The 56,498-nt window shown below is 73.7% G+C and carries 54 protein-coding genes and 3 pseudogenes (1 of these 57 running past the window's edge); 29 read left to right on the top strand and 28 right to left on the bottom strand.

What is annotated here, in order from left to right; translation table 11 throughout:
* The 8 genes and pseudogenes from mutM to rsmD all read right to left on the bottom strand — a co-directional run.
* A partial coding sequence (mutM, locus tag B5D80_RS23115; protein WP_088646030.1) for a bifunctional DNA-formamidopyrimidine glycosylase/DNA-(apurinic or apyrimidinic site) lyase occupies positions 1 to 781 on the bottom strand: 781 nt, incomplete at its 3' end.
* Positions 774 to 1,640: a ribonuclease III gene (gene rnc, locus B5D80_RS23120; RefSeq protein WP_088646031.1), complete on the bottom strand. Its 867-nt coding sequence runs from the start codon at positions 1,638 to 1,640 to the stop codon at positions 774 to 776. The genes rnc and mutM, both read right to left, overlap by 8 nt.
* Positions 1,641 to 1,807: 167 nt before the next feature.
* Positions 1,808 to 2,734 (bottom strand): annotated as a pseudogene (locus tag B5D80_RS23125) (phosphate acyltransferase PlsX); the annotation flags it as partial.
* Between the two features lie 135 nt (positions 2,735 to 2,869).
* Positions 2,870 to 3,043, bottom strand: a complete 174-nt coding sequence (gene rpmF / locus B5D80_RS23130; RefSeq protein ID WP_088646032.1) for a 50S ribosomal protein L32 — start codon at positions 3,041 to 3,043, stop codon at positions 2,870 to 2,872.
* 5 nt (positions 3,044 to 3,048) lie between these two features.
* A complete protein-coding gene (locus B5D80_RS23135) occupies positions 3,049 to 3,612 on the bottom strand; it encodes a YceD family protein (protein WP_088646033.1) in 564 nt (187 codons plus the stop codon).
* A gap of 110 nt (positions 3,613 to 3,722) precedes the next feature.
* Positions 3,723 to 4,220: an SPFH domain-containing protein gene (locus tag B5D80_RS23140; RefSeq protein ID WP_088646034.1), complete on the bottom strand. Its 498-nt coding sequence runs from the start codon at positions 4,218 to 4,220 to the stop codon at positions 3,723 to 3,725.
* A 153-nt stretch (positions 4,221 to 4,373) separates the two neighbouring features.
* A complete protein-coding gene (coaD, locus tag B5D80_RS23145) occupies positions 4,374 to 4,859 on the bottom strand; it encodes a pantetheine-phosphate adenylyltransferase (RefSeq protein ID WP_088646035.1) in 486 nt (161 codons plus the stop codon).
* Entirely contained in the window at positions 4,856 to 5,419 is a 564-nt protein-coding gene (gene rsmD, locus B5D80_RS23150) for a 16S rRNA (guanine(966)-N(2))-methyltransferase RsmD (RefSeq protein ID WP_088646036.1), read from the bottom strand. The genes coaD and rsmD overlap by 4 nt, the downstream gene beginning before the upstream one ends.
* 306 nt (positions 5,420 to 5,725) lie before the next feature.
* Between rsmD and B5D80_RS23155 the strand changes: the two genes are divergently transcribed.
* From B5D80_RS23155 to B5D80_RS23170, 4 genes and pseudogenes are all read left to right on the top strand, one after another.
* Complete coding sequence (locus tag B5D80_RS23155) at positions 5,726 to 7,009, top strand: hypothetical protein (RefSeq protein ID WP_088646037.1); 1,284 nt, start codon at positions 5,726 to 5,728, stop codon at positions 7,007 to 7,009.
* Between the two features lie 126 nt (positions 7,010 to 7,135).
* A pseudogene (locus tag B5D80_RS23160) lies at positions 7,136 to 7,978 on the top strand (ABC transporter ATP-binding protein); the annotation flags it as partial.
* Position 7,979: 1 nt separating this feature from the next.
* Entirely contained in the window at positions 7,980 to 8,741 is a 762-nt protein-coding gene (locus B5D80_RS23165) for an ABC transporter permease (protein ID WP_088646038.1), read from the top strand.
* 30 nt (positions 8,742 to 8,771) lie between these two features.
* Complete coding sequence (locus B5D80_RS23170; RefSeq protein WP_088646039.1) at positions 8,772 to 9,542, top strand: MerR family transcriptional regulator; 771 nt, start codon at positions 8,772 to 8,774, stop codon at positions 9,540 to 9,542.
* 60 nt (positions 9,543 to 9,602) lie between these two features.
* Here B5D80_RS23170 and recG read toward each other — a convergent pair whose 3' ends face one another.
* Positions 9,603 to 11,807, bottom strand: coding sequence for an ATP-dependent DNA helicase RecG (gene recG, locus B5D80_RS23175; RefSeq protein ID WP_088646040.1), 2,205 nt, complete (start codon positions 11,805 to 11,807; stop codon positions 9,603 to 9,605).
* Positions 11,804 to 13,423, bottom strand: coding sequence for a DAK2 domain-containing protein (locus B5D80_RS23180; protein ID WP_088646081.1), 1,620 nt, complete (start codon positions 13,421 to 13,423; stop codon positions 11,804 to 11,806). The genes recG and B5D80_RS23180 overlap by 4 nt, the downstream gene beginning before the upstream one ends.
* Positions 13,424 to 13,650: 227 nt before the next feature.
* Between B5D80_RS23180 and rpmB the strand changes: the two genes are divergently transcribed.
* Both rpmB and B5D80_RS23190 read left to right on the top strand, forming a co-directional pair.
* On the top strand, positions 13,651 to 13,842 hold the full coding sequence (rpmB, locus tag B5D80_RS23185; RefSeq protein WP_013284551.1) for a 50S ribosomal protein L28: 192 nt from the start codon (positions 13,651 to 13,653) through the stop codon (positions 13,840 to 13,842).
* A 111-nt stretch (positions 13,843 to 13,953) separates the two neighbouring features.
* Entirely contained in the window at positions 13,954 to 15,207 is a 1,254-nt protein-coding gene (locus B5D80_RS23190) for an ATP-grasp domain-containing protein (protein ID WP_088646041.1), read from the top strand.
* Positions 15,208 to 15,266: 59 nt separating this feature from the next.
* Here the strand turns inward: B5D80_RS23190 and B5D80_RS23195 are convergent, their stop codons facing one another.
* Together B5D80_RS23195 and B5D80_RS23200 are read right to left on the bottom strand one after the other, a co-directional pair.
* Positions 15,267 to 15,728 carry a GNAT family N-acetyltransferase gene (locus tag B5D80_RS23195; protein ID WP_088646042.1) on the bottom strand — a complete coding sequence of 154 codons (462 nt, stop codon included), beginning with the start codon at positions 15,726 to 15,728 and terminating at the stop codon, positions 15,267 to 15,269.
* 22 nt (positions 15,729 to 15,750) lie between these two features.
* Positions 15,751 to 16,689, bottom strand: coding sequence for a thiamine-phosphate kinase (locus B5D80_RS23200; protein ID WP_088646043.1), 939 nt, complete (start codon positions 16,687 to 16,689; stop codon positions 15,751 to 15,753).
* Between the two features lie 121 nt (positions 16,690 to 16,810).
* Here B5D80_RS23200 and B5D80_RS23205 point away from each other — a divergent pair, with 121 nt between their 5' ends.
* The 11 genes from B5D80_RS23205 to B5D80_RS23255 all read left to right on the top strand — a co-directional run bounded on the left by B5D80_RS23205 (position 16,811) and on the right by B5D80_RS23255 (position 29,580).
* On the top strand, positions 16,811 to 17,044 hold the full coding sequence (locus B5D80_RS23205; protein ID WP_088646044.1) for an Lrp/AsnC ligand binding domain-containing protein: 234 nt from the start codon (positions 16,811 to 16,813) through the stop codon (positions 17,042 to 17,044).
* Complete coding sequence (locus tag B5D80_RS23210) at positions 17,045 to 17,674, top strand: DUF3515 family protein (protein ID WP_088646045.1); 630 nt, start codon at positions 17,045 to 17,047, stop codon at positions 17,672 to 17,674.
* Between the two features lie 57 nt (positions 17,675 to 17,731).
* Positions 17,732 to 18,301: an MFS transporter gene (locus tag B5D80_RS23215; protein ID WP_088646046.1), complete on the top strand. Its 570-nt coding sequence runs from the start codon at positions 17,732 to 17,734 to the stop codon at positions 18,299 to 18,301.
* A 954-nt stretch (positions 18,302 to 19,255) separates the two neighbouring features.
* Entirely contained in the window at positions 19,256 to 21,391 is a 2,136-nt protein-coding gene (locus B5D80_RS33460) for an Agd3-related carbohydrate-binding protein (RefSeq protein WP_158224230.1), read from the top strand.
* Between the two features lie 42 nt (positions 21,392 to 21,433).
* Positions 21,434 to 23,275, top strand: coding sequence for a GT4 family glycosyltransferase PelF (gene pelF, locus B5D80_RS23225; protein ID WP_088646047.1), 1,842 nt, complete (start codon positions 21,434 to 21,436; stop codon positions 23,273 to 23,275).
* A complete protein-coding gene (locus B5D80_RS23230; RefSeq protein WP_088646048.1) occupies positions 23,275 to 24,792 on the top strand; it encodes a hypothetical protein in 1,518 nt (505 codons plus the stop codon). The genes pelF and B5D80_RS23230 overlap by 1 nt, the downstream gene beginning before the upstream one ends.
* 37 nt (positions 24,793 to 24,829) lie before the next feature.
* Complete coding sequence (locus B5D80_RS23235; RefSeq protein WP_281253494.1) at positions 24,830 to 25,633, top strand: nucleotidyltransferase family protein; 804 nt, start codon at positions 24,830 to 24,832, stop codon at positions 25,631 to 25,633.
* Positions 25,630 to 26,523, top strand: coding sequence for an NAD-dependent epimerase/dehydratase family protein (locus B5D80_RS23240; protein WP_088646050.1), 894 nt, complete (start codon positions 25,630 to 25,632; stop codon positions 26,521 to 26,523). The genes B5D80_RS23235 and B5D80_RS23240 overlap by 4 nt, the downstream gene beginning before the upstream one ends.
* A gap of 53 nt (positions 26,524 to 26,576) precedes the next feature.
* Positions 26,577 to 27,926, top strand: coding sequence for a nucleotide sugar dehydrogenase (locus B5D80_RS23245; protein ID WP_245854915.1), 1,350 nt, complete (start codon positions 26,577 to 26,579; stop codon positions 27,924 to 27,926).
* A complete protein-coding gene (locus tag B5D80_RS23250; RefSeq protein ID WP_088646051.1) occupies positions 27,923 to 28,888 on the top strand; it encodes an NAD-dependent epimerase/dehydratase family protein in 966 nt (321 codons plus the stop codon). Before B5D80_RS23245 ends, B5D80_RS23250 begins: the two co-directional genes overlap by 4 nt.
* The gene (locus B5D80_RS23255) at positions 28,888 to 29,580 is read left to right on the top strand and encodes a hypothetical protein (protein ID WP_228543478.1); all 693 of its coding nucleotides are present in this window, start codon (positions 28,888 to 28,890) and stop codon (positions 29,578 to 29,580) included. The genes B5D80_RS23250 and B5D80_RS23255 overlap by 1 nt, the downstream gene beginning before the upstream one ends.
* A 157-nt stretch (positions 29,581 to 29,737) precedes the next feature.
* Here B5D80_RS23255 and B5D80_RS23260 read toward each other — a convergent pair whose 3' ends face one another.
* Positions 29,738 to 30,364, bottom strand: a complete 627-nt coding sequence (locus B5D80_RS23260; protein ID WP_245854916.1) for a TetR/AcrR family transcriptional regulator — start codon at positions 30,362 to 30,364, stop codon at positions 29,738 to 29,740.
* 106 nt (positions 30,365 to 30,470) lie between these two features.
* Between B5D80_RS23260 and B5D80_RS23265 the strand changes: the two genes are divergently transcribed.
* Entirely contained in the window at positions 30,471 to 31,493 is a 1,023-nt protein-coding gene (locus B5D80_RS23265) for a hypothetical protein (RefSeq protein ID WP_088646053.1), read from the top strand.
* Positions 31,494 to 31,565: 72 nt separating this feature from the next.
* On the opposite strand, the gene B5D80_RS23270 is transcribed toward B5D80_RS23265, so the two are convergent.
* Positions 31,566 to 32,162: a TetR/AcrR family transcriptional regulator gene (locus B5D80_RS23270; protein WP_088646054.1), complete on the bottom strand. Its 597-nt coding sequence runs from the start codon at positions 32,160 to 32,162 to the stop codon at positions 31,566 to 31,568.
* 144 nt (positions 32,163 to 32,306) lie between these two features.
* Between B5D80_RS23270 and B5D80_RS23275 the strand changes: the two genes are divergently transcribed.
* Positions 32,307 to 33,326 (top strand): aldo/keto reductase, encoded by a 1,020-nt coding sequence (locus B5D80_RS23275; protein WP_088646055.1) that lies wholly within the window; start codon positions 32,307 to 32,309, stop codon positions 33,324 to 33,326.
* A 57-nt stretch (positions 33,327 to 33,383) separates the two neighbouring features.
* On the top strand, positions 33,384 to 34,229 hold the full coding sequence (locus tag B5D80_RS23280) for an LLM class flavin-dependent oxidoreductase (RefSeq protein WP_211291620.1): 846 nt from the start codon (positions 33,384 to 33,386) through the stop codon (positions 34,227 to 34,229).
* A gap of 106 nt (positions 34,230 to 34,335) precedes the next feature.
* Here the strand turns inward: B5D80_RS23280 and B5D80_RS23285 are convergent, their stop codons facing one another.
* Together B5D80_RS23285 and B5D80_RS23290 are read right to left on the bottom strand one after the other, a co-directional pair.
* Positions 34,336 to 34,776: a VOC family protein gene (locus tag B5D80_RS23285; protein WP_088646056.1), complete on the bottom strand. Its 441-nt coding sequence runs from the start codon at positions 34,774 to 34,776 to the stop codon at positions 34,336 to 34,338.
* Between the two features lie 85 nt (positions 34,777 to 34,861).
* The gene (locus B5D80_RS23290; RefSeq protein ID WP_088646057.1) at positions 34,862 to 35,077 is read right to left on the bottom strand and encodes a hypothetical protein; all 216 of its coding nucleotides are present in this window, start codon (positions 35,075 to 35,077) and stop codon (positions 34,862 to 34,864) included.
* Positions 35,078 to 35,248: 171 nt separating this feature from the next.
* Between B5D80_RS23290 and B5D80_RS23295 the strand changes: the two genes are divergently transcribed.
* Positions 35,249 to 36,658 (top strand): alpha/beta fold hydrolase, encoded by a 1,410-nt coding sequence (locus B5D80_RS23295; protein ID WP_088646058.1) that lies wholly within the window; start codon positions 35,249 to 35,251, stop codon positions 36,656 to 36,658.
* A 50-nt stretch (positions 36,659 to 36,708) separates the two neighbouring features.
* Here B5D80_RS23295 and B5D80_RS23300 read toward each other — a convergent pair whose 3' ends face one another.
* Positions 36,709 to 37,608: an oxidoreductase gene (locus B5D80_RS23300; RefSeq protein WP_088646059.1), complete on the bottom strand. Its 900-nt coding sequence runs from the start codon at positions 37,606 to 37,608 to the stop codon at positions 36,709 to 36,711.
* A 58-nt stretch (positions 37,609 to 37,666) separates the two neighbouring features.
* Here B5D80_RS23300 and B5D80_RS23305 point away from each other — a divergent pair, with 58 nt between their 5' ends.
* Together B5D80_RS23305 and B5D80_RS23310 are read left to right on the top strand one after the other, a co-directional pair.
* Positions 37,667 to 38,260 (top strand): TetR/AcrR family transcriptional regulator, encoded by a 594-nt coding sequence (locus tag B5D80_RS23305; protein WP_088646060.1) that lies wholly within the window; start codon positions 37,667 to 37,669, stop codon positions 38,258 to 38,260.
* A 40-nt stretch (positions 38,261 to 38,300) separates the two neighbouring features.
* On the top strand, positions 38,301 to 39,170 hold the full coding sequence (locus tag B5D80_RS23310) for an alpha/beta fold hydrolase (protein WP_088646061.1): 870 nt from the start codon (positions 38,301 to 38,303) through the stop codon (positions 39,168 to 39,170).
* Between the two features lie 155 nt (positions 39,171 to 39,325).
* Here B5D80_RS23310 and B5D80_RS23315 read toward each other — a convergent pair whose 3' ends face one another.
* The 3 genes from B5D80_RS23315 to B5D80_RS23325 all read right to left on the bottom strand — a co-directional run bounded on the left by B5D80_RS23315 (position 39,326) and on the right by B5D80_RS23325 (position 42,074).
* Positions 39,326 to 40,303, bottom strand: coding sequence for a trypsin-like serine peptidase (locus B5D80_RS23315; RefSeq protein WP_245854919.1), 978 nt, complete (start codon positions 40,301 to 40,303; stop codon positions 39,326 to 39,328).
* Positions 40,304 to 40,598: 295 nt separating this feature from the next.
* Entirely contained in the window at positions 40,599 to 41,693 is a 1,095-nt protein-coding gene (locus tag B5D80_RS23320) for a D-alanine--D-alanine ligase family protein (RefSeq protein WP_088646063.1), read from the bottom strand.
* A gap of 150 nt (positions 41,694 to 41,843) precedes the next feature.
* Positions 41,844 to 42,074 (bottom strand): hypothetical protein, encoded by a 231-nt coding sequence (locus B5D80_RS23325; protein ID WP_088646064.1) that lies wholly within the window; start codon positions 42,072 to 42,074, stop codon positions 41,844 to 41,846.
* 253 nt (positions 42,075 to 42,327) lie between these two features.
* On the opposite strand from B5D80_RS23325, the gene B5D80_RS23330 reads away from it, so the two are divergent.
* Positions 42,328 to 43,173 carry a helix-turn-helix domain-containing protein gene (locus tag B5D80_RS23330; RefSeq protein WP_088646065.1) on the top strand — a complete coding sequence of 282 codons (846 nt, stop codon included), beginning with the start codon at positions 42,328 to 42,330 and terminating at the stop codon, positions 43,171 to 43,173.
* 7 nt (positions 43,174 to 43,180) lie between these two features.
* Positions 43,181 to 43,381, top strand: coding sequence for a DUF397 domain-containing protein (locus tag B5D80_RS23335; RefSeq protein ID WP_088646066.1), 201 nt, complete (start codon positions 43,181 to 43,183; stop codon positions 43,379 to 43,381).
* Positions 43,382 to 43,409: 28 nt separating this feature from the next.
* Here the strand turns inward: B5D80_RS23335 and B5D80_RS23340 are convergent, their stop codons facing one another.
* From B5D80_RS23340 to B5D80_RS23360, 5 genes are all read right to left on the bottom strand, one after another.
* Positions 43,410 to 44,480 carry an ROK family protein gene (locus B5D80_RS23340; protein WP_088646067.1) on the bottom strand — a complete coding sequence of 357 codons (1,071 nt, stop codon included), beginning with the start codon at positions 44,478 to 44,480 and terminating at the stop codon, positions 43,410 to 43,412.
* Between the two features lie 177 nt (positions 44,481 to 44,657).
* Entirely contained in the window at positions 44,658 to 45,449 is a 792-nt protein-coding gene (locus B5D80_RS23345; RefSeq protein ID WP_088646068.1) for a putative protein N(5)-glutamine methyltransferase, read from the bottom strand.
* A 157-nt stretch (positions 45,450 to 45,606) separates the two neighbouring features.
* The gene (locus B5D80_RS23350; protein WP_088646069.1) at positions 45,607 to 46,770 is read right to left on the bottom strand and encodes a cystathionine gamma-lyase; all 1,164 of its coding nucleotides are present in this window, start codon (positions 46,768 to 46,770) and stop codon (positions 45,607 to 45,609) included.
* Positions 46,767 to 47,774: an NAD(P)H-dependent glycerol-3-phosphate dehydrogenase gene (locus tag B5D80_RS23355; RefSeq protein ID WP_088646070.1), complete on the bottom strand. Its 1,008-nt coding sequence runs from the start codon at positions 47,772 to 47,774 to the stop codon at positions 46,767 to 46,769. Before B5D80_RS23355 ends, B5D80_RS23350 begins: the two co-directional genes overlap by 4 nt.
* A gap of 40 nt (positions 47,775 to 47,814) precedes the next feature.
* On the bottom strand, positions 47,815 to 48,540 hold the full coding sequence (locus tag B5D80_RS23360) for a lysophospholipid acyltransferase family protein (protein WP_088646071.1): 726 nt from the start codon (positions 48,538 to 48,540) through the stop codon (positions 47,815 to 47,817).
* Between the two features lie 128 nt (positions 48,541 to 48,668).
* Here B5D80_RS23360 and cofC point away from each other — a divergent pair.
* The 3 genes and pseudogenes from cofC to B5D80_RS23375 all read left to right on the top strand — a co-directional run.
* Positions 48,669 to 49,322: pseudogene (gene cofC / locus B5D80_RS34500) on the top strand (2-phospho-L-lactate guanylyltransferase); the annotation flags it as partial.
* Between the two features lie 294 nt (positions 49,323 to 49,616).
* Positions 49,617 to 51,935 carry an RNA degradosome polyphosphate kinase gene (locus B5D80_RS23370; protein WP_088646073.1) on the top strand — a complete coding sequence of 773 codons (2,319 nt, stop codon included), beginning with the start codon at positions 49,617 to 49,619 and terminating at the stop codon, positions 51,933 to 51,935.
* A gap of 60 nt (positions 51,936 to 51,995) precedes the next feature.
* Entirely contained in the window at positions 51,996 to 52,880 is an 885-nt protein-coding gene (locus B5D80_RS23375) for an NUDIX hydrolase (RefSeq protein WP_088646074.1), read from the top strand.
* Between the two features lie 55 nt (positions 52,881 to 52,935).
* Here the strand turns inward: B5D80_RS23375 and B5D80_RS23380 are convergent, their stop codons facing one another.
* The 3 genes from B5D80_RS23380 to leuC form a co-directional block, all read right to left on the bottom strand.
* A complete protein-coding gene (locus tag B5D80_RS23380; RefSeq protein ID WP_169733095.1) occupies positions 52,936 to 53,664 on the bottom strand; it encodes an HU family DNA-binding protein in 729 nt (242 codons plus the stop codon).
* A gap of 194 nt (positions 53,665 to 53,858) precedes the next feature.
* Positions 53,859 to 54,446 (bottom strand): 3-isopropylmalate dehydratase small subunit, encoded by a 588-nt coding sequence (leuD, locus tag B5D80_RS23385; protein WP_088646076.1) that lies wholly within the window; start codon positions 54,444 to 54,446, stop codon positions 53,859 to 53,861.
* Between the two features lie 15 nt (positions 54,447 to 54,461).
* Positions 54,462 to 55,904, bottom strand: a complete 1,443-nt coding sequence (gene leuC, locus B5D80_RS23390; RefSeq protein WP_088646077.1) for a 3-isopropylmalate dehydratase large subunit — start codon at positions 55,902 to 55,904, stop codon at positions 54,462 to 54,464.
* 49 nt (positions 55,905 to 55,953) lie between these two features.
* Between leuC and B5D80_RS23395 the strand changes: the two genes are divergently transcribed.
* Positions 55,954 to 56,498 carry the 5' portion of an IclR family transcriptional regulator gene (locus B5D80_RS23395; protein WP_088646078.1) on the top strand. It continues 142 nt past the right edge of the window, so only the first 545 of its 687 coding nucleotides appear in the window; its start codon is at positions 55,954 to 55,956; its stop codon lies off the right edge, out of view.

Consider the following 56,498-nt stretch of genomic DNA (forward strand, 5'->3'; position numbering starts at 1 on the left):
GGCGGATCGGCGCGCCGCACCGCCGGCAGGGCTCACCCTCCCGGCCGTAGACGTTCAGCGACCTGTCGAAGTAGCCGCTCTCCCCGTTGACGTTGACGTACAGGTCGTCGAAGCTGGTGCCGCCCTGCGTGATCGCCTCGCCGAGGACGTCCCGCACGTGCCCGAGCAGCCGGCCCGCGGCGGGGCCGGTCACCGCGTCGGTCGGGCGGGCGCCGTGCAGCCGGGCCCGCCACAGCGCCTCGTCGGCGTAGATGTTGCCCACCCCGGACAGCAGCGTCTGGTCCAGCAGGGCCCGTTTGACCTCGGTACGCCTGCGGCGCAGCGCGGCGACGAACCCCGCGTCGGAGAACTCCGGGTCCATCGGGTCACGGGCGATGTGGGCGATCTCGGCGGGCAGCTCGGCGCCGCCCTCGCTGACCGCGAGCCCGCCGAACGTCCGCTGGTCGACGAAGCGCAGTTGCGGGCCGTCGTCGGCGAACCGGAACCGGACCCGCAGGTGCAGCTCGTCGGCCGCCTCGGCCGGCTGGAGCAGCAGCTGCCCCGACATGCCCAGGTGGCCGACGAGGGCGTCCCCGCTGTCCAGCGGCAGCCAGAGGTACTTGCCGCGCCGCCGCACGTCGGTCACCGTCCGGCCGGCGAGCACGTCGGCGAAGTGCGCCGGGCCGGGCGGGTGCCGTCGCACGGCCCGGGGGTGACGCACCTCCACCGTCGAGATCCGCCGGCCGATGACCCACTGGGCCAGTCCCTGCCGTACGGTCTCGACCTCGGGCAGCTCAGGCACGACCCAGTCCCGCCTCGGCGGTCTCGTCGGCCGCCGGGGCCGCCGCGTCGACCGCCGGGCCGCCGCCGTTCGACCCGGGCGTACCGTCCGGGGCGGCCCCGGGCGTCGCGTCCGCGTCGGCCGGCGGGGTGTCGGCCCGGTCCTGCTCGGCCTGCGCGGTGAGTTCCCGCCAGGCCGCCTCGGCGGCCCGCTGCTCGGCCTCCTTCTTGCTGCGCCCCTCCGACCCGCCGTAGCGGTTGCCGGCCACCACCACCCAGGCGGTGAAGGTCTTGAGGTGGTCCGGGCCGGTGCCCTCGATCCGGTACTCGGGCACCCCCAGGCCGAGCGCGGCGGTCAGCTCCTGGAGGCTGGTCTTCCAGTCCAGCGCCGCGCCCCGGCCCGCCGACTCGGCCATCAGCGGGTCGAACAGCCGGTGGATGACGACCGCGGCGGTGTCCAGCCCGTGCTGGAGGTAGATCGCGCCGAGCAGCGCCTCGAGGGTGTCGGCGAGGATGCTCGCCTTGTCCCGCCCGCCGGTGGTCTCCTCGCCCTTGCCGAGCAGCAGGTAGGCGCCGAGCCCGTCCGGGCCGAGCCCCCGGGCCACGTCGGCCAGGGCGCGCATGTTGACCACGCTGGCCCGCAGCTTGGCCAGCTGCCCCTCGGGCAGGTCGGGGTGGTTCCGGAACAGCGCCGTGGTGATCACCACGCCGAGCACCGAGTCGCCGAGGAACTCCAACCGTTCGTTGGTGGGCAGCCCGCCGTTCTCGTACGCGTACGACCGGTGGGTCAGGGCCCGCTCCAGCAGCTCGGCGTCGAGTGTCACCCCGAACGCCGCCTCCAGGTGGCTGACGGGCGCACGCCGCCGCTTGTCGTTGCTCATGTTCCTACCTCTGCTTCGGTCCCGCCGGGGTACGCGGGCGGATGATCCGCGTGCCGGGCGGCGGGTGCGTTCTTAACCGTCGGGTCGACCGGCGCGGGTCCGGTGGTCACCGCCACCGCGTCGGCCCGGTCGGCGGCCGGGCGGGTGGGGGTGTCGTCCCGCTCCGGGTCGGTGGAGTCGCCGGCGGGAAGGAGCGCGACCTGCTCCCGGACCTGGTCGGTGGCCCGGCGACGCCAGAGGTGGGCGGCCAGGGCGATACCGGAGGCGACGTCGTCCGGGGTCGCCGCGCCGTGGCAGACCACCACCGTCCCGGCGACGCCGAGCAGGGCCGCCGCCCGGGGCGCGCCGCCGCTGGCCGGCGGGCCCCCGGCCATCGCGTACGCCCCCTCGATGGCCTTGAGCAGGATGTTGCCGGTGAAGCCGTCGGTGACCACCACGTCGGCGCGGACGCCGGCCGTCACGTCGTACCCCTCGACCAGGCCGACGTAGCGGGCGTCGCCGGGCAGCGCGGTGGCGGCGAGCAGGGGGTCGGCGGTGCGGCGCGGGCGGTCCCCCTTGCCGGCCTCGGTGCCGACCGAGAGCAGGCCGACCCGGGGGGCGGCGACGGCGTGGGCGACGGCGGCGTAGGCCGCGCCGAGCACGGCGTGCCGGGCCAGGGTGGCCGGGCGGGGTTCCAGCGAGCCGCCGACGTCGAGCAGGACCACCGGGCCGGAGACGGCCGGGAGCGTCGCCACCAGCGCGGGCCGGCGCACGTCGGGCCAGCGGCCGAAGCCGAGGGCGGCGGCGGAGACGGTGGCGCCGGTGGACCCGGCGGAGACGAGCGCGTCGGCGGCGCCGTCACGGACGGCGCAGACGGCGGCCCGGACGGTGCTGTCGGCGCGGGGCGCGTGCTCGGTCGGCCCGGCGGCGGTGCGGGTGGCGCGGATGGTGATCCGGGTCCGTTGCGCCGGGGTCAGGGCGTCGACGACCCCGGCCGCGACCTCGGTCGGGCCGACGAGCAGCAGGTGCAGGTCCGGGTCGGCCCGCACCGCCCGCAGAGCGCCGTCAACCACGACGGCGGGAGCATCGTCCCCGCCGAGGAGGTCAACGGCGATCCGCGCGGTGCCCGACTCCCTCGCCGGGCCGGCCGGATCAGGCCGGCCGGCGTCGGAGGGAGCCGGGGCACCGGGCGATCGCCGGGGTGCGCGCGCCACCCGACCCGTGGTCGGGGGTGTCACTCGGCGTCCAGGTCAGACCTCGAGGACCTGGCGGCCGTTGTACGTGCCGCAGACGGAGCACGCCGCGTGCGGCAGCTTGGGGGACTTGCACTGCGGGCAGGCCACGGTCGCGACCACAGCCGCCTTCCAGTTCGCCCGGCGGGACCGGGTGTTGCTGCGCGACATCTTGCGCTTGGGGACGGCCACGGTTCCTACTCCTCTGTACGGTTCAGTTGCGACAGGCTCGCCCAACGCGGGTCGGTCTGCTGGTGGCTGTGTTCGGCCGGCAGATCGTCCCGGTGCACCCCGCATTCGGGGCACAGTCCCGGGCAGTCCTCCCGGCAGAGCGGGTTGGTCGGCAGCGTGAGCACCACCGCGTCCCGCAGCGCCGGCTCCAGGTCGATCAGATCGTCCTGCATCCGGCCCACCTCGTCCTCGTCGGTCGTGATGTCCGTGGTGCTGTTCTCGTACGCGTACAGCTCCTGGACGTTCACGGTCAACGAGTAGTCGATCGCGCGCAGGCAACGACCGCACTCGCCCTGGACGGGACCGGTCACGGTCCCGGAGACGAGCACGCCCTCGGACACCGACTCCAACCTCAGGTCGAGGTCGAGGTCCGCGCCCTCCGGCACGCCGATCAACTCCACGCCGAGGTCCGCCGGTGCCGGCACGACCCGCCGATGCGTACGCAACGCGCCAGGGCGACGCGGCAGGTCCCTCGTGTCGAGGACCAGCGGCGCCCTGGGGTTGAGTGATGAAGGCGAGTGTTTGGGCATAGTCAGACTCCGGCCGGTGAGAGGCCGACAAAAAAGGTTACCTGGGCGACCACCGGGTCGTCGAACCGGGGGCGACGCCCGACCCGTCCGTCGGTGGGATGAGGTGCCGCTCAGAAGGGTAACGGGCGTTCCGCCTCGTCCCCACCGAAGGTGCCGATCTCCCGCAGCGCGTGCATCTTGTCCCGCCCGCGCTCGATCGAGGCCAGCGCCCGGGTGAGGAACTGCTCGAAGTTCGCCAGCGCGGTGTCGACGTAGTCGTCGACCTCCTCGCGCAGCCGCTGCGCCTCGGCGCGGGCCTCGGCGATGATCCGGGCCCCCTCGTGCTCGGCGGAGACGGTGATCTCGTTCACCGAGACCAGCCGGGCGTGTTCCGCCTCACCCTCGCTGATGATCCGGTCGGCCTCCCGCTTGCCGGCCTCCATGATCTTGTCGCGTTCCTCCAGCAGGGCGGCGGCGCGGCGCAGGTCGGCGGGGAGTTCGGCGCGCATCTCGTCGAGGGCGGCGATCATCTCGCCCCGGTCGACCATGCAGTTGTTGCGCGACATCGGGACGGAGCGCGCCTGCTCCACCATGGCGATCAGTTCGTCGATGCGGTCGAGCGGGTCCACCGGTACCTCACTCCTGTCGTTCGTCGGCCGACCTACATGATGCGGCCTGCGCCCGGCTTCGGCGCTGCACCACATGATGTCGTGCCCCGGCCACCACCGCCGCCACCACCCCGGCCCGACGCGCCGCCCGGGTCCGGCGCGACGGCACGACGGTCAGGGACGCGGGACGGTCAGCCGGGCCTGCAGCGCCCGGCGGACGGTGTCGGGCACGTGGGAGGAGATGTCGCCACCCCACTTCGCCACGTCCTTGACCAGGCTGGAGGAGAGGAACGAGTAGAGCGGGTTGGTCGGCATGAACAGCGTCTCCACGCCGGCCAGGCCGATGTTCATCTGGGCCATCTGCAACTCGTAGTCGAAGTCGCTGACCGCCCGCAGGCCCTTGATCAGCACACTCGCCTCCTGCGCCCGGCAGAAGTCGACGAGCAGCCCCCGGAAGGACGCGACCCGCACGTTGCCGTACGAGGAGGTGACCTCGCGCAGCATGTCGATCCGCTCCTCGACGGTGAACAGGCCGCTCTTCGACTGGTTCACCAGCACGCCGACGATCACCTCGTCGAAGAGCCGGCTGGCCCGTCCGATGATGTCGAGGTGTCCGTTGGTGACCGGGTCGAACGAGCCGGGACACACCGCACGTCTCATGATCGGCGACCGTACCAAAGAGTGGTCTCGCCGTAACGCCGGCTGCGCCCGGCGGTGATGCCCCGCACCCAGCCGACCGGGCCGCTGCGGGTGGACCGTTCGACCACCACCAGCGCGTCGGGGGCGAGCCAGTCGTGCTCGACCAGCCCGGTCAACAGGGCGGTGATCTCGTCGTCCGGCACCGCGTACGGGGGGTCGGCGAAGACCACGTCGTACGGCGCGTCGCCGGGCCCGGCCGCGACCACCCCGGCCACCCGGCCGGTGACCAACCGGGCGGCGGGGGCGGCCCGCAGGGCGGCGACGTTCTCCCGGATCACCCGGGCGGCCCGGGGGTCGGACTCGACCAGCAGCACGTGCGCCGCGCCCCGGGACAGCGCCTCCAGCCCGACCGCGCCGGAGCCGGCGTACAGGTCGGCGAAGCGCGCCCCGTCCAGGTCCACCTCGGCGGCGACGGCGCTGAACAGCGCCTCCCGGACCCGGCCGGAGGTGGGCCGGGTGCCGCCGCCGGCGGGTGCGGCGATCCGTCGTCCGCCGAGCGTGCCGGCCACGATCCGGGTCACGGTCTGCCCCTGTGCATGCCTGTGACGCTACGCGACGGGCGGCGCGGGCCGGCGACGCGGTGCACCCCGGTCGGGTGACCACGTGATCACGTGGGGTTGATCAATGATCTCATATGTATAACAACACTCCGGGTGCCGGCTGTGCACTGTGTCCGTATCGACGGGCCCACTAGGGTCGGCCCGGTGCCGGTGCCGCTCCGCCGGCCAGGGCGCCGCACGGCGTCGTCACGGCGCTCCGGACGCAGGCCGTGACCCGGCAACGCCATCCCCGCCGCGCCCTGACGCATCCTCACCCCGGGAGTACGCGTGATCCGTCCCAAGCTGTCGCCACGGCGACCGCTCGCCGCGACCGCCGCCGCCCTGGCCGGCCTGGCCACGGCCCTCGCCCTGACCGCCCCGGCGGGCGCCACCTCAGCCTCACCGTCCCCGACCGCCACGGCCACGCCGACGGCGACCGCCACGCCGAGCGCGACGGCGACCACCCCGTCCGGCGGCGAGCCCGGGCCGTCCTGCGTCGCCGCCGCCGACGCCCGCTACACGCACACCTTCGACGGGCCGGCGGGCAAGGCGTCGATCACCCTGACCAACGGCCCGCTGTGCCGGGGCGAGGAGCAGGACCTGGCCCTGGTGTCGTACGTGACGCCGTCGGCGAAGTTCGCCGTCCCGCAGTACGTGCTCGACAAGTCGGTCAAGAAGTTCACCGGGGTGGCCCCGGGCGAGCTGGGCGTGGCCACCCTCGACTTCGCCGTCGAGGTGCCCAACTGCTACACCCAGGTCGACTTCGTCTTCGGCAGCAAGCTGATCGACCCGCTGACCGACACCAGTGACCGGTACGGCGACCGCAAGGTCGGCAGCCCGACCGGTATCGGCGCCCGCTCCACCGGCCCGCGCGCCTGGTACAACGGCGGCTCGGGCACCTGCTCGGCGGCACCTGAGGTGATCGCCGAGTCCGACTGCGACGGCAACGTCGAGCTGACCCTGGTCAACCGCAGCGGCAACGCCGAGGCGACGTTCGCCATCGTCGGCAGCGGCGGCTTCACCGAGAAGGTGACCGTCCCGCTGCGCAAGATCGAGACCCGCAAGCTCAGCGCCGGCGAGGCGCAGGAGATCACCGTCACCGCCCCCGGCATGAAGGACTTCACCGGCGGCTGGCAGAAGCCCGCCGACTGCCAGCAGCCCGAGGTCGGCACCCCCGACGCCAGCTACGAGTCGAGCTGCGACAAGATGATCTTCCGGATCAGCAACCCGGAGGACGGCACCCCGCTGACCTCCGTGTTCACCCCCAGCAAGGGCGAGCCGAAGAAGCTCACCGTCGAGCCCGGCCGGACCGGGACGGTCAGCTTCCCGGCCAGCAAGGGGCTCACCGTCACCGTCACCGGTGACCTCGACTCCGGCGGCCCGCTGAAGTGGGAGCAGCCGAAGGACTGCCCGTCCACCGGTGGCGGCGGTGGCGCCGGCGACCAGGACGGCGGCCTCCCGGTGACCGGCGCGGCGGCCGGCGCCATCGCGGCCGGCGCGGCCACCCTGCTGGTGGCCGGCGGGGTGCTCTTCCTCGTCGCCCGACGTCGGCGCATCCGCTTCACCGTCTGACCCGCGGCGCGCCCGTAGGGCGCTGACCCGCAGGCACGTCCGCAGGGCGCGTCGACCGACCGGTCGACGCGCCCTGCGCGGTTCGGGCTTGACCCTGACGCAGCGTCAACCTCGCATGCTGACGCCATGTCCACGACAGAGTCGACGCGAACCTCCGGGCCCGCGATCCAGATCCGGGGCCTGACCAGGTCCTTCCGCGAACTTCCGGTGCTGCGCGGGGTGGACCTCGACGTGGCCCCGGGCAGCATCCTCGCCCTGCTCGGCGCCAACGGAGCGGGGAAGACCACCCTGGTACGCATCCTCGCCACCCTGCTCCGGCCGGACGGCGGAACGGCCCACGTGCACGGCTTCGACGTCACCACCCAGGGCGCGCGGGTACGCGAGTCAGTCAGCCTCACCGGCCAGTTCGCCGCCGTCGACGAGATCCTCACCGGCCGGGAGAACCTGGTGCTGGTCGCCCGGCTGCGCCACCTGCCCGACCCCGGCCGGGTCGCGGACGACCTGCTCGGCCGGTTCGCGCTCACCGACGCGGGCGGCCGGCGGGTGGGCACCTACTCCGGCGGGATGCGCCGCCGCCTCGACATCGCGATGAGCCTCATCGGCGACCCACCGGTGATCTTCCTCGACGAACCCACCACCGGGCTCGACCCGCAGGCGCGCATCGAGGTGTGGCAGGCCGTCCGGGAACTCGCCCGCCGGGGCACCACGGTGCTGCTCACCACCCAGTACCTCGACGAGGCCGAACAGCTCGCCGACCGGATCGCCGTGCTGCACCACGGGCGGATCATCGCCGACGGCACCCTGGCCCAGCTCAAGCAGCTCCTTCCGCCCGCCACTGTCGAATACGTCGAGAAGCAGCCCACCCTGGAGGACGTGTTCCTCGCCATCGTCGGCGACGACGGCCCCACCGCCGACCCCGACCGCACCCGGACCCCGTCCGCCCCGCCGGTACGAACCACTGAGGACCCCGATGACCAGACACTTCCTGGCGGACACCGCCGCCCTGCTCGGGCGCTCGCTGCGGCACATCAGCCGCAGCCCGGACACCGTCATCACCACCACGATCATGCCGATCGCGTTCCTGCTGCTGTTCGTCTACGTGTTCGGCGGCGCGATCCGGACCGGGTCCGACCGGTACGTGAACTACCTGCTGCCCGGCATCCTGCTGATCACCGTCGTCTCCGGCATCTCCTACACCGCGTACCGGCTCTTCCTGGACCTCAAGGGCGGCATCTTCGAGCGGTTCCGGTCCATGCCGATCGCCCGCTCGGCCGTGCTCTGGGCGCACGTGCTGACCTCGCTGGTAGCCAACCTGATCTCGCTCGTGGTGGTGGTGCTGGTCGCCCTCGCCATGGGCTTCCGCTCCGGGGCCGGCCCGCTGGCCTGGCTGGCGGTCACCGGCATCCTGCTGCTGTTCATCCTGGCGCTGACCTGGCTCGCGGTCATCCCGGGCCTGACCGCCACCTCCGTGGACGGCGCGAGCGCGTTCTCCTACCCGCTCATCCTGCTGCCGTTCGTCAGCTCGGCCTTCGTGCCCACCGACACCATGCCCGGCCCGGTGCGGGCCTTCGCCGAGCACCAGCCGGTGACCTCCATCGTGAACGCCCTGCGTGGCCTGCTCGGCGGGCAGCCGGTCGGCGACGAGGTGTGGACCGCGCTCGCCTGGTGCGCCGGCCTCCTCGTCGTCGCGTACGGCGGCGCGATGGTCGTGCACCGCCGTCGGGTCGGTTGACGGTGCTCCCGGGTCGGGCAGGCTGAGGCCATGTTGACGATCGGACGGCTGGCGTCGTACGCCGGGGTGACCATCCGGGCCGTGCGGCACTACCACCAGATCGGGCTGCTGCCGGAACCGGAACGCGACGCCTCCGGCTACCGCACGTACGACGCCGCGGCGGTGGTGCGGCTGGTCCGCATCCGCACCCTCGCCGAGGCCGGTGTGCCGCTGGCCCGGGTCCGCGAACTGCTCGACGCCGACGCGGAGACGTTCGCCGCCGCGACCACCGGGATCGACCGCCAGTTGCGGAGCCAGATCCGCACGCTCCAGGAACACCGGCGGCGGATCGCCCGGCTCGGCGACGGTGACACCCTCGCCGTCCCGGCCGAGGTGGTCGACTACCTGGACCGGCTCCGCGCCGCCGGGGTGCCGCCGATAGCCGTGCAGGCCGAACGCGACGGGTGGATCCTGATGGCGGCCCGGTGGCCGGACGCCATCCCCGGGATGATGGCCGACAAGGTGGCCCAGCTCGACAATCCCCGGGTCGTCCAGCTCTACCGGTTGATCGGTCGGGTCGCGCAGGACTGGCAGGACGAGGAGCTGCTGCGGGAGACGGCCGACCTGATGGCCGAGTTGTTCGCCCAGGCGGAGGCCGACGGGGAGCTGGCGATGCAGGAGGAGGTCACCCCCGACCCGGCGTTCGTCAGGTTGATGGACGCGTTCGCCGACGCCGCCCATCCCGTCGTCAGGCGGCTGCGCGGGCTCGTCGCCGACCGGGGCTGGACCGGCTGGACCGTCGTCGAGAAACGCCGTCCCTGAGCCGTCCCGCCGGGCCGTGGCGCACCCGCCGGCCCGCCGTCCCCCCGCCGGGGGCGGCGGTCAGCCCTTCTCCAGGTACTCCGCGCGTTCCTCGTCGACCAGGGCAGCCACCGAGGCGGCCAGGGCGGGGTGCCGGGCCAGCTCCGGGTCCTGGTCGACCAGGACGACGGCCTCGGCCCGCGCGTCGCGGATCAGGTCGGCGTCGCGCAGCAGGGAGAGCAGCCGCAGGTGCGAGCGGCGGCCGGACTGGGTCGCCCCCAGCACGTCACCCTCCCGGCGCTGCTCCAGATCCAGCTCGGCCAGCTTGAACCCGTCGGTGGTGGAGGCGACCGCGTCCAGCCGCTCCCGCGCCGACGAGCCCTCGGCCGCCTCGCTGACCAGCAGGCAGAGCCCCGGAGCCGAACCCCGGCCGACCCGGCCCCGGAGCTGGTGCAGCTGCGAGACCCCGAACCGGTCGGCGTCCAGCACGATCATCACGGTGGCGTTGGGCACGTTCACGCCGACCTCGACCACCGTGGTGGCGACCAGCACGTCGAGGTCGCCGTCGGCGAAGGACCGCATCACCGCGTCCTTCTCGTCGGCGGGCAGCCGGCCGTGCAGGACGCCGATCCGCAGCCCGTGCAGCGGCCCCTCGGCCAGCAGCGGGGCCACCTCGGTCACCGCCAGCGGCGGACGTCGCCCGTTGTCGTCTTCGCGGGGCGGCTCCTCCTCGCCCACCGGCCCCTCACCGATGCGCGGGCACACCACGTACGCCTGGTGGCCGGCGGTGACCTCCTCGCGCACCCGCCGCCACGCCCGGTCCAGGAAGGCCGGCTTCTCGGCCGCCGGCACCACGTGCGAGGCGATCGGGGACCGGCCCTGCGGCAACTGGGACAGGGTGGAGGTCTCCAGGTCGCCGTAGACGGTCATCGCCACCGTGCGCGGGATCGGGGTGGCCGTCATCACCAGCACGTGCGGCGGCTGGTCGGCCTTGGAGCGCAGCGCGTCGCGCTGCTCCACACCGAACCGGTGCTGCTCGTCGACCACCACCAGACCCAGGTCGGCGAAGTCGACGCCCTCGTAGAGCAGGGCGTGGGTGCCGAGCACGATGCCCGCCCGCCCCTGCGCGACCTCGGCCAGGGCCCGCCGCCGGGCCGCCGCGCCCAACGAGCCGGTGACCAGCTCCACCCGGGTCGCGTCGTCGGCCGCGCCCAGCTCGCCGGCCTGGGCCAGCGGGCCGAGCAGGTCGAGCATGCCCCGGTGGTGCTGGGCGGCGAGCACCTCGGTCGGGGCCAGCAGCGCCGCCTGGCCGCCCGCGTCGACCACCTGGAGCATCGCCCGCAACGCCACCACCGTCTTGCCGGAACCGACCTCGCCCTGCAACAGCCGGTGCATCGGATGCGGGGTGGCCAGGTCGGCGGCGATCTCGACACCGACGTCCCGCTGCCCGGGGGTCAGCTCGTAGGGCAGCCGGGCGTCGAACGCGTCGAGCAGGCCACCCGCCTTCGCCGGGCGCGGCTTCGCCGGCCAGGACGCCGCCCGCAGCTTGCGCTGCACCAGGGTCAGCTGCACGGCGAACGCCTCGTCCCACTTGAGCCGGCGACGGGCCCGGTAGAGCTCCTCCTTGCTGGACGGCCGGTGGATCTCACGCAGCGCGGTACCGATGCCGACCAGCTTCCGATCGGCCCGCAGCGACGCCGGCAGCGGATCGTCAGGCGGGGTGACCGTGTCCAGCACCACCCGGACGCACCGGGCGATCACCCAGGTCGGCACGGCGGCGGCGGCCGGATAGACCGGGATCAGCGCCCCGGCGAACTCCTCGACCTCCTCCGAGGCCGCCGCCTCGCCCTCGCCGCCCTCGCCGAGCAGCACGTACTCGGGGCCGTTGAGCTGCCGCCTGCCCCGGAACTCGGTGACCTTGCCGGCGAACAACCCCCACCGGCCGGGGCGCAGCTCGCGTTCCCGCCACGCCTGGTTGCCGAAGAACGTCAACGTCAGCGTCCCGCCCGAGTTGTCGCCGACGGTCACCTCCAGCAGGTTGCCCCGGCGCTGCCGCATCGGGCGCACCGCCGTGCGCTGCACCTGGGCCAGCACGGTGACCTGCTCACCGACGTCCAGCGAACGGATGTCGGTGTGCTCGCCGCGCTCGTCGTAGCGGCGCGGGAAGTGGTACATCAGGTCACCGGCGGTGTGCAGGTCGAGATGGCCGGCGAGCGCCTTGGCGGTGCGCTCCCCGACCAGCTTCGTCAGCGCGGTGTCCACCGTGGCCGGTTCGGACGTCGTCATTCGACCCCCACCAGGAGCGGATAGTGCGGTTGCCCGCCCGGGTACGCCTGCACCTCGACGAAGGGCCAGCGCCGGGCCACGTGCTCGCGGACCGCCTCGGCGAGCCCGGCCGGGGCGTCCGCGCCGGTGAGCAGGGTGACCAGCTCGCCGCCGCCGCCGAGCATCCGGTCGACCACGGCGGCGCAGGTGTCGACCAGGTCGCTGCCGATCAGGTGCACCTCCCCCTCGACCAGGGCCAGCACGTCGCCGGGCCGGCACGGGCCGGCGACGGTCAGCGCCTCCCGGCTGGCGTGGCACACCTCGGCGTACCGGCAGGCCCCGGCCGCCTCGGCCATCGCGATGACGTCGTCGGCGAACCGGCGCTGCGGGTCGCGGACGGCGAGCGCGGCCAGCGCCTGCACCGGCGAGCGGGTCGGCACCACGCTGACCTTCACCCCGAGCCGGTGCGCCTCCCGAGCGGCGGCGCTCGCCACGGCCTGGGTGTTCGGGTCGTTGGGGAGGACCACCACCCGGGCGGCGGCGGTGGCCCGGATCGCGTCCAGCAGCTCGCCGGTGGACGGGTTGCCCGGCACCACCGTCGCCCCCTCCCCGCCGAGGAGTTCGGCGATGCCGACCCCGGTCGCGACCACCACGGCCGCCCGGCCCTCGGCGGTCGGTCCGGGGGCCGGCGGGGCCTGGTCGGCGAACCGGGTCACCGAGATCCGGTACGGCCGGCCGGCGGCCACCCCCGCCTCGACGGCCGCCCCGACGTCGTTGACGTGGACGTGGACGTTCCAGGTGGTGGATTCGGCGGGTGAGCCGGCATCGCCGACCACCACCAGCGAGTCGCCCAGCGTGGCCAGTTCGGCGCGCAGCCGGGTCACCGCCTCGTGCGGGGCGTCGAGCAGGAACTGCACCTCGTAGGCGTACTCGGGGGAGCCGGTCTCCCGGACGGCGGTCAGCGGCGGGCGCACCGGACGGACCACCGGTGCCGGCCAGGCCGGGGCCTCCCCCGTGACCACCTCGACCAGCGCGTCGAGCAGCAGGCAGAGCCCCCGGCCGCCGGCGTCGACCACGCCGGCCCGGCCCAGCGCGGGCAACTGCCCGGGGGTACGCGCCAACGCCCGGGCCGCCTCGCCGGCCGCGGCCCGGGCCACGGCGCACAGGTCGTCGCTGTCGGCCCGCTCGGCGGCGGTCGCGGCGGCGGCGACCACGCTCAGCACGGTGCCCTCGACCGGCCGGGCCACCGCGGCGTAGGCGGCGGTGGTGGCGTCGCGCAGCGCGGCGGCCAGCGCCCGGCCGGCGACGGCGGGCACGTCGCCGAGCGTGTCGGCGAGGCCGTGCAGGATCTGCGAGAGGATCACCCCGGAGTTGCCCCGCGCGCCGAGCAGCGCGCCCCGGGCCATCAGCCGCAGCGCCCGCCCGTGCGGGGTCGTGCCGTCCTCGGGCAGGGTGCCGAGCTCCATCGCCAGCGCCTGCTGGGCCGAGGTGAGGGTGAGCACGAGGTTGGTGCCGGTGTCCCCGTCGGGCACGGGATAGACGTTCAGCTCGTCGATCTCGCCCTGGTGCCGGCGCAGCGCGGCGAGACCGCTCGCGCACCAGCGGCCCACCGCGGCGGCGTCGAGGGTGTCCAGCACGGCCAGAAGCCTACTGGCGGCGGCCGACACCCGCCGGGGCCGGCCGGCGCGTGTCCCCGTGCCTTCCGGCCCGGTCCCGGCCGGCGCACCCGGGCCGGGCCGGGACGGCCGCCGGGGGCCGGGACGGGCCGGTTGGTCCTGCCCGGGGGGCATCGGGTAACCTGGCCAGGTTGTCCGGGCAGCGCCTGCCGGCGACCTCATGAACGTATCAATCTCAGGAGTATCCCGTGGCTAGCGTGTGCGACGTCTGTGGCAAGGGGCCGGGCTTCGGCCACAACGTGTCCCACTCGCACCGGCGGACCAACCGCCGCTGGAACCCGAACATCCAGTCGGTGCGTACCCCGGCCGGTGGGGGCACCACCAAGAAGCTCCAGGTCTGCACCTCGTGCATCAAGGCCGGCAAGGTCACCCGCGCCTGACCTGGCGACACCTCCACCGCCCCAGCTCCGATCAGTACCGGCGGGCCTCCCGGCCCGCCGGTACTGTCGTGTCCCCGGAACCCGGTGGCCGACCCGTACGGAGGACGACCGTTGGACCTCGACCTGGGCCGTGACGAGATGATCGTCGTGGGCGCCTCGCTCGGCATGCTGCACTGGTTCGCCGAGGAGCTACCGGCGGGCAGCGTGGTGCTCGTCGAGGAGCCGGAGATCATCGCCCGGCGGGACGTCACCGCCACGGCGGCCCGGCTGCCGGTGGTGTCCCGGGTGGTGCCCGCCCGCTACCAGACCGGCCTGGACGTCGAGGAGCTGCTCGCCCGGGAGCCGGGGCTCAGCACCGCCCGGCTGGTGATGCCCGGCCTGGAGTACGCGGTAGGCGCCACCGCCCGGCTCGCCGAACGGCTGGGCCTGCCCGGCGCCGGCCCGCAGGCCGCCGACGTGTTCTCCGACAAGCACCGGATGCGCCTGCTGGCCGACCGGGCCGGGCTGGCCAATCCGGCGTACGAGCTGGTCGACTCCCCGCAGCGGGCGGCGGCGTTCGCGGCCCGGTTCGGTGGCCGGTGCGTGCTGAAGCCGACCCGCCGCTCCGGCAGCCTCGGCGTGCAACTCGTCGACGCCGGTGACGACGTGGCGGCGGCCTGGTCGGCGACCGCCACCCCGGAGGCGCCGGTGGAGGCGGCCACCGACCTGCCCACCGAAGTGCTGGTCGAGCAGACCCTGGTCGGCCCGGAGTACAGCGTCGAACTGCTGGTCGCCGACGGCGAGGTGGGCTTCGCCAACGTCACCGACAAGCGGGTGCTGCCCGGTCGTCGTCCGGTGGAGACCGGGCACACGGTCCCCTCGGCGCTGCCGGCGGCCGGCCACGCGGAACTCGTCGCGGCGGCCACCCGGCTGGCGGCGGCGGCCGGCTTCCGCACCGGTGTGCTGCACAGCGAGTGGATCGTCGCCGACGGGGTGCCGACGCTGGTGGAGTGCGCCGCCCGGCTGCCCGGCGACATGATCGCCGCGCTGGTCTCGGTGGCGTACGAGTGCGGGTTCATCGACGCCTACCTGCGGACGCTGCGCGGCGAGCGGCCCCGGCTGCCGGCCCGGCCGTCCGGGGCGGCGGCGGTGGAGTTCCTGCTGCCGCCGCCGGGGACGCTGACCGCAGTCGACGGGCTGCGCGACGCCCGCCGGGTGCCCGGCGTGCTCGCCGTGCAGCTCGACGTGGCCGTCGGGGACCGGGTCGGCGAGGTCACCTCGTCGGTGCGCCGGGGTGGGCACGTGCTGGCCTGGGGCGCCGACCCGGCCGAGGCGGCGGCCACCGCCCGGGCCGGTGCCGACCGGCTCCGGTTCACCGTCGCCTGACCCCCGCCGACGGCCCGGTCCCGCCGCTGCGGGGGGGGACCGGCGGGCCGGACGACCGGTCAGAGCGTGCGGCCGAACGACAGGCAGCCGGGGGCGTCGGCGTAGTAGCCGAAGTTGGGGATCCGCTCGTACCCCGCCGAGGTGTAGAGGGCGACCGCCTCGGGCTGCCGGTCACCGCACTCCAGGATGATCCGCTTGCGTCCGTGCCGGCGGGCCGACTCCTCGATGGCGGCGAGCAGGGCGCGGGCCACCCCGCGCCCCCGCACGACCGGGGTGGTGTACATCCGTTTCAGCTCGGCGGCGTCCGCGCCGTGGCTGCGCCACCCCGCGCAGCCGACCGGCTCGCCGTCGAGATGGGCGACGAGGAAGTCGCCGTGCGGCGGGACGAACTCGGTGTGGTCGACGGGGGTCTCGTCGCCGCTGCCGCCGTACCGGACGCCCAGGTCGGCCATGGTCGCCCGGATGAGCGTCTGGGCCACCGGCGAGTCGAAGCCCAGCGGCCGGATCTCGATCTCACTCACGGGTGAAGGGTACGACCGCCCCTTACCGGAAGTGGTCCCAGCCGGCCGGTCCGTCGTACGCGTCACCATCGACGGTCACCCCGCCGCCCTCGACCACCCGGCCCACCGTCCGCCACCGGTCCGGCAGCGCCACCGTCGCGGGGAAGGTGGCGACCAGGGCGTGATCGTCACCGCCGGCCAGGATCCAGGTGTACGGGTCGACGCCGAGCGCCTGGGCGGCGTCCCGCATCTGCGGCGGCACCGCGAAGGCGTCCCGCCGCAGGTCGACGCCGACACCGCTGGCCTTCGCCAGGTGGCCCAGGTCGGCCAGCAGCCCGTCCGACACGTCGATCATGGCGGTGCCGCCGAGTCGGGCGGCCTCCGGCCCGGCCTGGTAGGGCACCTCCGGCCGCCGGTACGCCTCGACCAGCACCCGGGGGGTGCGGAACCCCCGGGAGAGCACGGTCAGCCCGGCGGCGGCCCAGCCGGTGCGGCCGGCGAGCGCCACCACGTCACCCGGCCGGGCGCCGGAGCGGACCACCGGTGCCCGGCCCGCCAGGTCGCCGAGGGCGGTCACCGCGATGGTCAGGGTGGGGCTGGCGGACATGTCGCCGCCGACCACCCCCGCGTCGACCAGCGCCGCCTCGGCGGCCAACCCGTCGGCCAGCTCCTCCACCCAGGCGGTGTCCAGGTCGGCGGGGATGCAGAGGGCCACCAGCAGGGCGGTGGGGGTGGCGCCCATGGCGGCGATGTCGGCGAGGTTGGCCGCCGCCGCCCGGTGCCCGACGTCCCGCGCGCCCGACCAGTCCCGCCGGAAGTGCCGCCCGTCGACCAGCACGTCGGTGGAGGCGACCACCCGCCGGTCGGCGGCGGCCACCACGGCGGCGTCGTCGCCCGGCCCGAGCAGGCAGGACGATCCGTACGTCAGCCGGGTGGTCACCCGGTCGATGAGGCCGAACTCGCCCACGTCCGCGACACCCATGTCTTCCTTCCGACACGCTCGCTAGCTGCTTACCCGCGACCACCGCTAGGGATCACGCCTGCTCCGTAGGGTATTTTCACCCTTCGGGCCGCCCCGGGCGGCGACGGACGGAGGTCGAGTCGTGGTACAGGCGTACATCCTCATCCAGACCGAGGTGGGCCGGGCGCGGGACGTGGCCGGTCTGATCGCGGATCTTGCCGGCGTGGTACGCGTCGACGCCGTCACCGGGCCGTACGACGTGGTCGTCCTCACCGAGGCGAACACCGTCGACGAACTCGGCAAACTGATCGTCAGCAACGTGCAGATGGTGCCCGGCATCACCCGCACCCTCACGTGTTCGGTGGTGCGCCTGTAAGTGGACGAGAAGACCTCCTCCCCCGAGACCCCGACCGACGTCGCGCCCGCCGCCGCCCGGCCGGCGGTGGACCGGTCGACCCGGCGGGCCGCGCTGTGGGCCACCCTGGTCGCCGTGCCGGTGACGGTGGCCGTGGCGGGGTTCACCCTCGCCAAGCTCTCCCCGGATGCGCCGGTCGCCGCGCCGGACCCGTCGCCGACCAGCGCCGGACCGGTGTCCAGCGCCCCGGTCGAGATGCCCGCCCCGGCGCTTGCCGAACGGCCCGGTGTGGTGTGCCGGGCGCTGGTGTCGCAACTGCCGGCCACCGTGCGGGACCTCGGCCAGCGGCCGGTGACCGCCGGTGCCGAGCAGAACGCCGCCTACGGTGACCCGGCGTTGACCGTGGCCTGCGGTGGCGCCGAGCCGACCGTGGACGCCACCGCCGACGTGTGGACCGTCAACCGGGTCTGCTGGTACGCCGACGAGCGGTCGGACGCCACCGTGCTCACCACGCTCGACCGGGAGACCGCCGTCACGGTGACGGTGCCCCGGGCGTACGAGGGGGCGTTGCAGTGGCTCACACCGATCTCCGACGCGGTGGTCGCCTCCGTGCCGTCGGGCGGCGACAGCCCGGCCGGCTGCCGGGGCTGAGCCGGGGCCGGCCACCCGCCCGCTCTCTCGTTCCTCCTCGTCACCGTCGTCCTGGACATGCTCGGGCTCGGGCTGATCGTGCCGGCCCTGCTGACCGCCGTCACCGGGGATGCCGCCGCCGTCCACCAGTCGACCTGGACGTTCTTTCTCACCCACCAGTTCGCTTGGGGCACCGCGCGGATCGGCACCGTGCTCGCGGCGGGGGCGCTCGCCGGGGCGCTCTTCCAGGCCGGAGCAGTCGGGCCGGTGGTGCGTCGGCTCGGGGACAAGCGGGCCGCGGTGGTCGGCGGTCTGCTCGGCGTCGTCGCGCTGGCGGGTACGGCGTTCGTGACGGTGCCCTGGTCGCTCCACCTGCTCCAGGCGGTCGGCGTCCTCGCCGCGACGGGGGGAGCCGCCACTCAGTCGTGGCTCTCCCGGCTGGTCCGCCCCGACGAGCAGGGCACGGTACAGGGGGCGCTCACCTCGATCGGGGCCGCTGCCGAAACGATGGTGCCGCTCGCGGCCGGCGTGGTGTTCGCCTGGTCGCTGGCGAACGCGGCACCGGGCCTGGTCTTCGTCGGCGCGGCCGTCTTCGCGGCCGGTTCGACGCTCCTGCTGGCCACCACCCCCGACCTGCGGCAGCCCTGACGCCACCCGACCGGCGGTGCGGGAAAACTGCGCGACCGGTGCCGCCGGACCGGCCGCCCGATGCGTCGGGTGCGGACTCGGCCTGCCGTTCCATCAGATCGTGCCGACCGACTCCGGCGGCGCACGTCCACTCCTGCATTTGCATACCGTGGAAGTTCCACGAAACCGATCGGGGTAGCAAAACGATTTGGCCCTACACGCGTTGATAGATGGGACAGTGGGCGGCTTCCATTAGCTGGGAATGGGCAACTCCTGACGCTGGGAACCGCTTCTGCCGGAACTGGCTGATTCGACGGTCAGCGCTGCGGTATTCGCCATTTCCGGACGGGTTCACCCGCCGGCCCGGTCGCGGAAAGTCAACATTCTCCACGATGTGCCGTCGATCAAGCGATTGCCCGACAAAAGGCGCAGGCAACCTCCGGCGGCACACGCCCCGAACGCCCTCTACCTGGGGAAACGTCGACCGTGGCCCGCTCCTTCGCGGCCCGGCCGCAGCGCCGCGGCCGGCACCGGCCGAAGGTATGGCCAGGCAATCGGCTGATCGGCGGGGCAGCATGGACTGATCGGCCACTCTTGCCGCACCCCAATAGGCGCAGCCGGAGCGAATGGCCGATGCGCGCGACGTTCCGCACCCGGCCGCCGACCACATTCTGGTCACCATCGGCTACGGCGGTGTGAAGTGAACGTGAATGAGGTGTTTCGATCACCTCGGAAAAGAGCACGTCAGCGCACCTGACACCGACCGGCAACATCACCAAGATCAGCGCAAAGCGCGTTACCGGAAGGCGGCTCCGTACGCGCGGCACTAACACCCGACCCCGCTTGCGTCAATGCTCCACATACGACAGGATCATGCGCGGAATCCGCACGAACAATTGCTAGCCTTCGATGGCAACCCCGCCGTCCATACAGGATCGGCGGCATTGTTCACATCTCCTCATCGGAGGTCACCACATGGTCCACACCGGACCTACGCGTCGTCGCGCGAACCGATTCGCCCTCGCCGGGCTGACCGCACTCACGGTCCTGCTCGGTACCCAGACCCCGGGCCTCGCCCAGCCGCCGGCCGCGCCGGGCACGCTGGCCCAGCCGCCGAGCGCGCCCGGCCTCGGCCAGGTCGCCGCCACGAAGGAGGCCCGTCCCGGCCCCCTGCCGACCCGGGCCGGCACCGTCAAGGTCGCCCCGTCCTCGTCGAGCGCCCGCAGCGGCGGCGTGGGCACCCAGGCGATCAACGACAAGGTCGCGCTGAAGGCGCTGATCCTGGCCACCGACCCGGCGGACTTCGGCGTGGCCACCCTCACCACCACCCTCAACCGGGTCGGCGCGAGCTACGACATCCTGTACACCACCACCCAGACGATCTCGGCGAGCACGCTCGTCGACGGCAACGGGGTGGGCAAGTACAACGCGGTCCTGCTCACCAACAGCATGCAGCTCTACGAGTCGGGCGGTAACTACCTCAGCGGCCTGACCAGCACGGAGTGGAACACCCTGTGGGCCTACGAGCGCAACTTCGAGGTGCGCCAGGTCGCCCTCTACACCAGCTACGGCACCTGGCCGGAGGACTACTGCCTCAACTCCGCAGGTGAGGGCGCGGTCGGTGAGACCCCGCTGCCCGTCTCGCTGACCAGCAGCGGCGCGGCCGTCTTCGACTACCTCAACAGCTCCGCCCAGATCCCGATCACCCAGTCGTACGTCTACCGCACCTCGATCCGGTCCGGCTGTAACGCCCAGGCCCTGATGACCAACGGCTCCGACGTGCTGGCGGTGAGCACCACCTCGACCGACGGCCGGGAGCGGATCGCGCTGACCTTCACCGCGAACCAGTACCTCCTCCACGCCGACCTGCTGGTCTACGGCCTGTTCCGGTGGGCGACCAAGGGCCTGTTCCTCGGTGAGCAGAAGCACCACCTCAACGTCGACATCGACGACTGGTTCGCCGCCTCGGCCCACTACATGGAGGACGGCACCGTCGACTACAGCCCCAACCTCCACCTCACCGGGCACGACGCGGTCAACCTCGACGCCAAGCAGACGGCGCTGCGCACCGCGCACCCGCTGGCGTCGGGCTTCACCTTCAACATCCCCTACAACGGTGCCCAGATCGACCCGTTCGCGGGCAGCACGTGCAGCCCGAACGGGGACGCCAACACCCTCACCGCCACCTCGAAGTGCCTGAAGAACAACTTCCGGTGGATCAACCACACGCTCACCCACCCCGCGCTGAACAGCACGGACTACGCCACCACCCACGACGAGATCACCGAGAACCAGGCCGCCGGCAACGCCATCGGGCTCAACCCGCCGGCCACCGTGCTCAAGACCCCCGAGTACTCCGGCCTCGGCGTCTACAACAACGCCAGCGGCGTGCTCACCGACTACGGCCTCACCGCGTCCAACCCGGACCTGATCGAGGCGGCCGGTGACCTCGGCATCACCACGCTGGCCGGCAACATGTCGTTCGCCAGCCACGTGCCGGCGAACTTCAACGGTTCGACCGCGCACCCGCTGGACCCGAGCATCGTGGTCGTGCCGTGCTGGCCGACGAACATCGCCTACCACACCACCAACCAGGCGGAGGAGGCGCACTTCTACAACTCCTTCTACGGCCCGAACGGCCTCTTCCCGTACTGGCCCACCGACCGCACCTACGCCCAGGTCCTCGACTACGAGTCGACTGTCGGGTTGCAGCACGTGTCGTCCGGCTCGATCTACTCGCACACCTTCCACATCGCCAACGTGCGTGACTACGGCTCGGGCAACAGCCTGCTCACCGACTGGGTCGGCGCGGTGCTGACCAAGTACGACTCGCTCTACTCGGTGCCGCTGCTGAACTCGGCGTGGACCGACATCGCCGCCTACACCCGGACCCGCACGGCCCACTTCGCGGCGCTGACCGCCGGGGCGTCGGCGGTCTACGACCGGACCACCGGGGAGATCACGGTGACCTCACCGGCCGCCGGGACGCTGCAACTCGGTGGCGTGACCGCGGCCACCACCGGCGCCGGCACCTACGGCACCGACGTCACCGTGCCGGTGACGCTGGCGGCGAACACCGCCGTGACGTTCAACGCCGCTCCCCGCGCGTAGCGCGGGACGGCTCAGACAAGCACAGAGAAACGGGGGAAACCGGTGCGGATCGCGCTGGTCTCGGAGGGCACCTACCCGTACGCGATGGGTGGGGTGAGCATCTGGTGCGAACAGCTCATCCGGGGAATGCCGGACTACCGGTGGGAGGTCGTGGCGCTCACCGTGGACGGCACCGAGGAGCCGGTGTTCGACCGGCCGGCCAACCTCGACCGTGTGCACTCGATCCCGTTGTGGGGCGGCGGGCCGACCGGCCGCCGCCCCCGGCGGGGCGTGCTGGTCCCCTCCGGGCGGCCCGGCACCGAGTTCATGCAGTCCTACGAGGTGTTCCTGCGGGCGCTGGTCACCCCGTTGGAGTCGACCCGTTCCCAGGCCGGGGCGGTCAACCGGAGCACCTTCCTGCTGGCCCTGCGCGGCATGTTCGAGTACGCCGCCGCCGGCGGCGACCTGGGCGCGGCCCTGCTGTCCAACGAGGCGCTGCGGATGATGCTGGAGGCCTGGCACACGCTGCGGGTCGAGGAGACCGGGCCCGCCCCCACCGTCGCCGACGCGCTGGAGGCGGCCTGGCTCATCTCGCACATGCTGCGGCCGTTGAGCGCGCCGCCGGTACGCGCCGACATCGTGCACTCGTCGATGAACGGTCTCGCCACGCTCGTCGGGATGGCGGCCACCTGGACGTACGGCACCCCGCTGGTGCTCTCGGAACACGGTATCTACCTGCGCGAACGCTACATCTCCTACCTGCACGACGACGCGCCGCACCCGGTCCGGGTGCTAGTGCTGAGCTTCTTCCGCTCGCTCGCCGGTGCGGCCTACCTGATCACCGGCGCGCTCGCCCCGCACTCGCAGTACAACCGGCGTTGGCAGCTGCACAACGGCGCCGACCCCGAGCGGATGTGGACGATGTACAACGGCGTCGACCCGGACGAGTTCCCGCCCGCGGCCGGCGAGCCGGACGTGCCGACCATCTCGTTCATGGGCCGGATCGACCCGCTGAAGGACCTGCACACCCTGATCCGGGCGTTCGCGCTGGTACGGGCCGAGATCCCCGAGGCCCGGCTGCGCATCTTCGGCGGTACGCCGGCCGCCAACAAGGTCTACCACGAGAGCTGCGAGGCGCTGATCGACGAACTCGGGCTGACCGGGCACGCGGTCCTGGAGGGCCGGGTCGGCAGCGCCGTCGAGGCGTACCACGCGGGCAGTCTGGTGGCGCTGACCAGCATCTCCGAGGGCTTCCCCTACACGGTGGTGGAGGCGATGGCGTGCGGCCGGCCGACCGTGTGCACCAACGTCGGCGGGGTCGCCGAGGCGGTCGGTGACACCGGTTTCGTCGTCGCGCCGCGCGACGTCGCCGCGATCGCCGCCGCCTGCGTCAGGATGCTCAACGACCGGGAGCTGCGGCTGCGGCTGGGGGCGACCGCCCGGGAACGGGTGCTGGAGCGGTTCACCCTGCAACGGTCGTTGCAGGCGTACCGCGACATCTACGAGCGGCTGGCCGCGCCGCGCGGGGCGTCGCCCGCGCCGAAGCACCTGCGCGGTCAGGCCCAGGGCTTCGTCCGGGTGCCGAACCGGCCGACCCGACCCGGGGTGGCGTCCGTCACCGCCCGCCCCGCCGCCACGCCCACGGTCCGGCCCGAGGTGGCCCCCGTCGCCCCGACGCCGGCCGCCGTCCGGCCCGAGCCGACGCCCGCCGCCGTCCGGCCCGAGGTGTCGCCGCTGGCCGGGCGGGTGCCCCGCCAGCGCGGGCCCGAGCAGTACTCGGCGGCGGCGTACCGGACCCGCCACGACCCGAACTCGGCCGCGCCGGAGCTGCCGCAGCCGGCCGGGCCGGAACCGGACGACGACGAGACGACGATCGCCATCATGCGTACCACCGGTGGTCGCTGATGACCGAGGCCACCGACCCGGACGTCACCGATCCGTTGTTCCGCCCCGTCGCCACGATGACCACCGAGCCGGGGCCGTCCGAGAGCCCCGAGCGCACCATCCTGCTGCCCCGGATCTCCACCGACCCGGTGGACGACCTGGTCGAGCGGGTCCGGCCCCGGTTGACCCGCGCGGTGGACGCGTTGCAGGTCGCCGCCGCCCTGGAGGCGGACGGGCACACCGACCGGGCCGCCCAGGTCGAGTACGGCTACCGCGACGTCTTCGTCCTCGCCTCCGAGGTGTTCCGGCGGTTGGGGCCGGTCCCGGCCGTCGAGGAACAGCCGGCCACCACGCCGGGGACCGGCCGCGACCGGCGGGGCGACCTGCGGACGATCTCCCACGGCCTGCTGTACGTGCTGCCGAGCGCCGCGTTCCCCGCCGTGCTGTCGGTGGTGGGACGGTCGGGGCTGGTGGCCGGGATGATCCTCGCCGGCACGGTCGGCTGGGTCTGGTCGGGCGTGGTCGCCTACGCGGCGTTCCGCCTGCTCGGCCTGGGCCGGGCCCGCTCGGCCAGCCGGGTGCTGCGGATCGCCGCGCTGACCGCCGTGCTGCTCGGCCTGGTCACCGGTGCCCTGATGCTGCCGTACGGCGGGCTGCCGCTGGCCGCGATGATGGTCTGCCAACTGGCCTACCAACTGGCCAGCACGCTGCTGATCTTCTACCGGCGGGAGGGGTGGCTGGCCGCCGCGCTGGTCCCGGCCGTCCTCGCCAGCGGGGTGTTCCTGGTCGCGGGCGGGGTGACGGCCCGGCGCTGGGCGGTGGGCGCGGCGGCCCTCGGCGTGCTGGCCGCGTTCACCGCCGGGCTCTGGGCCACCCGGTCCGCCGCCCGGTCGGCCGAGCCGGCCCCCCGCGACCCGCTCTGGCCGGCGCGGCCCGCCCTGCTCGGCGTCGCCGGGTACGGGCTCTGCTCGGCGACGCTGCTCTTCCACGCGCAGGCGCCCTACCTGCTGGGCCAGTGGGACGTCGCGGCGTCGGCGGTGCCGCTGATCCTGTCCATGGGGTTCGTCGAGTGGCGGACCAGCCGGTTCTGGGCCAGCGGGGTCGCCCTGTCCCGGCGGGCCCGGTTCCCGCACGCCTTCGTCGTCGGGATCTGGCGCACCATCGGCCGGGAGGTCGCGTGCTGCCTCGCGGTGCCTGCGGTGTTCGGGGTGCTGCTGCTCGTCGCGCTCGGCCGGGCCGGCGTGCTGTCCACCGCCGGGGTGGTGATGACGGCCGCCCACGTCGCGCTCGCCGGGGCGTACTACCTGGCGTTCCTGCTGGCCGGTCAGGGCCGGTACGGCTGGCTGTGCCTGTCGATGACGGTCGTGGTCGTGCTGCACGTCGGCGGGGGCGCGCTGCTCGGCGTCGCCCCGCTGCTCGGGCAGGGTGGCGACGCGCTCACCGACACCTCGCTGTACCTGGTCAGCGTGCTGCTGCTCCAGGCGCTGTTCGCGCTCGGTCTGGTTCCGGTGATCGGGCAGGTTCGGCACTACCGATAGTCCACTTGAGACCTATGGGGAGGTCCGGTTGCACGCGGTGATCCTTGCCGGTGGCAAAGGGGTGCGGCTCCGGCCGTACACGACGACGCTGCCGAAGCCCCTGATGCCGATCGGGGACAGCCACTCGATCCTGCAGATCGTGCTCGACCAGCTCGCCTCGCGGGGGTTCACCTCGGTGACCCTGGCGATCAACCATCTCGGCCCGCTGATCCGGGCGTTCGTGGGCGACGGCAACCGGTGGGGGCTGGCCATCGACTACGTCGAGGAGGACCGGCCGCTGTCCACGGTCGGCCCGCTGTTCGGCCTCAAGGACCGGCTGCCCGACGAGTTCCTGGTGATGAACGGGGACGTCCTCACCGACCTGGACTACGGCGACCTGCTGCGCAGCCACCAGCGCTCCGGGGCCGGCCTGACCCTGGCGACCTCGGAACGGGTGCACCGGATCGACTTCGGCGTGCTCGACGTGGACGCCGGCCGGGTCGTCGGGTTCCGGGAGAAGCCGGCGCTGCGCTACCCGGTCAGCATGGGCGTCTACGGGATGTCCCGGCGGACCCTGGAGCCCTACCCGGCCGGGTTGGCCCTCGGCTTCGACCAGCTCGTGCTGGACCTGCTCGCGGGCGGCGACCCGCCGATGACGTACCCGTTCGACGGGTTCTGGCTGGACATCGGGCGACCGGAGGACTACGACGAGGCGAACCGGTCGTTCCACCAGCTCAAACCGATCCTGTTGCCGGCCGGGCCGACCCCGGTGGAGGTGGCCGTCGGCGACCCGGTGGGGGCCGTCGGCGAGCCGCTGGCCGCCGACCTGACGGGCGTGGTGGGCGCCGGGGAGCTGACGTGACCCGGGTGCTGCTGTTCGGGGCGTCCGGGTTCATCGGGGGGCACGCCCGCGACGCGCTGACGGCGGACCCCCGGGTGACCGAGGTGGTCTGCCCGGGGCGGACCACCCACGACCTGCTCGACGGCACGCCGGACGCGCTGGCCGGGTTGCTGCGGGAGGTCGCCCCGGACGCGGTGGTCAACTGCGTGGGCGCGCTCACCGGTTCCGCCGGGCAACTGGTCACGGCGAACACCCTGGTCGCGGCGAAACTGCTGGAGGCGACCGCCGCCGCGGCGCCACGGGCCCGGCTGGTCCGGCTCGGCTCGGCCGGCGAGTACGGGCCGGTGCCGGACCGGGTCCCGGTCACCGAGGACTCCCCCGCCCGGCCGGTCAGCGCGTACGGCGTCAGCCACCTGGCCGGCACCCGGCTGTTCCAGCTCGCCGGGGAGGCCGGCGAGGTCGACGCGGTCTCGCTGCGGGTGTTCAACCCGATCGGCCCCGGCATGTCGCAGGAGAACCTGCTCGGTCGGGCGGCGGCCCGGCTGCGGGCCGCCCTGGACGACGGGGCCGCCGAGATCACCCTGGGGCCGCTGTCGGCGTACCGGGACTTCGTCGACGTGCGGGACCTCGCCGCGCTGGTCGTCGCGGCGGTCCTCGCGCCGACGCTGCGGTACCGGGTCGTCAACGCCGGCAGCGGCCGGGCCGTCACCGCCCGGGAGGCGGTCGGCCTGCTGGCCGACGCGGCGGGTTACCGGGGCCGGGTCCGCGAGGCCGGGGCCGGGCCGCAGCGCTCGCAGGCGGTCGACTGGATCCAGGCCGACATCGGCCGGGCCGCCGAGCTGGGCTGGTCGCCGGTGCGTGACCTGGCCACCTCCGTCAAGGACATCTGGGCCGCCGGCGAGGCGCGGTGAGCCGGGCGGACCGCTCCCCCCTTCACGACACACCGCACACGAGAGGACAGCAGATGAGCATGAAGATCGGGGTCGTGGGCCTGGGCTACGTGGGGCTCACCCTCACCGCCGCCCTCGCCGACAAGGGCTTCACGGTGTACGGCGCCGACGTGTCACCGGCGGTGCTGGACGCGCTGTCACACGGCCGGCCGCACATCTTCGAGCCGGGCATCGAGGACGTCTTCGCCGCCCACCTCGGTACGCGCATCCACGTCGCCGCCGACCTGCCTAAGGACACCGTCGACGTGGCGGTGATCAGCGTGTCGACGCCGGTGGACAACATGACCCACCGGCCCAACCTGGCGAACCTGGCCGCCGCAGCCCGGGTGGTGGCGGCGAGCTGCCGGCCGGACACCCTGGTGGTGGTCCGCAGCACGGTGCCGGTGGGCACCAGCCGTCGGGTGGTGCTGCCGGAGCTCCAGGCCGCCTGGGGCGAGCGGGTGAGGCTGGTGATGGCCCCGGAGCGCACCATCCAGGGGCAGGCGCTGCGGGAACTGGTGGAGCTGCCGCAGGTGATCGGCGGCCTGGACGACGACAGCCTGGTCGCCGCGACCGGGTTCTTCAACGGGCTGGTCCGCACTATCGTCCCGGTCTCCAGCCTGGAGGCCGCCGAGTTGGTGAAGCTGTCCAACAACTGCCACACCGACCTGATCTACGCGTTCGGCAACGAGATCGCGCTGGTCGCCGAGCGGCACGGCCTCGACCCGCTGGAGGTGATCCGGGCGGCCAACGTCGACTACCCGCGCCCCGATCTCGCCAAGCCCGGGTACGTGGGCGGCGGCTGCCTCTCCAAGGACCCGTACATCATGATCGACAGTGCGGGTGACCGCCGGCCGTTCCTCGTCGGCAAGGCCCGCCAGCTCAACGAGTACCTGCCGATCCACGTCGGCGAGACGGTGGTCCGGATGCTCGTCGAGGCGCGCGGGCGCAGCCTCGGCGCCCGGCTGGCGGTGCTCGGGTGGGCGTACAAGGGCTGGCCGGCGACCGACGACATGCGCGGCACGCCGATCGAGCCGATGATGCGGGTGTTCTCCGCCGCCGGGGTCACCGTCCTCGGTCACGACCCGATGGTCACCGACGACGTGATCCGCCAGTACGGCGGCGAACCGGTCAGCCTGGACAAGGCGTTCACCGAGGCGGACGCCGTCCTGATCATCAACGACCACCCGGACTACCGGGCGTTGCGGGTGCCGGAGGTGCTCGGCGCGACGCCACCGGCGTTCGTCTACGACTCGTGGCGGGTGCTCGACGCGGACGCGGTGCTGGCCGCCGGGGTCCGCTACGCCGGGCTCGGCTACCTGCCGCCCGCCCCCGCCGGGGCGGCCGGCGCGGACGCGGCGACCGTCGGGGCGGTGTCGGCATGAGGGCGCTGCTGCTCGGCGGGGCCGGCTTCATCGGCCTGCACCTGGCCCGCCGGCTCGTCGCCGACGGGCACCGGGTGACGATCGTGGACGACTTCTCCCGGGGCCGCGACGACGCCGACCTCGACCGGCTGCGCGCCGACCCGGCCGTGCAGGTGGTCTCCGGGGATCTGACCAGCCCGGACACCTGGGCGGCGCTGCCGACCGGCTGGGACCAGGTCTACCTGCTCGCCGCCGTCGTCGGGGTGCGCAACGTGGAGCAGGACCCGGCCCGGGTGATCCGGGTCAACACCCTGTCGGCGCTGCACCTGCTCGACTGGGTGGCACCGGGCGAGCGGGTCTTCTTCGCCTCCACCAGCGAGGTCTACGCCGGGGGCGTGACCGCCGGGGTGGTGCCGGTGCCGACCGACGAGACCGTGCCGCCGATGATCTCCGACATCGCCGCGCCACGGTTCGCGTACGCGGCCAGCAAGCTGCTCGGCGAGGCCGCCTTCCTGCACACGGCGCGGGCCCGGGGCTTCGAGACCGTGGTGGGCCGGTTCCACAACGTGTACGGCCCCCGGATGGGCGCCGACCACGTCATCCCGGAGATGTCGCTGCGCGCCCTGCGCGGGGCCGACCCGTTCCCCGTCCCGGGGGCCGACCAGTTCCGGGCGTTCTGCCACGTCGACGACGCGGTCGAGGCGATGCTGCGGCTGATGGCGACGCCGGCCGCCGCCGGGCAGATCGTGCACATCGGCAACGACCGCGAGGAGACCAACATCGGCGACCTGGCGAAGCTGGTGCTGCGGGTGGCCGGGGTCAGCCCCGCCATCGCACCCGGGAACGCGCCGCCGGGATCGGTCGCCCGCCGCTGCCCGGACCTGTCCCGGCTGCGCGAGCTGACCGGCTACGAGCCGGCCGTCAGCCTGGAGGAGGGGGTCCGCAGCACGTTCGCCTGGTACCGGGAACACGGGTGGACGTGATGAGCCGCCGCCCCATCTGCTTCTACTACGGCGACGGCCGCCTGCCCGAACTGACCCGCTACGTACGGGTGGTGCTGCAACCGGACTTCTACCGTCCGGCCGAGCTGCGCTACCTCGCGGCGCAGGACGTGCAGACCCTCGGCTACCTGTCGTTGTCGGAGGACCAGGGGCCGCCCGCGCCCTGGCAGCGGCAGGAGCGCAACCCGGACTGGGGCGGCGCGTTCGTCCACGTCGACCATCCGCTGTGGGTGTCGCACGTGGTGGGGCAGGCGAAGCAGGCGATCGCGCAGGGGTTCGCCGGGTTGTTCCTGGACACGCTCAACGTCGAGCTGACCTTCCCGGAGGACGTGCCGCACCTGCTCACCCTGGTCGCCGCGATCCGGGAGGAGGCGGAGCCGGCGTACCTGCTGGCGAACCGGGGTTTCGGCATGCTGCCCCGGCTGGCCGAGATCGTCGACGGGATCGTCTTCGAGTCGTTCTCGGCCCGGTGGACCGACCAGGGTTACGCGCCGTGGCCGCCCGACGTGCTGGAGTTCCACGCCCAGATCGCCGAGCAGCTGCTCCAGTTGGAGCTGGACCTGTACAGCCTCGACTATGCCGACAGTCAGGGCCTGACCGATTTCGCCGAGCGCCGGGCCCGGCAGTTCGGGCTCCAGTCCTCGGTCAGCGACCGCGCCCTGTCGCGTACCTGACCGCCTCACCCGGGGCGTACGCCTCACCGGGTCGGGACCGCTACGGTCCCGTCCCGCCCCGGGCCCCCGCTCCCGCCGGGCGGGACCGGACCGCGCGTCGGCACCACGCGCGTCCGGCTCCCACCCGGCGGGGGCGGGGGTCCACCGCAGCGGTGGGTCAGGACGCGGCGGCGTCGAGCGCCGGGGCCAGCGGCAGCAGCGCCGCCCGGACGAAGTCCGGCAGCGGCGCGGGCGGCACCACGAAACCGGCCATCGACGGCACCTCGCCCGTGCCGTGCAGCCACTGCCGCAGCGCCACCCGGGCCGCCGCGCCGACCGCGGCGGCGAGCACCCGGGCGGCCAGTGGTCCGACGCCGGGACAGCGGGTGGTGACCGCCCCGGCCAGGGGTTCCTCGAACGTGGTGACGGCCTCGACGTAGCAGTCGCGCAGCGTGGGGCTGGCGGCGATCATCAGCAGCGCGGCGGGCGGCTGGTCGCCGGGGTCGGCGTAGAGGCCCACGACGGCCTCGACGACCGCGTCGGCGAGGCCGACCCCGGCCGGCCGGGCGAGCACCGCCGCCGCGACTCCGGCCGCGCGGTCGGCGGCGACCCCGGCGACGATGGCCTGCTCCCGGCTCGGGAAGTAGTTGTTGTAGGTCCGGGTCGAGACGCCTGCCGCCTGGGCGATCTCCTCGACGCGGACGTTGTCCGGCCCCCGTTCCAGCGCGAGGCGCAGCGCCGCCGCCTGTAGGGCCTCCCGGGTGGCCCGCTTCTTCCGTTCCCGCAGCGTCGGTGGATCGGTCACGGCGTCACTGTCGCACACACGGTACGTGCACGCAAAATTGCGTGCACGCAAAAATATGCTACGGTCCCTCCGAACTCCGGCAGCACCACGACCGAAAGGGACCGACATGCGCGCCAAAGGCATGGCCTACGACACCGGCTTCGTCACCGACGGCGTCAACTCGGTGCCGCACTGGGACCCCGAGGTGGTCCGGCGGGAGCTGGCCATCATCCGAGACGACCTGCACTGCACCGCCGTCCACCTGGTCGGCGGTGATCCCGGGCGGCTGGAGTCCGCCGCCCGGATCGCCGCCGGGCTCGGCCTGGAGGTCTGGTTCTCGCCGTACCCCCTGGAGCTGGAACCGGACCTGATCCGCGCCCTGTTCCTCGACTGCGCCGAGCGGGCCGAGCGGCTCCGCGCGGCGGGAGCCGAGATCGTGTTCGTCACCGGCGCCGAGCTGAGCATCATGAACCGCGGGTTCATCGAGGGGGACCGCCTCGCGGACCGCCTCGACCACCTGCTGACCGACCCGAACGGCCGGGCCGAGCGCATCGCCGGGGTCCGCACCCGCCTCGATGCGTTCCTGCGCGCCACCGTGGCGGCGGTCCGCGAACGCTTCCACGGGAGGGTCACCTACGCCGCGATCCCGTTCGAGGGCGTCGACTGGGACCTGTTCGACGTGGTGACCGTCGAACTGATCCGCTCCGCCGAGGTCGCCGACCAGTTCCGCGACGGCGTACGCCGGCTCGTCGACCAGCCCAAGCCGGTCGCCGTCACCGGCTTCGGCACCGCGACCTGGCGCGGCGCGGGCGACGTCGCGCCGCGCAGCATGGAGATCATCGAGTACGGCCCGAGCGGCAGACCCCATCGGCTGGACGGGGTGTACGAGCGCGACGAGCCCGGCCAGGCCGCGTACCTGAGCGAACTGCTCGACATCTTCGACAGCGAGGGCGTCGACAGTGCCTTCGTCCACCTGTTCGCGCTGCCCAGCCTCCCGCACCGACCGGACGGCGACCCGCGCGACGACCTCGACCTCGCCAGCCCCGGGATCGTCAAGGTGCTCGACGGGCGCACCGGTGAGACGTACCCCGGCCTGCCCTGGGAACCGAAGGCCGCGTTCGCCGCGGTCGCCGCGCACTACGCGCGCTGATCCGCCCCCGCCCGGCCTGGCCGGCGGACGACGTCGACGTCGGGGCGACGCCCGGCCACCGGGCGTCGCCCCTCAGCGCAGCCGCAGCCCCGCGACGAGGAGCCCGACCATCCGGCGGGCGTCGTAGTAGGGGGCGCGGCCGGCGCAGAGGTTGCCGACGGCGAACAGCAGCTCCCGGGGATCGGTGCCGGGGCGGATCTCGCCGGCCGCGGCGGCGGCGTCGAGCAGGCGGGCGCACGCGGGGACGAGGCGGTCGAGGAAGTACCCGTGCAGCGTCTCGAAGGCGGCGGTGTCCGAGCTCATCGCCCCGGCGAGGCCGTGCTTGGTGACCAGGAAGTCGACGAACCGGTCGATCCAGGCGGTCAGGGCGGCGTGCGGCGTGACGCTGTCGGCGAGCAGGGCCGGCGCGGCCTCGGCGCACGCCTGCACCTGGTGCCGGTAGACCCCGACGATCAGGTCGGCCCGGGTCGGGAAGTGGCGGTAGATGGTGCCGACGCCGACGCCGGCCCGCGCGGCGATGTCGCGTACCGGCACGTCGACACCGGCGTCGAGGAAGGCCGCGGCGGCCGCCTCCAGCAGGGCCGCCTCGTTACGCCGGGCGTCGGCCCGCTTCCGGGGCGCGTCGGCGCGCCCGCCCGGGGTGGGTGACCCCGCTCCGCCGTCGACCACCGCGCCGTCACCTCCGGACTCCTTGGCAAACGGAACAGCGTTCCGTATAGTTCAGAGCGGAACACGGTTCCGCTTGAACCATGATGCCAGAGCCGGACGGCCGGCGGCCAGCCGCGCCCCCGTCACCCCGTGGAGGAAACCCTCATGCAGTACCGCACCCTCGGCCGCACCGGCGTCCAGGTCAGCACCCTCGTGCTCGGCGCGATGAACTTCGGCGCCATCGGCCGCACCGGCCAGGCCGAGGCCACCGCGATCATCGACGCCGCCCTGGAGGGCGGGATCAATCTGATCGACACCGCCGACCGGTACAGCCAGGGCGAGTCGGAGGAACTGGTCGGCCGGGCCATCGCCGGCCGCCGCGACGACATCGTGCTGGCCACCAAGGCGGCCCTGCCGATGGGCGACGAACGCAACCACCGGGGCACCTCCCGTCGCTGGCTGCACACCGCCCTCGACGGCAGCCTGCGCCGGCTCGGCGTCGACCACGTCGACCTCTACCAGGTCCACCGCTGGGACCCGACGACCAGCGACGAGGAGACGCTGTCCGCGCTCACCGACCTCCAGCGGGCCGGCAAGATCCGCTACTTCGGCTGCTCGACGTTCCCCGCGTACCGGCTCGTGCAGGCCGAGTGGGCCGCCCGGGAACACCACCTGGGCCGGTACGTCACCGAGCAGCCCAGCTACTCGATCCTGCAACGCGGCATCGAGACCCATGTCCTGCCCGTCACCGCGCAGTACGGCCTGGGCGTGCTCGCCTGGAGCCCGCTCGCCTCGGGGTGGCTGTCGGGCGCGGTCCGGGCGGGCCGGGAGATCACCACCCACCGCGCCGACGTCCTGCCCGGCCGCTTCGACCTCACCGTCGCCGCCAACCGGGCCCGGCTCGACGCCGTCGAGCAGCTCGCCAAGGTCGCCGAGGAGGCCGGGCTCACCCTGATCCAGCTCGCGCTCGGCTTCGTCACCGCGCACCCCGCCGTGACCAGCGCGATCATCGGCCCCCGCACGCCGGAGCACCTGCGCAGCCAACTCGCCGCCGCCGACACCGTGCTCACCGCCGACGTGCTCGACGCCATCGACGCCATCGTCGCCCCCGGCGTCGACCTGGCCCCCGACGAGAAGTACGACACCCCGCCGGCCCTGCTCGACCCGGCGCTGCGCCGCCGCTGAGCGCCGGATCAGGAAGGACGGAAAGTGCCGCACCCCGCCCCCATCCGCTTCGGGATCATGACCGCACCGATGCAGGTCCATTACCACGACGTGCTGCGGGTCTGGCTCGAGGCGGACGACATCCCCGAGATCGCGCACGCCTGGCTCTTCGACCACCTGATGCCGATCGGCGGCGACCCGGACGGGCCGACGTACGAGGGCTGGACGCTGCTCTCGGCCCTCGCCGCCCGGACCCGCCGGTTGCGCCTCGGCCTGCTGGTCACCAGCAACCGGTTCCGGCCCCCGGCGATGCTCGCCAAGATCGCCACGACCGTCGACATCGTCTCCGGCGGACGACTCGACTTCGGCATCGGCGCCGGCTCCCGCCCCGGTCATCCGGCGGCCCGCCGCGAGTACACCGCGCACGGCCTGCCCTACCACGACTTCACCCACTCGGTGCAGAGCCTCGCCGAGGCGTGCACGGTCATCAGGCGGCTGTGGACCGAGGACGCGCCGTTCGACTTCCACGGCGAACACGTGCGGTTGACCGGGGCCTACGGTAATCCGAAGCCGGTACAGCGGCCGTACCCGCCGATAGTCGTCGGCGGACGCTCGTCGGCCCTGCTGCGGGTCGTCGCCGAGCACGCCGACGTGTGGAACGTCCCCGGCGGTGGGGACATCGGAGACCTGGCCGCCCGCAGCGCACTGCTGGACGGCTACTGCGCCGAGATCGGCCGGGATCCCGCCTCGATCACCCGCTCGATCCACCTGCCGGTCTCCTACGACCGGCCCGAGGAGACCCGGGCCGCGATCCGCGCGGCGACCGCCGCCGGCTTCGGGCACGTGATCCTGGGGTTGACGCCGCCCTATCCGGCCGGCGTCGCCCGGTGGACCACCGACGAACTCATCACCCGGTCGGTGTAGCCGGGACGAAGCCCCCGGTTCCCGCGCATCCGGCTCAGCCAGCCCGGGCGTCCGCCCACCACCGGCCACCCGGCGGTGGCCCGGGCGCGTCCGGGCCGGACCGACGTCAGCTCACGCAGAACACGTTGCCCTCCGGGTCGTGCATGGTGACGTAGTAGTAGAGGTCCGCCGGGTCGTCGCCCCGGGTCCGGCGCTGCACGGTCGCGCCCGCCGCGACCAGTTCGGCCACCTTCGCCTCGACGATCTCGATCCGCCGCGCCTGGGGCAGGGCATCGTCCCGCCCGGTGGGATAGAGGTCCAGGTGGAGGCGGTTCTTCCCGGCGTGTTCCCGCGGCACCCGCTGGAACCACAGCGGCGGACGCAGCCCCGCCGGGTCGAACAGCCGGTCCTCGAACGCCGCCGCCCCACCCAACCGGCCACGGAAGTGCGCGTTCCAGGTGGTCGCCGGCTCGGCCGGCGGTGTCGGCCGGTAGCCCAACGCCTGAGCCCAGAACCGGGCCAGCAGGGCCGGGTCGTTCGCGTCGATCGTCAGCTGCCAGAACACCATGGCCCCACCCTAACCGCGCGGCGTCCGACGCCCCGGGGCGCGACCGACGGCGACCGGTCGCGGCGGCGCTGACGTCGCCGCGCGGTCACCGGGTCGACGCCACCGCTCCCGACCGGCCGGCCCGCCCGGAGCGCTTGAGCAGCACCGCGCCCCCGGCGACGAGGACGACACCCAGGACCATCCCGACGACGTTGCCCTGGGTCAGCGAGGCGAGCGCCCCCAGCACGCCCACCACGACCAGCAGTACACCGAGAACCCGCATGAGCAGACCACCGACGGTCTTCGTCTGTCCGTTCGCCATACCAGCCCTGTTCCCCGGTCACACCGTCCACAAACGACCGGTGGCGGACCCGTCACCCCGTCGAGGTGGTCGGAGCGCAACCTCAGGGACGAAATCCGGGTTCTTCCGCATGGGGCTCGGGTAGGCCGGGCGTCCAGGGTGGAAGGGTAGCCGCAGCCCGGGAGGTCCGCCGTGTTCCGTCGTACCGTGACCGTCGTCGTCGCCGTGTCCACCGTCCTCGCCGGTCTCCCGGCGGTGGCCCAGGCGCGTCCCGGGCCACCGCCGGGCCTGAGCTGGGGTGGGTGTCCCGACGATCTGCCCGACGTACCACCCGACCCGCGCGTGCGGTGCGCCCCGCTGCGCCTGCCGGTGGACTGGGCCAGGCCGGACGGGCGCACGTTCACGCTCGTCGTGGCCCGTCGGACCGCCCGGGTGCCGGAGCAGCGGGTGGGCACGCTGGTGTTCGGGCCGGGCGGCCCCGGGGACTCGGGGGTGGAACGCATCCGCCGGGGGGACCGGTTCAGCGACGAGCTGCTGGACCGGTTCGACCTGGTCAGCTTCGATCCGCGTACGGTGGCCCGCAGCGCCGCCCCGGTCTGCACTCCCGACCCGCAGCTGCGCAGGCCGCCCGTCGTGCTGACCGGCCAGGCCGATTTCGACGCCACGGTGGCCTACAACCGGGCGCTGTGGAACCGGTGCCGCCCGACCAGCCCGGTGTTCGCGTACGCCGACACGCTCAGCACGGTGCACGACCTGGAGGCGCTGCGACGTGCGCTGGGTGAGCGGCGGCTTACCTTCCACGGCAGCTCGTACGGCACGCTGCTGGGTCAGCAGTACGCCGAGCGGTATCCCGACCGGGTCCGGGCCGTGGTGCTGGAGGGCGTGTTCGACCACAGCCTGGACGTGCGGTCCTTCGCCCGTACCCAGGCGGCGGCGCTCCAGGACGCCTTCGACGAATTCGTGGCCTGGTGCGACAGCTCGCCCGGGTGCGTGCTGCACGGCCGGGACGTCCGGGCGGTCTGGGCCGCGGTGCTGGCCCGCGCCGACAACGACGGGTACGCCCCGCGCACCGCATTCGACGTCACCGCCGTGGCCCTCGGGATGCTCGCCGGCCCCCGCTTCCCGCAGCTTGCCGAGGCCGTCCGGGACATGGCCGCCGGGATGCCGCCGCCCGAGGTGAGACTCCCGGTGGCCGTGGCGGTCTTCTGCGCGGACTGGCCGGCCACCGTCCGCGACCACCACGAGTACGCGGCCCTGGTCCGGGCAGCCAGGGCCGTCGCACCGGACGTCCGCTACGGTGCCGGCCTGCTGGCCGTGCACACCTGTCTGGGCTGGCAGTCCCCGGTCCGGAATCCACCGCACGAGATACGGGTGCACACCCGCACGCCGTTGCTGCTGCTCAACGCCAGACACGATCCCCGCACCGGCTACGCCTGGGCCACCCACGTCGCCCGACAGCTGGGCCGGCACGGACGCCTGGTCACCTACGAGGGCTCGGGCCACGGCACCTACCTGCGCGACGCGTGCACGGTCGCCGTGGTCGACAGGTACCTCGTCGACCTGACCCTGCCCGGTGCCGACGCCCGCTGCCCCGCAGGGTGAACCGTCCCGTCAGCGACCCACCGGGGCCGGCCGGTGCCGTCGGCGGTCACCTACCGGGCGGGCTGGGCGGCCAGCGGGAAGGTGACGCCGGTCAGCTCCTCGGAGACCGTCCACAGCCGACGGGCGACGGCGCCGTCGCGGGCCTTCTTCGAGCGGCCGACGAGCTTGGGCGCGCCACGCCCTTCGAAGAGGCCGTCCGGCCCGGCGTAGCTGCCGCCCGGCACGTCGGCGACCGCCGCGTAGAGGGTGGGCGACGCGCCGTCGGCCTCGCTCTGCGCGAACCGGTTGACCACCGCCGTCTGGAGCCGGTTCCACCGGGAGCGGTCGTCGAGGTGCCCGAGCAGGTTGGTGGCGGCCAGGCCGGGGTGGGCGGCGGTCGCCAGCACCGGCGAGCCGGCCTCGGTGAGCCGGCGGTGCAGTTCCGCGGTGAACAGCAGGTTCGCCAGCTTGGACTGGGCGTACGCGGGGAACGCCCGGTAGGGGCGGCGCTCCCAGTTCAGGTCGGCGAAGTCGATCTTTCCGGCCCGGTGCGCGGAGGAGGCGACGGTGACCACCCGCCCCCGGACCTGCGGCAGCAGCAGGTTGGTGAGCGCGAAGTGCCCGAGGTGGTTGGTGCCGAACTGGAGCTCGAACCCGTCGGCGGTACGGGTGGGCGGCGGGATCATCACGCCGGCGTTGTTGATCAGCAGGTCGATCGGCCCGGTCCAGCCCTCGGCGAAGGCGCGGACGGAGGCGAGGTCGGCCAGGTCGAGCCGGCGCACCTCGACGTCGCCGGTCATGCCCGCAGCGGCGGCGGCACCCTTGGCGGGGTCGCGGACGGCGAGCACGACCCGGGCGCCCCGGCCGGCGAGCGCCGTCGCGGCGAACCGGCCGATGCCGCTGTTCGCGCCGGTCACGATGACGGTACGGCCGGTCAGGGCGGGGATCTGGGCGGTCGTGAATGTTGTCATGGGAAACAATGTATACGGCGACAACAATGTCGGCAACGACGACATTTTTCGGGCTACGATGACCCCCGTGCCCGCGTACCACCACGGAAACCTGCGGTCGACGCTGCTCGCCGCCGCCGAGCGCAGCCTGCGCCAGCACGGCGCGGGCCAGCTCTCGCTGCGCGAACTGGCCCGGGACGCGGGCGTCAGCCACGCCGCGCCACGCCGGCACTTCGCCGACCGGCAGGCGCTGCTGGACGCCCTCGCCGAGGCCGGGTTCGCCCGGCTGCACGCCGAGCTACGCGCCGCGCTCGCCGCCGCGGGTGCGGACTTCGCGCCGCGCCTGCACGCCATGGCCGCCGCCTACCTGCGGTTCGCCACCGAGGACGCCGCCCTGCTGGAGCTGATGTTCACCGGCAAACACCGGGAGGGGGCCGAGCACCTCGTCGCGGCCGCCGCCGGACCGTTCGGGCTGATGCACGACCTGATCGCCCAGGGGCAGGCCCAGGGAGTGCTGGAACCCGGCCCCCCGGACCGTGCCGGCATCGTGCTGTTCGCCACCTTGCAGGGCATCGCCACGCTGGTCAACGGCAACCTGGTCGCACCCGACCTGCTCGACGGGATCACCCGGACGGCGGTCGACCAGTTCATCCGGGGGTCACGCCGTCCCTGACCGCCGGACGGTGTCGGGGGCCGGTCGTAGGCTCAGCGCCATGACGAGGACGCACACGCTCACCCTGCCGGGAGTGGAACTGGTCTACGACGTCCGCGGCCCGCTCCCCCCGGCCGACGGGCGTCCCGCCCTGGTCATGATCGGCCAGCCGATGACGGCCGAGGGCTTCGACGCGCTCGCCGCCCAGTTCGCCGACCGCACGGTGGTCACCTACGACCCGCGCGGCCTGGGCCGCAGCGTCCGCACCGACGGCCGGTCCGAGCACACGCCCCAGCAGCAGGCCGACGACCTGCACCACCTGATCGGGGCGCTCGACGCCGGTCCGGTCGACATGTTCGCCAGCAGCGGCGGCGCGGTGACCGCGCTCGCCCTGGTCGCGGCCCACCCCGACGACGTCGTCACGCTGGTGGCGCACGAGCCGCCCGTCAACGCCGTGCTGCCCGACGCCGCTGCCGCCGAGCGCGCGCGGGCCGCCTTCCACGAGGCGTACCAGGCGAGGGGCGCCGGGGCGGGAATGGCCGCGTTCATCACGATGACGTCGTGGCAGGGCGAGTTCACCGACGCCTACTTCGCCCAGCCCGAGCCCGACCCGGCGACGTTCGGCCTGCCGACCGACGACGACGGCAGCCGGGACGATCCGCTGCTGTCGAAGAACTCGTGGCCGGTCACCGACTACCGCCCCGACGCGGCGGCGCTCACCGCCGCACCGACCCGGATCGTCATCGCGGTCGGCGAGGAGTCGACCGGGACGTACACCGCCCGGACGGCCGTCGGTACCGCCCACCTGCTCGGCCAGGAGGCGACGGTGTTCCCGAGCCACCACGGCGGCTTCCTCGGCGGTCACGCCGGCTACGCCGGCAGGCCCCGGGAGTTCGCCGCGAAGCTCCGCGAGGTGCTGGCCACCCCCTGACCGACGCCCTCCGTTGGGCCGCCCCACCATCAGGCCGGAACAGCGGTTTCGGGGCCACGGAATACCGCTGTATCGACCCGACAGGCGCATTCCCGACCTCCGGAAAAGACCGGAGCCCCGGCCGACGGCCGGGGCTCCGGTGCGGGGAGGGTGATTTACGCGGGTGAGCCGGCTTCGGCGTAGTCGTACAGGCTCTTGATGTCGTCGTCGTAGTAGGGTCCGTCGAATTGCCCGTTACCCGGATTGTCGCCGTGGCTGACGGTGCTGTTGATGTAGCCGGCACCGATCGAGTCGTTGTATTCCTGCAACCAGGGGCCACCGCTGGAACCGTAGGTCATGTTGCAGTACATCCGGATCTGCTGGCCACCGGCGTCCCAGGTCGTGCTCTGGCAGTACTGCTGGCTCTCACCGCCGCCGAGGTTGGACGGGTAGCCCAGGGCGGTGACCGCCACGGAGTAGCCCCAGTTCCAGCGCAGCCCGTTACCGCCGACGGTGTCGACGACCTTGGCGTTGTACGTGCCGCCGTTGGACATCACCGCGATGCCCATGTCCTCGGCGTAGCTCGACGAGCTGGCCCACGCGCCCCGGGTGGAGAGGCTGTAGGCCACGAAGGTGCCGAACGGCCGCACGCCGTTGCGGTACCTGGGGACGAACTGCCAGTTGGAGTACCACCCGCCGCCGGCGCCCTGGTGTACGCAGTGGCCGGCGGTCACCACCAGCCGCCGCTTGGTGCTGGCGACGGTGCTGGCCGAGCAGGAGGCGGTGCCGCCGCCGGGGACGGTGAAGTAGACCTTGCCCACGGTCACCGCCTCGTTCAGCATCGTCCGGGGGCCACCGGCGATGCTCGGGGCCACCGGTGCGACCGTGCCGGCCGGACCGGTGGGCCGCGGCGCGCGGCTCGACGACGTGGTGGCCCGCGCCGACTTCGGGAAGTCCAGGTCCACTGCGGACGCCATGCGTTCCGGGGTCCAGAAGTCGGCGACCTCCTTGGCGATCTTCTCATTGGTGATCGCCCGCCCGTCGAGGGTGCGGGCGATCGCCGTGATGTTCCCTTTCCCGTCGACCGTGGTCGAATTCGCCTCGGCTGCCGGCGCACCGGCCAGGATGAGGGTGAATGCCGCACCGGCACTCACCGACCAACGCAGAGCGGATTTCAAGAGGACCTCCTATGCCCCTTGCAGCTATCCGAACTCCGGCAGCATATTGAGGTCCAACTATTGATCACAATGACGGGCAATTGTTGTCAGGAATTCGTGCCGCACCACCGGGGACGCCATAACCGACGCCGATTTTGTCAGCCCTGGGATATGCGACAGGCCGCGTCGAACTCCGGTCGGGGCGATCCCCGGACGACCCGGGACACGCCTGTCGACGCCCCCGGACGGGGGCGTCGACGACGAGATGCACCGGCGGCGACCGGCGCGGCGGTCAGTGCCGGTGCAGCGCCGTGCGGATCAGCCGGTTGACCAGCTTGGGATACTCCAGGCCGCTGGCCGCCCACATCCGGGGGAACATCGACGTCGGGGTGAACCCGGGCATCGTGTTGATCTCGTTGAGGTAGACGTCCAGGTCGGGGGTGACGAAGAAGTCGACCCGGGCCAGGCCGGAGCAGTCCAGCGCGGTGAAGGCGCGGGTGGCGTACTCCTGGACCTGGTGGGTGACCCGGTCGGGCAGGGCGGCGGGGACGTCGTACTCGCAGACCTCGTCGGCGAAGAGGTACTTGGCCTCGAAGTCGTACCACTCGCGGTCGCCGACCATCCGGACCTCGGCCAGCACGGACGCCTCGGGCGCGCCGCCGGCCTCGCCCTCCAGCACGCCGCACTCGATCTCCCGGCCGACGACCGCGGCCTCGACGAGCACCTTGGTGTCGATCTCCCGGGCGACGGCGACCGCGTCGTCGAGCCGCGCCCAGTCGTCGACCCGGGTGATGCCGAACGACGAGCCGGCCCGGGACGGCTTGACGAAGACCGGCAGGCCCAGCCGCTGCTTGTCGGCCTCGCTGAGGGTCATCCCGTTGCGCAGCACCGCGTACGGGCCGACCGGGATACCCTCGGCGGCGCAGAGCTTCTTGGTGAACTCCTTGTCCATCGCGGCGGCGGAGGCGAAGACGTTCGCGCCGACGTACGGGATGTCGGCCATCTCCAGCATGCCCTGGATGGTGCCGTCCTCGCCGTACGCGCCGTGCAGCACCGGGAAGACCACGTCCACGTCGGCGAGCGCGCGGGGGCCCTCGGCCGGGTCGAGCACCAGCAGGCCACCGGCGGTGGGGTCGGCGCGGAGCACCACCTCCGCCCCGGCACCGGCGGTGACCTCCGGGAGCCTGCGCGCCCGGATCGCCAGTTCGCCCGGGTCCCCGCTGGTCAGCACCCACTGGCCCTGCCGGGTGATGCCGACCGGCACCACGTCGTACTCGTCGGGGTCGAGCGCGCCGAGCACGCTGCCCGCGCTGACGCAGGAGATGCCGTGCTCGGGGCTGCGTCCGCCGAACACGATCGCCACGCGGGTCTTGCCTGGGGTGGTCACTCGGGTCACCTCTCGGTACGCGACTGCGGAGCCGTCAGTTGCGCTCACCCGACTGACCTTACTGTGGGTTGCGGCGGGCCGATGGTGATACCCGGCAGGAAGCGAGCGACCCTCGCAAACGGTCATCCGACCCGATACGTTACGTGACGATCAGGGCCGGTGGGGGCGGTTGCCGCGCCCCCGTCCGACCGCGATCACCTTCACCCGCTGCCGCCCGGCCCGGACCATGCCCAGGGCCATGAACGCCCCGGCTATCCGGTCGGCGGCCTCCCGGCTGCTGGCGCCTACCACCTGCCGCCGGCGCTCGGGCCGGGCCCGCTCGTCGCGGGTGGGCGTCTCCACCGGCCGGACGTCGCTGAGCACCACCAGGAACCGCGTCATCGCCGTCACCAGACCCCTCACTGTTGGAAGTCCTTTCTCGACGCATGCGGCGGCGGCACGTGGCGATCGGGAACGGGGGAGTAAACCCGATCGCCACGCGCCTCATCCCCTCCGGTCACTCACCATCGCCGTCGCCACGACAACCGCTGGTGAGGACTCCGTTACAGGTTGACAGGTGCACAGGCGTGAATGCAACTCTCATCGCACCTTCTCTCATGCACGTCTTCCCATCGACCTGTGTCACCATCTACGTATGGCACCGAAGACCGCCCGGGCTCGCCGCCTGGGCATCGCCCTGCGCGCCCACCGGGAAGCGGCAGGCCTCACCCTGGAGGCCGCCGCCGACGAGATCAACAGCACCCGCAGCACGCTCAGCCGCTACGAGAACGCGCAGACGCTGGTCAGCCCGGCCACCGTCCGCGCGCTGCTCAGCCTCTACGGGGTCAGGCCCGACGAGATCGCCGCCGCGGTCCAGCTGGCCAAGGACACCCGCAAGCCCGGCTGGTGGGTGCCCTACTCACACCTGCTCGACAAACGCACCATCGACTTCATCGCGCTGGAGGCCGAGGCCACCGCGATCGCCAACTTCGAACCGTCCATCGTGCCGGGTCTGCTCCAGACCGCCGACTACATCCGGGGCGTGATGCGGGGCGGGCCGCACACCCTCACCGACGAGCAGGTCGAGCAGCGGGTCAAGCTCCGGCTGGACCGGCAACAGCGGATCACCGCCGCCGAACCGCCGATCTTCGACGCGATCATCGACGAGGGCGCGCTGCTGCGCCCGGTGGGCGACCGGACGGTGATGCAGGCGCAGCTCAGCCACCTGCTCAAGACCTCGGAACTGCCGAACGTCACAGTCCAGGTGATCCCGCTCGCCGCCGGCTACCACCGGGGCACCCGGGGCTCGCTGCACATCCTGGAGTTCGCCGACCCGGAGGACCCGCTGATCGCCTCGGTGGAGACGGTCGCCGGTCAGATGGTCCTGGACCGGCCGGGTGACCTGCGTACCTGCACCAAGATCATGGAACACCTGCGGACCGTCGCGCTCAGCCCGGCCGACAGCCGCGACCAACTCGTGCAACTGATGAAGGGACGGTAGGAGACCGATGACACCGACGATCGGCGGGGCCCTGTCCGGGGCCGCCTGGCGCAAGAGCAGCCACAGCGGGGACGAGGGGGCCTGCGTCGAGCTGGCGTCGCTGCCGGGCCGGGTCGCGGTCCGCGACTCCAAGGACCCGGGCGGCCCGGTGCTGATCTTCCCGCCCGCCGCCTGGTCCGCCTTCGCCACCGCCCCGCCGCGCCGCTGACCACCCCGGCCCCGCCTCCGCCCCGTCGTCAGGGGTGCGGGGGCGGGGCCGGGTCAGTCGACCGGGGCGGGGTCGCGGCGGGGCGGACCGCCTCGGCGGCGGCGATGGCCACCCCCCGCGCGCCGGCCATGTCCCGGTCCGGCACCAGCGCGAAGGTGGCCAGCGCGGCCTGCTCCTGGCGCAGCACGGTGTGCGCGCGGACGGTGTCGACGAACCAGTCCCGGAACTCCGGTGCCGCCTCCACCACCCCACCGCCGACGAAGTACGCGTGCGGATCGGTGAAGTTGGCCGCGATGGTGAACAGCCGGCCGAGCGCCGCCGCCTGCTGGGCGAAGACCTCCCGGGCCAGCGCGTCGCCCCGCTCGGCGTACCCGCGCAGCAGGGTGGCGGCCCGCTCGGGCGGCTCCTGCGCCAGCGGGTGCCCCGGATACCGGGACAGCCAGTACGGCAGCAGGTTGCGCCGGATCGCGGTCAGCGAGGCGACGCTCTCCGCGTCACCGGCGAAACCGCAGGCGCAGCGCGGTTCGGGCTGGTCGGGGGCGAGCAGCCCGGCCAGCGGGATGTGCACGTGACCGAACTCGCCGGCCATCCCGGCCGCGCCGGTGACCACCCGGCCGTCGACCACCACCGCGCCGCCGAGCCCGGTGCCCACGATCGCCGCCACCGACGACCGGGTCGCCGCGTCCGCTCCGAAGTGGACGTGGTGGGCGTAGAGCGCCGCGGCGTTGCCGTCGTTGTGGTAGATCACCGGCAGCCGGAGCCGCCGCTCCAACGCCCCGCGCACGTCGAAGCCGTGCCAGGCGGGCTGGGCGAAGTTCGTCGAGCCCCGCGACGAGATGACCCCTGTCGCGCTGGCCGGGCCGGGGGTGTCCAACCCGACCGCCCGGACCAGCCCCCGGGGCACCCCGGCGTGGGCCAGCACCCCGTCGAACGCGCCGGCCAGCGCCTCGATGGCCGCCTGCGGGCCGGCGGTCACCTCGCTGGGGGTCTCCACCAACCCGTCGACCAGGAACCGGCCGTCCAGGCGGAGCACCGTGGCGTTGTTGCTGGTGCCACCGTTGTCGAGGCCGACCACCACCGGCACGTCCACGCTGACCATCCGCCACCTCCGACCGGGCCTGCTGCGAGGTTAGTTCCCGTTCCCACCGCCCGTCACGCCCCACGTGCGGCAATCCCGCCGACCGCCCGGCCGGGGACGACCGGCCCCGCACCAGGACGACCGGCCCCTCGCCGACGGCACGGGACCGGCGCGGCAGCACGGGGCCGGCGCGGCGGCTCACTCCGGTCGGCGGGCCAGGACTCCCGTCGCGTCCCACCGGTCGGCGTGCAGCACCCTCGGCAGCAGCCCCAGACCGGTCATCGCGGCACACAGCGCCTCGGCCTGCCCGGCGCTGACCTCCACCACCAGGTGCCCGCCGGGCCGCAGCCAGTCCACCGCACCCGCGGCGACCCGGCGCAGCACCGCCAGCCCGTCGACACCCCCGTCCAGCGCCACCGACGCCTCGTGCAGCCGGGCCTCCGCCGGCAGCAGCGCCACCGCCGGGGTCGGCACGTACGGGGCATTGGCGACCACCACGTCCAACCGGCCCCGCCAGTCGGGCGGCAGCGGGTCGTACAGGTCGCCCTGCACGACGGTGACGTCCCGGCCGGCCAGGTTGCGGCGGGCGCAGGCGACGGCGACCGGGTCCACGTCGACGGCGGCTAGCCAGCGTGGGGCGAGCCGGTCGACCAGCGCGACGCTGATCGCCCCCGAACCGCAGCAGAGGTCGACCAGCGCCGGGGCCGGGCCGGCGACCGACGCGGCGGCCTCCACCAGCAGCGCGGTCCGGGCCCGGGGGACGAACACCCCCGGGTCGACGGCGACCCGACGGCCGCAGAACTCGGCCCATCCGAGCAGGTGTTCCAACGGTTCGCCGGCGATCCGCCGGTCGGTGAGGTCGGCGAGCGCCTGCGGCGAGTCGGCGGCGGCGGTGAGCAGTGCGGCCTCGTCCTCGGCGTAGACGCAGCCGGCGGCGCGCAGCCGGGCGACGAGGGCGGCGGGGTCGTGGGGGAACGGATCGGATGCCATGGTGATGCCTTTCGGGAGCGCACGTCGGCGCTCCCACCGTCGCTACCGCGGCGACGGGACTCCGTTGCCGCAGCGACGGGACTCGACGGGGAGCGCCGGTCCTGACGTCTGGTGGATCGGACTCACCTCCTCCGGTCGGGGCCCGTGCGGGCCGGCATCACGATAGCGGACCGGCCGCCCCCGCGCTGTCCAGTGCGGCGGTCACGTCGGCGACCAGGTCGGCGGTGTCCTCCACCCCGCAGGAGAGCCGGACGAACCCGGGAGCGGTGTCGTCGCCCCACTGCGCCCGCCGGTCGGCGCTGGTGTGCAGGCCGCCGAACGAGGTCGCGGCGGCGACCAGCCGGGACGCGGCGACGAACCGGGCCACCCGGTCGGCGTCGCCGAGGTCGAACGAGAGCACCCCGGGCATCCGGCGCAGCTGCCGCGACGCCACCGGGTACGCCGGGTCGTCCGGGCGGCCCGGCCAGCGCAGCCCGGTCACCTCGGGCCGACCGGCGAGCAGGTCGGCCAGGGCCGCCGCGTTGGCGGACTGCCGGGCCAGCCGCAGGTCCAGGGTGGCCAGCGAGCGGTGGGCCAGCCAGGCGTCGAACGCGCCGGGCACCGCGCCGGTGGTGGTCCGCCACCCGGTCACCGTCTCCAGCAGCTCCGCCGACCGGGACGCCACGTAGCCGAGCAGGAGATCGGAGTGGCCGGTCAACGCCTTGGTGCCGGAGGCGACCACCAGGTCCGCGCCGAGGTCCAACGGGCGCTGCCCCAGCGGGGTGGCGGTGGTGTTGTCCACCGCCACCAGCGCGCCGGCCGCGTGCGCCGCGTCGGCCACGGCGGCGATGTCGGCCACGTCCAGGCCCGGGTTCGCCGGGGTCTCCAGCAGCACCAGCCGTACGCCGTCCCACGACGGGTACGGCCCGGCGGTGGGCACGAACCCGACCCGCACCCCCAGCGCGGCGAGGGTGGCGGTGGCGAACGCCCGGACCGGGAAGTAGCCGTCGGCGGGCAGCAGCACGGTGTCACCGGGGCGCAGCACGGCCAGCAGCAGGCCGGTGATGGCGGCCTGCCCGGAGGCGAACACCAGGCAGTCGCCGCCCTCCAGCTCGCCGATGGCCGCCTCCAGCAGCCGCCGGGTCGGATTGTCCGGACGGCCGTAGCCGTTCGGTGTCGTGGCCGGCCCCTGCCACGGGTCGAGGTGGTACGGCGCGGCGAAGACCGGGCCGGGCAGGAACGGCTGCCCCGGCTCCGGCTCGGGCAGCCCGGCGTGCACGCACCGGGTGCCGTCGTGCCAGTGCGTCGCCGGGTCGCCGGGCCCGGTCGGCGGGCCGCTCACTCGTACGACTCCGGCTTGGCGGTCCGGCTCATCAGGGCGTCCACCGCGAGCCTCGGGTCCATCCCCTCGTGGCAGATCCGCTCGATCTGCTCGGTGATCGGCATCTCCACCCCGTGCGCGCGGGCCAGGTCCCGGATGGCCAGGCAGCTCTTGACCCCCTCGGCGGTCTGCCGGGTGGCCGCCTGCGCCTGCTCCAGCGTCTCCCCCCGGCCCAGGTGCTCGCCGAAGGTGCGGTTGCGGGCCAGCGGCGACGAGCAGGAGGCCACCAGGTCACCCATGCCGGCCAGGCCGGCGAAGGTGATCGGGTCGGCGCCGAGCGCCACCCCCAGCCGGGCCGTCTCGGCCAGCCCCCGGGTCATCAGCATGGCCCGGGTGTTGTCGCCGAAGCCCATCGCGGTGGCGATCCCGTACGACAGGGCGATCACGTTCTTGACCGCCCCGCCCAGCTCGCAGCCGATCACGTCGTCGTTGGTGTACGGCCGGAAGTACGGGGTCCGGATCGACTGCTGCACCAGTTCGGCGCGGCGGGCGTCGGTGCCGGCGACCACCGTCGCGGCCGGCTGTTCGACGGCGATCTCGGGGGCCAGGTTGGGGCCGGAGACCACCACCACCCGGTCCGGGGTGACCCGGGCGGTCTCCACGATCACCTCGCTCATCCGCCGGGTGGTGCCCAGCTCGATCCCCTTCATCAGGGAGACCAGGGTGGCGTCCGGGGCGAGGTGGCCGGCCCACTCGGCGAGGTTGCCGCGCAGCGTCTGCGACGGCACCGACAGCACCACCAGCTCCGCGCCGGAGATCGCCTTGGCCGCGTCGCCGGTCGCGGTGACCCGGTCGGGCAGCCGCAGCTCCGGCAGGTAGTCGGGGTTGCGCCGGTGGGTGCGGATCGCCTCGGCGACCTTCTCCCGCCGGGCGAGGATGGTCACCTCCCGACCGGCGTCGGCGAGGATCTTGGCGAACGCCGTACCCCAGGAACCGGCCCCCAGCACCGCCACGTGCCCGCTCACGCCACCCCTGCCCCTGCGTCGCGCCGGTCGATCCACTCGCTCATTCGGTCCCCTCGGGAGTACGCGGACGGACGGGACGTTCCCACAGCGGCGGCGGTGTGCCACCCCGCACCCCGGCGAGCAGGTCCCGCAGGGTCAGCATGATCTGGTCGGTCATCTCCTCCAGCACCACCCGGCTGGGGGTGGCCCCCGCCCACCGGTCGAGGTCGACCGGCGGGCCGGCCAGCACCGTCACCGGGGTCCGGGGCCGCAGGCCCACCCGGCCGGTACGCGGGTCGAAGAGACGTTCCGGCCCCCACATCACCACCGGGACCACCGGTGCGCCGGTGGCCAGGGCCAGCCGGGCCGCCCCGGTCTTGCCCTTCATCGGCCACAGCTCCGGCTCCTGGGTGATGGTGCCCTCCGGATAGATCACCACCGCGCCGCCGGCGTCCAGCGCGGCGACCAGCCGGTCCAGCGACTTGACCGCGGTGGCGGTCTCCCGCTCCACCGGGATCTGCCGGCAGCGGTGCAGGATGTAGCCGACCACCGGCACCCGGAACACGCTGGCCTTGCCGAGGAACTGCGGCCACCGGCCCGCGTCGTAGATGAAGTGGGCGCAGACCAGCGGGTCGGCGTGCGAGATGTGGTTGGGCACGATGATGATGCCCCCGGGGCGGCGCAGCTGCTCGACCCCGTGCCAGGTGCGCCGGGTCCAGGCCAGCATCACGGGCTTGACCAGCGCCACGGCGAACCGTCGCCAGAAACCCAGCCTGCGCCGTGCCACCGTGCCTCCTTGTCACCCCACCCGCGTGCCGCACCCCCACCGTTGCGTGCCCGCAGCGGAAATCATGCCTGCTCGTCCCGGGTACGGCCAGTGCGGGTACCACCGCCGCCGCTGGCAGGATTGTCGACGTGGGCCAGGCGAGGTGGGTGGCGGTGGTGCCGGTGAAGCGGCTCCGCGCGGCGAAGAGCCGGTTGCGGGGGGCGCTGCCGGCCGTACCGCACGAGGAGCTGGCGCTGGCGCTGGTGGCCGACACGGTCGGCGCGGTGCTGGCCTGCCCGGCGGTGGCCGAGGTGCTGGTGGTCACCGCCGACCCGCGGGTGGCGGCGACGGTCGGCGCGGCGGGCGCGCGGGTGGTGCCGGACCGCCCGGACGCCGGGTTGAACGCCGCCCTGCGGCACGGCGTGCAGGTGGCGGCCGACGACGGCCGGAGCTGGCTGGCCGCCCTCACCGCCGACCTGCCGGCGCTGCGCCCGGTCGAGCTGGCCGCCGCGCTGCACGCGGTCGGCACCGGCCCGACGGGGGTACGCCGGTTCGTGGCCGACGCCCCCGGTACCGGCACCGTGCTGCTCACCACACCCCCCGGGGTGCCGCTTGCGCCCCGGTTCGGGGCCGGCTCGGCGGCGGCGCACCTGGCCTCGGGGGCGGTGCCGCTGCCCGGCGACTGGCCGAGCCTGCGCCGCGACGTGGACACCGCCGCCGACCTGGCCGACGCGGCCCGGCTCGGTCTCGGCCCGGCGACCGGCGCGCTGACCGGCGTCGTCCCGGCGGCCCCCGGCCGGACCGGCCGACGGCCCGGCACCGACCGGCCGGTGTACGGTGCTGGCATGCAGGGCACCGTGGCGACCTTCGACGCGCAGAGCCGCACCGGCGTGCTGCTGCTCGACGACGGCACCGAGCTGCCCTTCCCGGCCCGCGCCTTCGACGCCTCCGGGCTGCGGCTGCTCCGCCTCGGCCAACGGTTGACGGTGCACACCGATCCGGACGGCGGGGTCGTCCGGGTGACGTTGCCGACGATGGTCTGAACAACGCGGCCCAAGTTCATTTTGCGTTAACCGTAATCGGGTGATTATGAGCGGGTGAGCACCCCTCGCGAGCACCCCACCAGCCCGTCCGCCGCCGCCGACCCGACCCGCAACGGCACCCGCCGTCGCAGCGGTTCCCGCACCCGCCGCGCCCCGGAGGAGGTCTCCGCCACGGCCCCCGACTCCCCCGGCGCCAGCGCCGCCGGGGCCTCCGCCGGCCTGGACGAGGTGCTCGACGCCGACGACCGCCCCGCCGACGGCCCGGCCACCGGTGGCGGGTCGACGGGCGACGGGCCGCCCGCCGTCGCGCCGCTGCCGGCCGACCGGTTCCTCAACCGGGAGTTGTCCTGGCTCGACTTCAACGGCCGGGTGCTGGCCCTGGCCGAGGACCCGCGCACGCCGCTGCTGGAACGGGCCAAGTTCCTGGCCATCTTCGCCAGCAACCTCGACGAGTTCTACATGGTGCGGGTGGCCGGGCTCAAGCGCCGGCTCTCCGCCGGCCTGCCGGTACGCGGCGGGGACCGGCTGCCGCTGCGCACCCAGCTGGAGCGGATCACCGAGTGCGCCGCCGGGCTGGTCGCCCGGCAGGCCGCCTGCTTCGTCGACGACCTGCTGCCGCAGCTCGCCCGGGAGGACATCCGGATCACCCGCTGGGCGGAGCTGGACGACCCGGAGCGGGAGCGGCTGCGCACCTACTTCCGGGAACACATCTTCCCGGTGCTCACCCCGCTCGCCGTGGACCCGGCGCACCCGTTCCCGTACATCTCCGGGCGGTCGCTGAACCTGGCGGTGGCGGTCCGAGACCCCGACGGCGGGTCGGAGCTGTTCGCCCGGGTGAAGGTGCCCAACAACGTGCCCCGCTTCGTCCGGGTCGGCCGGGACCAGCCGGGGCTGCGGATGCTGCCCGTGGAGGACCTCATCTCGGTGCACCTGGGGCAGCTCTTCTCCGGTATGCAGGTGGTCGAGTGCCACCTGTTCCGGGTCACCCGCAACGCCGAGGTGGAGGTCGACGAGGACCGCGACGAGGACCTGCTCCAGGCCCTCGAACGGGAGCTGGCCCGGCGGCGGTTCGGCCCGCCGGTCCGGCTGGAGGTCGCCGCCTCCATCTCCGACCACATGCTGGAGCTGCTCGTCCGCGAGCTGGACATGGACGACCACGACGTGCTGCGGGTGCCGGGCCTGCTGGACCTGTCGGCGCTGTGGCAGCTCTACGGCGAGGCGGACCGCCCCGACCTGAAGGACAAGCCGTTCGTGCCGGCCACCCACCCCCGGCTGGCCGAGGGCGAGGTGCCGCGCAGCGTCTTCGCCACCCTGCGCGACGGCGACGTGCTGGTGCACCACCCGTACCACTCGTTCGCCACCAGCGTGCAGCGGTTCGTCGAGCAGGCCGCCGCCGACCCGAACGTGCTGGCCATCAAGCAGACCCTCTACCGCACCAGCGGGGACTCCCCGATCGTCGACGCGCTGGTCGACGCCGCCGCCGCCGGCAAGCAGGTGGTGGTGCTGGTGGAGCTGAAGGCCCGCTTCGACGAGGTGGCGAACATCGGCTGGGCGCGCACCCTGGAACGGGCCGGCTGCCACGTCGTGTACGGCCTGGTCGGGCTCAAGACGCACTGCAAGACCGCCCTGGTGGTACGCCAGGAGGGCAACCAGATCCGCCGGTACTGCCACATCGGCACCGGCAACTACCACCCCAAGACCGCCCGGCTGTACGAGGACTTCGGCGTGCTCACCGCCGACCCGGAGATCGGCGCGGACCTGACCGACCTGTTCAACGTGCTCACCGGCTACAGCCGGCAGACCGCGTACCGGCGGCTGCTGGTGGCCCCGCAGGGCATCCGCAGCGGGCTGGTGGAGCGGATCGAGCGGGAGATCGCGCACGTCCGGCTGGGCATGCCGGGGCTGGTGCAGTTCAAGGTGAACTCGCTGGTCGACGAGGAGATCACCGACGCGCTCTACCGGGCGTCGCAGGCCGGGGTGCACGTGGACCTGCTGATCCGGGGGATGTGCACGCTGCGGCCGGGGGTGCCGGGGCTGTCGGAGAACATCCGGGTCCGCTCGATCCTCGGCCGGTTCCTGGAACACTCGCGGATCTTCCGGTTCGGCAACAACGGCGACGCCGAGTTCTGGATGGGGTCGGCCGACCTGATGCACCGCAACCTCGACCGCCGGGTGGAGGCGCTGGTGCAGGTCAGCGACCCGGTCGCCCGCGCCGAGCTGGACCAGGTGATGACCACGGCGATGAGCCCGGACGTGGACGCGTTCGAGCTGGCCGCCGACGGTAGCTGGAGCCGGCGGACCGGCACCCCGGAAGAGCCGCTGCACGACCTGCAGGAACTGCTGCTGCGCCGGGTGGGCAGTTCCGCCGGCTGAGCGCGGGCCGGCCGGGTGAGCGCCCGGTACGGAGGCTTCCACGGACGTAGGGTGACCAGAATGGTGGACGAGGAGCCGGTCGGCATCCGGGCGGCCGGTGGGGTGGCGTGGCGGTCGACCGACGACGGCGGGGTCGAGGTCTGTCTCGTGCACCGGCCCCGCTACGGCGACTGGTCGCTGCCCAAGGGCAAGCTGGAACGGGGCGAGCATCCGCTGCTGGCCGCCGTCCGGGAGGTGGCCGAGGAGTCCGACGTGCGGGCGGTGCCGCAGGTCCGGCTGCCCAGCGTGCGGTACCGCAGCGAGGGCCGGCCGAAGCTGGTCGACTACTGGTCGATGCGGGCCGTGGGCACCGGCGGGTTCCAGCCGGGCACCGAGGTCGACGACGTGTGCTGGCTCGACGTCGACGCGGCGGTCGAACGGGTGAGCTACCCGCACGACGCACAGGTGCTGGCCGCGTTCGCCGCCCTGCCCCGGGTCACCGGCACCGTGGCGCTGGTGCGGCACGCGCACGCCGGCAGGCGGGCCACCTGGTCGGGGCCGGACACCGGCCGCCCGTTGGACGCCGAGGGGGTCGCCCAGGCGCGCGCGTTGGCCCCGCTGGTCGCCCTGGTCCGGCCGGTACGGCTGCTGTCGGCCTCGCCCCGTCGGTGCGTACAGACCCTGGGGCCGGCGGCCGCCGCGCTGGACCTGCCGATCGAGGTGTGCGGTGACTTCGACGAGCCGCAGCCGGGCCAGCAGGTCGACGAGTGCGCGCTGGCCGCCGCCGGCCGGCTGGTCGAGCTGGCCGCCGCCGGGCAGCCGGTCGGGGTGTGCAGCCAGGGCAAGGTGATCCCGGGCGCGTTGGCCCGGCTGGCGGGGCGTGACGACGACTTCGGCACCGCCAAGGGCGGCGGCTGGCTGCTCGCGTTCACCGCCGACGGGCTGCTGGCCGCCGACCGGTTCTGAACACGCGGACGGGCGTCCACCGTGCCGGTGGACGCCCGTCGGGTCGTACCCGCTGTCAGCGCTTGGCTGCGGCCTTGCGGGCCGGCGCCTTCTTGGCCGGCGCCTTCTTCGCGGCGGTCGCCTTGGCGGCCGTGCTCTTGGCCGCGGTGGCCTTCTTGGCCGCCGGGGTGCGGGCGGTGGTCGACTTGGTCGCCGTGGCGGTCTTCTTGGCCGGTGTGGCCTTCTTGGTGGCCGCCTTGGTCGCGGCGGTGGCCTTGGTGGCGCTCGCCGTGGTGGTCTTGCGGGCTGCGGTCGCCGTCGTCTTCTTGGCGGCGGTCGCCTTCGCCCCGGTGGCCTTCGTGCCCGTCGCCTTGGCGGCGGTCGCCTTGGTGCCGGTGGCCTTGGTGCCGGTCGCCTTCGCGCCCGTGGCCTTGGTGCCGGTCGCCTTGGCGGCGGTGGCCTTCGTGCCGGTGGCCTTGGCGGCCGCCGTGCTGGTGGTCTTCTTCGCCGGAGCGGCGGTCTTCGGCACCTTGCCGGTGGCCACCATCTCCTTGAAACCGGCGCCCGGCTTGAAGGCCGGAACGGATGTCTTCTTGACCTTCACCGCCTCACCGGTACGCGGGTTGCGCGCTGTTCGCGCCGCCCGGACACGCTTTTCGAACGATCCGAATCCGGTGATCGCCACTTTGTCGCCCTTGGTGACCGCCGCCTGGACCTCGGCGAGGACCGCGTCGAGCGCCGCCGTCGCCGACTTCCGGTCCCCCAGGCGAGCGGCGAGCGCCTCGATGAGCTCGGCCTTGTTCACGACTTCCTCCCGATTGTGCAACTGACTCGACGCGAGCCATTCTGCGCGCACCGTATGCCCTGTGCTGCCTGGACACAAACATTCGGTGGAAAAAAGCCCTTGTGTCGTAACGGATTCGCCCCCACCGGATGAACCGGTGGGGGCGAAAACCGCGCGCTGGTCGGATGAAATGCGTGCCGTGATCGGACGTACGGCTAGCGCACGGCGGGCGCGAACGAGGGCCTACCCGCCTCGTACGCCTCGATGTCGGCGAGGTGCCGCAGGGTGAGTCCAATGTCGTCCAGGCCCTCCATCAGCCGCCAGCGGCTGTGGTCGTCGAGCGGGAACGGCCAGGTGGACTCCCCGAGGCGGACCTCACGGGTGGTCAGGTCGACGGTGACCGGGGTGGTCGGGTCGGCCTCCACCCGGTCCCAGATCTGCTCGACCACGGCCAGTTCCAGCTCGACCGGAAGCAGGCCCTCCTTGAGCGCGTTGCCCCGGAAGATGTCCCCGAACCGGGGCGAGATGACCGCCTGGAAACCCCAGTCGCGCAGCGCCCAGACGGCGTGCTCCCGGGACGACCCGGTGCCGAACTCCGGCCCGGCCACCAGGATCGACGCCCCGGCCCGGACGGGGTCGTTGAGCACGAACCCCGGGTCCTCCCGCCAGGCGTTGAACAGCCCGTCGGCGAAGCCGGTACGGGTCACCCGCTTGAGGTACACGGCCGGGATGATCTGATCCGTGTCCACATTGGAACGGCGCAGCGGCACGGCGGTGCCGGTGTGGGTGGTGAACTTGTCCATCTCTCGGCTGCCCTTCTACAGATCGGCCGGGGCGGCGAGCCGGCCGGTCACGGCGGTGGCGGCGGCGACCGGCGGGGACACCAGGTGGGTACGCCCGCCCCGGCCCTGCCGGCCCTCGAAGTTGCGGTTGGAGGTCGAGGCCGAACGCTCGCCCGGCTTGAGCGTGTCCGGGTTCATGCCCAGGCACATCGAGCAGCCGGCGAACCGCCACTCCGCTCCGGCGTCGGCGAAGACCTTGTCCAGGCCCTCCGCCTCGGCGGCCTCCCGCACGGCGGCGGAGCCGGGCACCACCAGCATCCGTACCCCGTCGGCGACCCGGTGGCCGCGCAGCACGTCGGCGGCGGCCCGCAGGTCCTCCAGCCGGCCGTTGGTGCAGGAACCGACGAACACCACGTCGACGGCGAGGTCGCGCAGCGGGGTGCCCGGGGTGAGGTCCATGTACTCCAGGGCCCGGCGCGCGGCGGTCCGCTCGGCGTCGGTGGTGAACTCCTCCGGGTCCGGCACGGCCGCGCCGAGCGGGGCGCCCTGGCCGGGGTTGGTGCCCCAGGTGACGAACGGGGTGATCCGGGAGGCGTCCAGGGTCACCTCGGCGTCGAAGGTCGCGCCGTCGTCGGTGGGCAGCGTCCGCCAGTAGGCCAGCGCCGCGTCCCAGTCGGCCCCGGCCGGCGCGTGCGGCCGGCCCTTGAGGTACGCGAAGGTGGTCTCGTCCGGCGCGATCAGGCCCGCCTTGGCGCCCCACTCGATGGACATGTTCGCCACCGTCATCCGGCCCTCCATCGACAGCGCCCGGATGGCCTCGCCCCGGTACTCCACGATGTGGCCGCGTCCGCCGCCCGTGCCCACCTGGGCGATCAGCGCGAGGACCAGGTCCTTGGCGGTGACGCCGGGGCCGAGCTGGCCGGTGACGTTGACCGCCATGGTCTTCGGGCGGGCCTGCGGCAGGGTCTGGGTGGCCAGGACGTGTTCGACCTCACTGGTGCCGATGCCGAAGGCCAGCGCCCCGAACGCGCCGTGGGTGGCGGTGTGCGAATCGCCACAGACGATCGTCATGCCTGGCTGGGTGACGCCCAACTGGGGGCCGATCACGTGCACGATGCCCTGGTTCTCGTCGCCCAGGGGGTGCAGCCGCAGGCCGAACTCGGCACAGTTGCGGCGCAACGTCTCGATCTGGGTACGCGAGGTCGGGTCCGCGATCGTCAGCAGGTCGCCCCGGCGCAGCCGGAACGCGGGATCGTCGTACCCGGTCGGGGTGTTGTGGTCCTCGGTCGCGAGCGTGAGGTCGGGACGACGGACCCCTCGACCGGCCAGGCGCAGCCCGTCGAACGCCTGCGGGCTGGTCACCTCGTGCAGCAGGTGCAGGTCGATGTAGAGCAGGTCCGGCTCACCCTCGGCGGTCCGTACGACGTGCGCGTCCCAGACCTTCTCGGCCAGGGTCCTCGGTTGAGTGACTCCCACCATCTGGACATCCTAAATTCTGGGAGGTAAATTTCGGCTTGTGGGACACAGTATGAGCGGTGTCGGCGTCCTCGACAAGGCGGTGGTCATCCTGGCCGCCTGTGTCGACGGCGCCAGCCTGGCCGAACTCGTTGAACGCACCAAGCTGCCCCGAGCCACCGCACACCGGCTGGCCCAGGCCCTGGAGATCCACCGGATGCTGGTCCGGGACACCCAGGGGCGATGGCGTCCCGGGCCCCGGCTCGGCGAGCTGGCCAACGCCGCCCCGGACGTCCTGCTGACCGCCGCCGAGCCGTTGCTCGCCGCGCTGCGCGACGCCACCGGGGAGAGCGCCCAGCTCTACCTGCGCCGGGCCGACGAACGGGTCTGCGTGGCCGCCGCCGAGCGGGCCAGCGGCCTGCGGGACACCGTGCCGGTCGGCTCGGTGCTACCCATGACGGCCGGCTCCGCGGCGCAGATCCTGCTCGCCTGGGAGCCGCCCGAGGCGGTCATGCCGCTGCTGCCCCGGTCCAAGTTCACCGGCCGCACCCTCGCCGAGGTACGCCGCCGGGGCTGGGCGCAGAGCGTCGCCGAACGGGAGGCCGGTGTGGCGAGCGT

Origin of the sequence: Micromonospora wenchangensis, from assembly GCF_002210435.1 — a bacterium.
GTDB classification, from domain to species: domain Bacteria; phylum Actinomycetota; class Actinomycetes; order Mycobacteriales; family Micromonosporaceae; genus Micromonospora; species Micromonospora wenchangensis.

Bases quoted from the DNA above. Each gene is read 5' to 3' on its own strand.
- rnc (WP_088646031.1), bottom strand. From the start codon at position 1,640: ATGAGCAACGACAAGCGGCGGCGTGCGCCCGTCAGCCACCTGGAGGCG.
- B5D80_RS23135 (WP_088646033.1), bottom strand. From the start codon at position 3,612: ATGCCCAAACACTCGCCTTCATCACTCAACCCCAGGGCGCCGCTGGTC.
- coaD (WP_088646035.1), bottom strand. From the start codon at position 4,859: ATGAGACGTGCGGTGTGTCCCGGCTCGTTCGACCCGGTCACCAACGGA.
- B5D80_RS23165 (WP_088646038.1), top strand. From the start codon at position 7,980: ATGACCAGACACTTCCTGGCGGACACCGCCGCCCTGCTCGGGCGCTCG.
- B5D80_RS23170 (WP_088646039.1), top strand. From the start codon at position 8,772: ATGTTGACGATCGGACGGCTGGCGTCGTACGCCGGGGTGACCATCCGG.
- recG (WP_088646040.1), bottom strand. From the start codon at position 11,807: ATGACGACGTCCGAACCGGCCACGGTGGACACCGCGCTGACGAAGCTG.
- B5D80_RS23200 (WP_088646043.1), bottom strand. From the start codon at position 16,689: ATGGGTGTCGCGGACGTGGGCGAGTTCGGCCTCATCGACCGGGTGACC.
- B5D80_RS23215 (WP_088646046.1), top strand. From the start codon at position 17,732: ATGCTCGGGCTCGGGCTGATCGTGCCGGCCCTGCTGACCGCCGTCACC.
- B5D80_RS33460 (WP_158224230.1), top strand. From the start codon at position 19,256: ATGGTCCACACCGGACCTACGCGTCGTCGCGCGAACCGATTCGCCCTC.
- B5D80_RS23230 (WP_088646048.1), top strand. From the start codon at position 23,275: ATGACCGAGGCCACCGACCCGGACGTCACCGATCCGTTGTTCCGCCCC.
- B5D80_RS23245 (WP_245854915.1), top strand. From the start codon at position 26,577: ATGAGCATGAAGATCGGGGTCGTGGGCCTGGGCTACGTGGGGCTCACC.
- B5D80_RS23250 (WP_088646051.1), top strand. From the start codon at position 27,923: ATGAGGGCGCTGCTGCTCGGCGGGGCCGGCTTCATCGGCCTGCACCTG.
- B5D80_RS23255 (WP_228543478.1), top strand. From the start codon at position 28,888: ATGAGCCGCCGCCCCATCTGCTTCTACTACGGCGACGGCCGCCTGCCC.
- B5D80_RS23265 (WP_088646053.1), top strand. From the start codon at position 30,471: ATGCGCGCCAAAGGCATGGCCTACGACACCGGCTTCGTCACCGACGGC.
- B5D80_RS23275 (WP_088646055.1), top strand. From the start codon at position 32,307: ATGCAGTACCGCACCCTCGGCCGCACCGGCGTCCAGGTCAGCACCCTC.
- B5D80_RS23280 (WP_211291620.1), top strand. From the start codon at position 33,384: ATGACCGCACCGATGCAGGTCCATTACCACGACGTGCTGCGGGTCTGG.
- B5D80_RS23285 (WP_088646056.1), bottom strand. From the start codon at position 34,776: ATGGTGTTCTGGCAGCTGACGATCGACGCGAACGACCCGGCCCTGCTG.
- B5D80_RS23290 (WP_088646057.1), bottom strand. From the start codon at position 35,077: ATGGCGAACGGACAGACGAAGACCGTCGGTGGTCTGCTCATGCGGGTT.
- B5D80_RS23300 (WP_088646059.1), bottom strand. From the start codon at position 37,608: ATGACAACATTCACGACCGCCCAGATCCCCGCCCTGACCGGCCGTACC.
- B5D80_RS23305 (WP_088646060.1), top strand. From the start codon at position 37,667: ATGACCCCCGTGCCCGCGTACCACCACGGAAACCTGCGGTCGACGCTG.
- B5D80_RS23310 (WP_088646061.1), top strand. From the start codon at position 38,301: ATGACGAGGACGCACACGCTCACCCTGCCGGGAGTGGAACTGGTCTAC.
- B5D80_RS23325 (WP_088646064.1), bottom strand. From the start codon at position 42,074: ATGACGCGGTTCCTGGTGGTGCTCAGCGACGTCCGGCCGGTGGAGACG.
- B5D80_RS23330 (WP_088646065.1), top strand. From the start codon at position 42,328: ATGGCACCGAAGACCGCCCGGGCTCGCCGCCTGGGCATCGCCCTGCGC.
- B5D80_RS23335 (WP_088646066.1), top strand. From the start codon at position 43,181: ATGACACCGACGATCGGCGGGGCCCTGTCCGGGGCCGCCTGGCGCAAG.
- B5D80_RS23340 (WP_088646067.1), bottom strand. From the start codon at position 44,480: ATGGTCAGCGTGGACGTGCCGGTGGTGGTCGGCCTCGACAACGGTGGC.
- B5D80_RS23345 (WP_088646068.1), bottom strand. From the start codon at position 45,449: ATGGCATCCGATCCGTTCCCCCACGACCCCGCCGCCCTCGTCGCCCGG.
- B5D80_RS23375 (WP_088646074.1), top strand. From the start codon at position 51,996: ATGGTGGACGAGGAGCCGGTCGGCATCCGGGCGGCCGGTGGGGTGGCG.
- leuD (WP_088646076.1), bottom strand. From the start codon at position 54,446: ATGGACAAGTTCACCACCCACACCGGCACCGCCGTGCCGCTGCGCCGT.
- leuC (WP_088646077.1), bottom strand. From the start codon at position 55,904: ATGGTGGGAGTCACTCAACCGAGGACCCTGGCCGAGAAGGTCTGGGAC.